This window comes from Donghicola tyrosinivorans (genome assembly GCF_003003355.1).
Classification (GTDB): Bacteria; Pseudomonadota; Alphaproteobacteria; order Rhodobacterales; family Rhodobacteraceae; genus Donghicola; species Donghicola tyrosinivorans.
Genome location: NZ_PVTQ01000025.1, coordinates 1 through 40,378, shown reverse-complemented (window position 1 = coordinate 40,378; position 40,378 = coordinate 1). Strand labels below are relative to the sequence as shown.

At 55.7% G+C, this 40,378-nt stretch carries 41 protein-coding genes and 2 pseudogenes; 20 read left to right on the top strand and 23 right to left on the bottom strand.

Annotation, left to right across the window (positions count from 1 at the left end; translation table 11 throughout):
- Window positions 1-474 precede the first annotated feature (474 nt).
- Window positions 475-771, top strand: a complete 297-nt coding sequence (locus CLV74_RS20600; protein WP_106268468.1) for a hypothetical protein — start codon at window positions 475-477, stop codon at window positions 769-771.
- Window positions 772-875: 104 nt separating this feature from the next.
- Here the strand turns inward: CLV74_RS20600 and CLV74_RS20595 are convergent, their stop codons facing one another.
- From CLV74_RS20595 to CLV74_RS20565, 8 genes are all read right to left on the bottom strand, one after another.
- Complete coding sequence (locus CLV74_RS20595; RefSeq protein WP_106268466.1) at window positions 876-1,409, bottom strand: hypothetical protein; 534 nt, start codon at window positions 1,407-1,409, stop codon at window positions 876-878.
- A gap of 343 nt (window positions 1,410-1,752) precedes the next feature.
- Window positions 1,753-2,559: a transglutaminase-like domain-containing protein gene (locus tag CLV74_RS20590; RefSeq protein ID WP_057821670.1), complete on the bottom strand. Its 807-nt coding sequence runs from the start codon at window positions 2,557-2,559 to the stop codon at window positions 1,753-1,755.
- Between the two features lie 34 nt (window positions 2,560-2,593).
- On the bottom strand, window positions 2,594-3,598 hold the full coding sequence (locus tag CLV74_RS22655) for a hypothetical protein (RefSeq protein ID WP_146134998.1): 1,005 nt from the start codon (window positions 3,596-3,598) through the stop codon (window positions 2,594-2,596).
- Entirely contained in the window at window positions 3,595-4,074 is a 480-nt protein-coding gene (locus tag CLV74_RS20585) for a hypothetical protein (protein WP_170108122.1), read from the bottom strand. Before CLV74_RS20585 ends, CLV74_RS22655 begins: the two co-directional genes overlap by 4 nt.
- A gap of 270 nt (window positions 4,075-4,344) precedes the next feature.
- Window positions 4,345-5,433: a protease modulator HflC gene (gene hflC, locus CLV74_RS20580; RefSeq protein ID WP_106268464.1), complete on the bottom strand. Its 1,089-nt coding sequence runs from the start codon at window positions 5,431-5,433 to the stop codon at window positions 4,345-4,347.
- Entirely contained in the window at window positions 5,430-6,497 is a 1,068-nt protein-coding gene (hflK, locus tag CLV74_RS20575; RefSeq protein WP_106268462.1) for an FtsH protease activity modulator HflK, read from the bottom strand. Before hflK ends, hflC begins: the two co-directional genes overlap by 4 nt.
- A gap of 107 nt (window positions 6,498-6,604) precedes the next feature.
- Window positions 6,605-6,949, bottom strand: coding sequence for a hypothetical protein (locus tag CLV74_RS20570; protein WP_106268459.1), 345 nt, complete (start codon window positions 6,947-6,949; stop codon window positions 6,605-6,607).
- Window positions 6,946-7,260, bottom strand: coding sequence for a hypothetical protein (locus CLV74_RS20565; protein ID WP_245888638.1), 315 nt, complete (start codon window positions 7,258-7,260; stop codon window positions 6,946-6,948). The genes CLV74_RS20570 and CLV74_RS20565 overlap by 4 nt, the downstream gene beginning before the upstream one ends.
- 271 nt (window positions 7,261-7,531) lie before the next feature.
- On the opposite strand from CLV74_RS20565, the gene CLV74_RS20560 reads away from it, so the two are divergent.
- From CLV74_RS20560 to CLV74_RS20550, 3 genes are all read left to right on the top strand, one after another.
- Window positions 7,532-7,957: a hypothetical protein gene (locus CLV74_RS20560; RefSeq protein WP_106268457.1), complete on the top strand. Its 426-nt coding sequence runs from the start codon at window positions 7,532-7,534 to the stop codon at window positions 7,955-7,957.
- Entirely contained in the window at window positions 7,954-8,367 is a 414-nt protein-coding gene (locus tag CLV74_RS20555; protein WP_245888637.1) for a hypothetical protein, read from the top strand. Before CLV74_RS20560 ends, CLV74_RS20555 begins: the two co-directional genes overlap by 4 nt.
- A gap of 214 nt (window positions 8,368-8,581) precedes the next feature.
- Entirely contained in the window at window positions 8,582-8,770 is a 189-nt protein-coding gene (locus CLV74_RS20550; protein WP_106268455.1) for a hypothetical protein, read from the top strand.
- 58 nt (window positions 8,771-8,828) lie between these two features.
- Here the strand turns inward: CLV74_RS20550 and CLV74_RS20545 are convergent, their stop codons facing one another.
- Entirely contained in the window at window positions 8,829-9,563 is a 735-nt protein-coding gene (locus CLV74_RS20545) for a Crp/Fnr family transcriptional regulator (RefSeq protein ID WP_106268452.1), read from the bottom strand.
- Between the two features lie 150 nt (window positions 9,564-9,713).
- Between CLV74_RS20545 and CLV74_RS20540 the strand changes: the two genes are divergently transcribed.
- The 7 genes from CLV74_RS20540 (at window position 9,714) to CLV74_RS20515 (ending at window position 16,087) form a co-directional block, all read left to right on the top strand.
- Entirely contained in the window at window positions 9,714-9,950 is a 237-nt protein-coding gene (locus tag CLV74_RS20540) for a hypothetical protein (protein WP_106268450.1), read from the top strand.
- A gap of 133 nt (window positions 9,951-10,083) precedes the next feature.
- Window positions 10,084-10,371, top strand: a complete 288-nt coding sequence (locus tag CLV74_RS20535; protein ID WP_089235636.1) for a co-chaperone GroES — start codon at window positions 10,084-10,086, stop codon at window positions 10,369-10,371.
- Between the two features lie 44 nt (window positions 10,372-10,415).
- Complete coding sequence (gene groL, locus CLV74_RS20530) at window positions 10,416-12,053, top strand: chaperonin GroEL (RefSeq protein ID WP_106268448.1); 1,638 nt, start codon at window positions 10,416-10,418, stop codon at window positions 12,051-12,053.
- A gap of 106 nt (window positions 12,054-12,159) precedes the next feature.
- The gene (locus tag CLV74_RS23415) at window positions 12,160-12,294 is read left to right on the top strand and encodes a hypothetical protein (protein ID WP_264464704.1); all 135 of its coding nucleotides are present in this window, start codon (window positions 12,160-12,162) and stop codon (window positions 12,292-12,294) included.
- A gap of 284 nt (window positions 12,295-12,578) precedes the next feature.
- Window positions 12,579-13,289 carry an IS6 family transposase gene (locus CLV74_RS20525; protein WP_106268446.1) on the top strand — a complete coding sequence of 237 codons (711 nt, stop codon included), beginning with the start codon at window positions 12,579-12,581 and terminating at the stop codon, window positions 13,287-13,289.
- Window positions 13,290-14,613: 1,324 nt separating this feature from the next.
- Window positions 14,614-15,447 carry an arsenate reductase/protein-tyrosine-phosphatase family protein gene (locus tag CLV74_RS20520; RefSeq protein WP_106268444.1) on the top strand — a complete coding sequence of 278 codons (834 nt, stop codon included), beginning with the start codon at window positions 14,614-14,616 and terminating at the stop codon, window positions 15,445-15,447.
- Between the two features lie 313 nt (window positions 15,448-15,760).
- Window positions 15,761-16,087, top strand: coding sequence for a response regulator (locus CLV74_RS20515; RefSeq protein ID WP_106268442.1), 327 nt, complete (start codon window positions 15,761-15,763; stop codon window positions 16,085-16,087).
- A gap of 13 nt (window positions 16,088-16,100) precedes the next feature.
- On the opposite strand, the gene CLV74_RS22650 is transcribed toward CLV74_RS20515, so the two are convergent.
- A complete protein-coding gene (locus tag CLV74_RS22650) occupies window positions 16,101-16,433 on the bottom strand; it encodes a hypothetical protein (RefSeq protein WP_146134997.1) in 333 nt (110 codons plus the stop codon).
- A 797-nt stretch (window positions 16,434-17,230) separates the two neighbouring features.
- On the opposite strand from CLV74_RS22650, the pseudogene CLV74_RS20510 reads away from it, so the two are divergent.
- Window positions 17,231-17,926: pseudogene (locus tag CLV74_RS20510) on the top strand (IS6 family transposase); the annotation flags it as partial.
- A gap of 572 nt (window positions 17,927-18,498) precedes the next feature.
- On the opposite strand, the gene CLV74_RS20505 reads toward CLV74_RS20510, so the two are convergent.
- A complete protein-coding gene (locus CLV74_RS20505; RefSeq protein WP_106268440.1) occupies window positions 18,499-20,166 on the bottom strand; it encodes a methyl-accepting chemotaxis protein in 1,668 nt (555 codons plus the stop codon).
- A 2,298-nt stretch (window positions 20,167-22,464) separates the two neighbouring features.
- On the opposite strand from CLV74_RS20505, the gene CLV74_RS20500 reads away from it, so the two are divergent.
- Window positions 22,465-22,788 carry a hypothetical protein gene (locus CLV74_RS20500; RefSeq protein WP_146134996.1) on the top strand — a complete coding sequence of 108 codons (324 nt, stop codon included), beginning with the start codon at window positions 22,465-22,467 and terminating at the stop codon, window positions 22,786-22,788.
- Window positions 22,789-23,329: 541 nt separating this feature from the next.
- A complete protein-coding gene (locus tag CLV74_RS20495; RefSeq protein ID WP_106268436.1) occupies window positions 23,330-23,692 on the top strand; it encodes a hypothetical protein in 363 nt (120 codons plus the stop codon).
- Here CLV74_RS20495 and CLV74_RS20490 read toward each other — a convergent pair.
- From CLV74_RS20490 to CLV74_RS22935, 5 genes are all read right to left on the bottom strand, one after another.
- A complete protein-coding gene (locus CLV74_RS20490; RefSeq protein ID WP_106268434.1) occupies window positions 23,670-23,966 on the bottom strand; it encodes a hypothetical protein in 297 nt (98 codons plus the stop codon). The two genes, CLV74_RS20495 and CLV74_RS20490, sit on opposite strands and share 23 nt — an antisense overlap.
- The gene (tnpC, locus tag CLV74_RS20485; protein ID WP_106268432.1) at window positions 23,966-25,588 is read right to left on the bottom strand and encodes an IS66 family transposase; all 1,623 of its coding nucleotides are present in this window, start codon (window positions 25,586-25,588) and stop codon (window positions 23,966-23,968) included. The genes CLV74_RS20490 and tnpC overlap by 1 nt, the downstream gene beginning before the upstream one ends.
- A gap of 62 nt (window positions 25,589-25,650) precedes the next feature.
- A complete protein-coding gene (gene tnpB / locus CLV74_RS20480) occupies window positions 25,651-25,998 on the bottom strand; it encodes an IS66 family insertion sequence element accessory protein TnpB (protein WP_106268430.1) in 348 nt (115 codons plus the stop codon).
- On the bottom strand, window positions 25,995-26,378 hold the full coding sequence (gene tnpA, locus CLV74_RS20475) for an IS66-like element accessory protein TnpA (protein WP_106268428.1): 384 nt from the start codon (window positions 26,376-26,378) through the stop codon (window positions 25,995-25,997). The genes tnpB and tnpA overlap by 4 nt, the downstream gene beginning before the upstream one ends.
- Before the next feature lie 646 nt (window positions 26,379-27,024).
- Window positions 27,025-27,183 (bottom strand): hypothetical protein, encoded by a 159-nt coding sequence (locus tag CLV74_RS22935; protein ID WP_170108121.1) that lies wholly within the window; start codon window positions 27,181-27,183, stop codon window positions 27,025-27,027.
- Between the two features lie 44 nt (window positions 27,184-27,227).
- Between CLV74_RS22935 and istA the strand changes: the two genes are divergently transcribed.
- Window positions 27,228-28,715 carry an IS21 family transposase gene (istA, locus tag CLV74_RS20465; protein WP_106268424.1) on the top strand — a complete coding sequence of 496 codons (1,488 nt, stop codon included), beginning with the start codon at window positions 27,228-27,230 and terminating at the stop codon, window positions 28,713-28,715.
- Window positions 28,712-29,479, top strand: coding sequence for an IS21-like element helper ATPase IstB (gene istB / locus CLV74_RS20460; protein ID WP_106268422.1), 768 nt, complete (start codon window positions 28,712-28,714; stop codon window positions 29,477-29,479). The genes istA and istB overlap by 4 nt, the downstream gene beginning before the upstream one ends.
- An 823-nt stretch (window positions 29,480-30,302) precedes the next feature.
- Here istB and CLV74_RS20455 read toward each other — a convergent pair.
- The 7 genes and pseudogenes from CLV74_RS20455 to scpB all read right to left on the bottom strand — a co-directional run.
- Window positions 30,303-30,755: a cupredoxin domain-containing protein gene (locus CLV74_RS20455; protein ID WP_106268420.1), complete on the bottom strand. Its 453-nt coding sequence runs from the start codon at window positions 30,753-30,755 to the stop codon at window positions 30,303-30,305.
- Between the two features lie 56 nt (window positions 30,756-30,811).
- Window positions 30,812-31,777, bottom strand: a complete 966-nt coding sequence (locus CLV74_RS20450; RefSeq protein ID WP_106268418.1) for a YVTN family beta-propeller repeat protein — start codon at window positions 31,775-31,777, stop codon at window positions 30,812-30,814.
- A gap of 479 nt (window positions 31,778-32,256) precedes the next feature.
- On the bottom strand, window positions 32,257-32,940 hold the full coding sequence (locus CLV74_RS20445; RefSeq protein ID WP_106268416.1) for a response regulator transcription factor: 684 nt from the start codon (window positions 32,938-32,940) through the stop codon (window positions 32,257-32,259).
- Window positions 32,937-34,430 carry a sensor histidine kinase gene (locus CLV74_RS20440; RefSeq protein WP_106268414.1) on the bottom strand — a complete coding sequence of 498 codons (1,494 nt, stop codon included), beginning with the start codon at window positions 34,428-34,430 and terminating at the stop codon, window positions 32,937-32,939. The genes CLV74_RS20445 and CLV74_RS20440 overlap by 4 nt, the downstream gene beginning before the upstream one ends.
- 640 nt (window positions 34,431-35,070) lie before the next feature.
- Window positions 35,071-35,646, bottom strand: coding sequence for a PIN domain-containing protein (locus tag CLV74_RS20435; RefSeq protein ID WP_106268412.1), 576 nt, complete (start codon window positions 35,644-35,646; stop codon window positions 35,071-35,073).
- Complete coding sequence (locus CLV74_RS20430) at window positions 35,643-36,107, bottom strand: helix-turn-helix domain-containing protein (RefSeq protein ID WP_106268410.1); 465 nt, start codon at window positions 36,105-36,107, stop codon at window positions 35,643-35,645. Before CLV74_RS20430 ends, CLV74_RS20435 begins: the two co-directional genes overlap by 4 nt.
- Window positions 36,108-36,240: 133 nt before the next feature.
- A pseudogene (gene scpB / locus CLV74_RS20425) lies at window positions 36,241-36,612 on the bottom strand (SMC-Scp complex subunit ScpB); the annotation flags it as partial.
- A gap of 303 nt (window positions 36,613-36,915) precedes the next feature.
- Between scpB and CLV74_RS20420 the strand changes: the two are divergent.
- From CLV74_RS20420 to CLV74_RS20405, 4 genes are all read left to right on the top strand, one after another.
- A complete protein-coding gene (locus CLV74_RS20420; RefSeq protein ID WP_106268408.1) occupies window positions 36,916-37,218 on the top strand; it encodes a WGR domain-containing protein in 303 nt (100 codons plus the stop codon).
- Between the two features lie 606 nt (window positions 37,219-37,824).
- Window positions 37,825-38,814, top strand: a complete 990-nt coding sequence (locus CLV74_RS22930) for a hypothetical protein (protein WP_170108120.1) — start codon at window positions 37,825-37,827, stop codon at window positions 38,812-38,814.
- A 477-nt stretch (window positions 38,815-39,291) separates the two neighbouring features.
- On the top strand, window positions 39,292-39,717 hold the full coding sequence (locus tag CLV74_RS20410) for a hypothetical protein (protein ID WP_106268406.1): 426 nt from the start codon (window positions 39,292-39,294) through the stop codon (window positions 39,715-39,717).
- Window positions 39,714-40,378, top strand: a 665-nt coding sequence (locus CLV74_RS20405) for a hypothetical protein (RefSeq protein ID WP_146134995.1), incomplete at its 3' end; no start/stop codon positions are given. The genes CLV74_RS20410 and CLV74_RS20405, both read left to right, overlap by 4 nt.

Genomic DNA, 40,378 nt, shown 5'->3' with positions numbered 1-40,378 from the left:
CGTGACAATCTCTTCGGGCTTTGGTCGTTTGTTGGCCATCGATGGTCCTCCGTTTCCTAACTATAGGGGCGGACCAGTTCACTGGGGGAGGCTCAGTCGCAGCTGTCGCAATGGCAAACAAGACTGCAAGGATTATTTGGAGTGTAATGGTCTCGGATCGCCTCTACCAACAAGAGACACCGAGCAGAGCGTAACGACGAGTTGCAGAGGGTGAAAGTGACGTGATGGCAGACCGGTTTTGCCGGGGATCAACCAGACCCGCCTAGTTCCAAGCGCTGCTTTTTATGCGCGTTGCCATGATTGGGAGTTGATCCGCGGATTTCATCAGGGCCAGCGGCCGTCGGTCGCGAATAAGGGCCGAATACATGACCGCACCCAACCTGTCGAAATCAAGTCTAGAAAACCCTTGCAAACGGCGAGCGTCCATACATGGAACTGGTCCCCGCTTGCCGAAACGCAACTCGAGGCCGCCTGATGGCTACCATCACCCATGTCTGCACCCTCGATTACGTTGCCCAAAGGCTTGGCGAAGATCCCGAGCTGCTCGAAGCTATCGTCTGCAACGACGACAATTTGAGCTACGGCGCGATCATCAGCGTCTATATTGGCCCAGATGACACCATCACCGCCTTGACCGACGATGGCATCGATGAGCTAAAGGACATGCTCAGAGACGCGCGGAGCACACCCGAAACCTGGCACGACTTCCTCGACGACTTCGTCCATGACGCAGAACTAGTCGCCCGCATCAAGGCACAATCACCGCGGTAGCAACCGGTCGGTTACATCGCTACCCTATTAACGTGACAACTCCCCCACGGCCCTTGGGGTCGCGATGTCCGGTACGTCACCCTCGGCGATGGCCTCGTCCGCCATCACGTTTTCCCCTCAGCCAGACGGGTGCGCAAGGGCGGCGGCGAGTCCGGTCGCGTAGGCATGCCTTCGTTTTCGGCGGTCCGGATCGACTCTTCGTCCCGCGCTCCTCGGGCGGGCGTCTTCGAAGGCGGCGCAGCCAGGGTCGGATCGGACGTCCCAGACCGGGAATAGAGATGTCGCAGGTGCGCCTCGGAGACCCCGTCGGCCTTCATCACGAGCTGCACCATCGGATCAGCCAGCATTTCTTCAAGGAAGAAGTCGGACAACTCCCTGCCCGTCAGCTTGTCCCTGGCGCGTGCTTGGTCCAGATCGGCAAGGGAAACGGTGAGCGTCCTCGCAAGTCCAGGATGCGATGCCCGGGAATGAAGTTTCACTAGGACGGAGGCTTTCCAGGCTCCGGGATTCTTTTGATCCGGGGGTGAAACCAATTCCGTTTCGATCTCGTACTCTCCCGCCGGGAGCGTCTCGTCAAAGCCTGGAAGGGTGAACGGGCGGGAAAAAACCGCAACGGTCTTGCTCGTCAGTTCTTCCATTGGCGTGATCCTTTCCCTTGGTGCTGCGGGTGGCCCGCGCCCCGGTTCCGAACTGGGGGGCGTGGCCTTTGTACGCCTCAAGACGTCTTGGATTTCGCTGGTATGTCCTTGCCGGCAGGCTTGGACTCGTTCTCCTTGGCAGGAGTCTTAGCTATCTCCTCAGGCTTCGGATTCATTGCAGCCGCAGCCCGGGCAGTCAGGTCCTTGAAAGACATGTCATCGATCCTTTGATTGACCGACGGCAACTCCCCGTCCATGTCGGACCGGAACGCTTGGCGTCGGTATGATGTATATGGGGACTGGCGAACGGACTTACGATGTCCCGTCGCAAAAGAAACCAAGGTCAGGTCAACTCATCTGTCCAGACGTTGAATTGCGTCAGCGTATTCGGCCCGAATGTCTGGGTCAGAGGCACATCGGCGGCGTCCCGACCGCGCGCGATCAGGATCCTTCCCATGCGCGGGCTGTTGTTTCTTGGATCGAAGACCCACCAGCGGCCACCCAGAAAGACCTCCATCCAGGCTGCGAAATCGTCGGGGGCGTGAGGCTCCGGTTGACCGAATTCGCTCAAATAGCCGGTGCAGTAACGCGCCGGGATGTTCATGCAGCGGCAGAAGGCGATGGCGAGATGGGAGAAATCCCGGCAGACGCCCTGCCGACCGGCCAGCGTTTCGGACGCGGTTCTGGTCGCGCTCGCCTGCATGTAATCGAAGCGGACATGCCTGTGCACGAAATCGCAGATCGCCTGAACGCGTGCCCAGCCAGGCGGGGTATTCTCGAAGCGCCGCCATGCCTCTTCCGAAAGAAGATCGGTGTCGCAGTAACGACTGCCGAGAAGGTAGACCAAGGTTTCGAAGGGCAGGTCCTGAACGGCGTGCTGCGCGGCCTCGGTCGCTGACGGATCGGGCAATCCGGTGTCGCGAAAGATCCCGTCGGTGGACAGGGTGAAGTCCCCCGCCGGCGCCACCATCCGCGTGCACCAATTGCCGAACCCGTCGCGATAGCTTTCCAGCGGCACGCTCGGTTGCGTCACGAGATAGTCTGCACGCTCCAGATCGCCGAACCGCGAATAGTGCACATTCAGCATTGCAATGAGCGGCGTCGGCTGGGTCAGCTGGTAACGCAGGCGACAGCCTATCCGCAACCGCATGCCAGCCGTCTCGGCCGGGCGCGATCTGGGGGCATTATCGTCCAAGAACGCACGCCCCGTCAGAAAGTTGAAAGCTCCGGTCGCAACGCCAGCGGTTTCCGGATCGATCGAGATGGGCATTTGCGGGCAGGTCGATCGCCACACAGGCGTTGTCCACCGCCTCGAAACGCCGTTCGCACCGCCATCCCGGACCGTAGGACTCTTGATCCAGAAAGGCGTTTGCCGGAAGCGCCACGGGATCACAGCGGCCATCGATCTCGAAAACGCCCCTTTCGCAGGCCCATTCGGCACCATAGTCCGAATTTGTGAGGTAGCCGTTCTCGAGAACTGCAATCGGAATGCAGGCGCTCGCCGACGGTGTGAAACCGCGGTCGCATACCCACTCGGACCCCGACGTGTCTTCCGTGAGGTATCCATGTTCCGGAAGGACGATTGGCACGCATGTCTCACGATCCTGCCGATATCCGCGATCGCACTGCCAGTCGTGTCCCGTTGATCGCAAATAGGCATTCTCGGGGATGGGGATCGCCTCGCAGGACGCACCACTAATTTCTTCGTACCCGCGGCGACACGCCCAGCCTGAACCATATGTCCGCCCTGTAGCATAGGCGTTGTCGGGGATGTCGAGAGCCATGCATTCGGCACCCTCCACCCGAAAACCGAGATCGCAGTCCCAGCCCCCACCATAGTTCCGCGCCTCTGCGTTGTCTGGCATCGGTCCAGTGCCGTCTTGAGCAAAGACTGGGAAGGCCACAGACGCAATGATACCGGCCACGACAGCCAGCCTAGAGATCAGTCGTGCTAGCGAATTGTTGTTTTTCTTCTTGTCCTGTCTGATCGGCTTTTCCCTTGCAGGCCAAGCTTTGCCAGTCGCCGTTTTTTCCTTCAAAGAACCCAGGCAGTGTGTTCCAGTTTGGCTCCCGGGGCGGGTGAAGCGCGGTTGCGTATCCTCAAAATCGGGTCTTGGTGGCATGCCCTCGTTTTCTGCCGCCTGAATCGGGAAGTCTTGCGGAACTGTAAGGCGGGCGCGGTTGGTCATTTTTGGGACGACTTTATTAAAGCCGCAGCCGCAAGGGTATGTTCCTTCTGGTGGTAGTCGCCGCGGAACTTGCCATCGACCTCCACCTCCCAGATGCCGTTCCTTTCGCGCACCTGAACTCCACCGCGGTGCGGTGGCCAGTTCATGGAAGCCCCCTTTTCTCCTCTGCCTTTCGCCGACACGGGTTTCTTGTCGGTCAATTTCGACTCCTTTGCGATGGGCGCGCGCTCCTCTCCGAGGAGCATCACGGCGCGAATGAATTCTTCCGCATAATCATCGGCTTCGCGGTAGTCATGTTCATGCCGCGCCATGCGCATCGGCTCGACGAACCGTTCTCTCAGATGATCAATAAATCGCGGCTCGGTGCGGGCCATGAAGGCGATCAGGGCTTGAAGCACCTTTTCATGGGCGAGCACACGCCGTTCGAGATCGGTGGTCTCTGCGGCTGTCCTGGTTAGATGTTTGACTGATGTCATAGCGTATTGTCCTCCTCGCTGCGCGGTGCGACGTTGGATGTCGTGTCCTCGAGTGGGGGCAGGCAGGCCCTCGCCTCATCGCGATCCATCTCTTGCCATCCACCTACCAGCCAAGCGCAAATCGTGCGCTGACGCAGGTTAGGGGCACGGAAATTTAGTGGGTGTGTCTTGCTCAGAAGCGGAAAGAAACCGACCTCGGTGGTCCAGGTGTCATTGACGTGCTTCCCGCTTGATACCCTCTATTTATGCTTGAAACCTTCCACCATGAACCTAGCGGCCTGCTTCGACCTCCGTCTGTGTCAAGATTGGCGTCGCGGGGTCTTGCGCTGGTCGGGGCCTGCCGATTGACGCCACGCCACCGTCACCCGGGTCGCTACCCGGATCGCGGAGTGGGTCTGCCTCGCCCTGCATGCCGCGCAGGAACTGGAACAGATCGCTGTCCGTCGTCAGGACAAGCGTCGTGTCGTCCGAGATCATGTCGCCGTAGGCCTGCATGGTTCGGGTGAAATCGTAGAAGTCGACCGAAACGGCATCGAGATTGTAAGCACCCGCATAGATTGCTGCTGCTGCGGCATCGGCGGCACCGCGGATTTCCTCGACGGCGCGATAGGCTTCGGACTGGATCTTGTTCAGATCCCGCACCCTATTGCCTTGAATACGGGCCGCTTCACCGTTGCCTTCAGACAGGAAGCGTTCGGCGATCTGCCGGCGCTCCGAGATCATGCGGTCATAGATCTTGGGTCGCACGCTCTCATTGTAGTTTATGCGTTTGAAGCGGATATCGAGAAGCTCGATCCCGAAAACGCGCACCTTTTCCGCCGCCGCCTCGAAGATCTGCTGCTCGACCAGCGCCCGCCCCTTCGTGATGGGAACCAGTGCGCCAATGTCCTGCGCAAGCTCCTGATCAGTCAGAAGCGTGTCCCGAAGGGGTGTCCGGCCCCTGGTCGTACGCACGATCTCGATAAGTTCGTGCTTGGCGACCGCGTTCCGCGTCTCGCTGCCGAGGATATCATCGAGGCGCGACTGGGCGCTGCGTTCGTCGCGCAGGCGCAGAAAGTACTGCAGAGGATCGGTGATCTTCCAGCGCGCGAAGAGATCGACCGAGATATAGAGCTTGTCTTTGGTGGGCATGTCCGATGGCGAGCCGTCCCACTCCAGAACCCGGCTGTCGATCCGGTTAACCTCCTGAACAAAGGGGAGTTTCAACTTGAGACCCGCCTCGGTGATCGGCGCGCCGACCGGCTTGCCGAACTGGGTGATGATGGCCTGTTCGACCTCGCCGACCGTGTAGACGGCGGATGACGCTGCGACGACCCCGGCAACCGCGATTCCCGAGGCAATGAGCGAAAGGGTCTTCATCGTTGCTCTCCTGTCTGTCGATCAAGGTTCAAAAGCGGGAGGATGCTTGCCGTGGACCCGTCGACAATGATCTTGGAACCAATTCCCGGCAGAACATCCTGAAGGGTTTCGATGTAGATCCGGCGCCGGGTAACTTCGGGCGCCAGACGGTATTCCGTCAGGAGCGCCGTGAAGCGTGCCGCATCGCCCTCGGCTTCATTGATCCTCCTCAAGCGATAACCATCGGCTTCGCGGATCCGTTGGTCCTTTTCGCCTTCGGCTAAAGGTATGACGCGGTTGTATTCACGGCGGGCCTCGTTGATGATCCGCTCCTTCTCTTGTTGTGCCTGGTTGACCTCGTTGAACGAGGCTTGAACCGGCTGGGGCGGATTGATGTTCTTCAGCTGTACCTGATCGATGCTGATGCCCATCGCGTATTTGGTCGCGAGCGCCTGCATCTTCAGCAGGGCTTCGCTTTCGATTTCCTGGCGCCCGACGGTGATCACCTCGTCGACTGTGCGGTCTCCCACGACTTCGCGCATGACGGACTCCGAGACGTAACGCAGAGTCGCGCTCGGCTCACGCACCTCGAACAGAAATTTCCGAGGTTCGGAAATCCGGTACTGCACCACCCACTCCACGAGCGCGGCGTTTAGATCGCCAGTCACCATCTCGGTCTCGCGGCGACCGTCCGCCGGGCTCTGATAGGGATCGGAGGCACCCGGAGTCGTGAACCCGAACTCTTGTTTCAGCTGGCGCTTGACCGGGACCAACGTGGTCACGTCGATCCCGAACGGGATCTTGAAGTGCAGCCCCGGAGGGACCTCGGCCGCGTACTTCCCGAACCGTTGGACAATCGCAACGGAGTCGCTCGGCACCGTGTAATATGAGGACCCCGCCCCAAGCGCCGCAAGCGCAATGGCGGCCCCGATTGCAAGACGCTTCACCGGTGGCAGACCGCCCGGCAGGATGCCGTGCAGCCGATCCCGGCCCCGCCTGAGAATTGCGTCAACCTCAGGGGGAACGCGGGTCTGCTTGTTTTTCCAAGGTCCGCGATCTTCCGGTCCATTGCCATCAGAAGGCATCGCAAGCTCCTATCTCGGTTTTGGCACTCGGGGCGACGCGTGGCTCGCGCGTTTGACGGTGCGACCCGTTTTGCGCCATCACATCGTCGGCTCTGAACAGCATGACCTCAGAGGTCCAGTTCCTTCAGGCAGGCTTGCGCAATGTCTCGGTCTGGGGCATCGGTTCCTGGCATCGTCGCCCAGCCGGCTGTCATGAGAGCGTCGCGCTTCTGGTAGGTCGAGGCTGCCCGGATCGTTGCAAGCTTGTCCGCCCGAGCGGGGTCTGACCGCGCCATGGCGAGGCAGACCGGTACCATTGAGGCGACGACATCGTTACGAGACATCGCCACCGCGCGGTCATTCGAGGTGCCGCCGGTCACCCAGCCACCCCATGAAAATCCGACGACGCCGACAAAGACAGCACCGATCACAGCACCATAGATGCCGGGTTTGAGCCATTCGGGAGTATTCATTTCAAGTCCTCCTGCGGAGAAAGCGCCGCCTCGCTGTAATTGTTCGTTTCGGTCATGGCCGCATCCCGGCCTAGCGCCTCTTTCAGGTCGCTTTCAGAAATCGCCCGTAACTCTGTATGTCCAGCATGACCGCTCCTTCCGCGCACCGTCAGGTAGGTCGCCGTTCGTCTGTAGGCCTCGAAGCTCAGCCCCTGGAGAAGCTCTTCTTCGACGAGAACCTCATAGTCGCCCGCGGGCAAACCGTCTGGGTATCCCGGCAAGGTGAAGGCATTGGAAAACGTCACCGTCGATCTGGTCGACCGCATGTTCATCTCTGGTCTCCTCGATGTTGGCAGATCCGTCGCTCATCACTGTTGACGGCCCCTTGAAGTGCGGGACGGACCAGTCGAACGATTAGTGTCTTGTACTTCGGGATCGTTCGGCTGGCGCTGACGCATGTTAGTCCCGGGCACCGAACCGGTTGCGACCTCCCTGAGGGCCGTCGCCCGCACTGACCTGTGTAAGGGCGCGGGGACCGACCAGCGCGTAGTCTGTGGGAAACAGGAGTGATCTGCATTCCTGCAACCCTTGAAAGGAATGGCTATGACCGGCTCCAATGTACTCAACCCGCACCCACCCGAGTTCGAGCGATTTCTCTATGCGTCTGTTGGCGAGGACCGGAACGGCTTTGCCGTGACTGTGCTCTCCACGCTCGCGCGGCTTGGCCTCGATCCATGGAAAGAAACCGCTGAACTGGTCAAACTGGGGCGCGACGATGCGCGCGCACGCTTGGGAACGCTGCTTACTTGTTTTCGGGACGTACCCGCGCTCGCCAGCGATCACGGCAAGGTCGCACGAGACCTGAGTCAGTTGCTTCCCGAAGGCCAGACGTCAGGTAGCCTGAAGCGAGCTGCCTCGACGGTGACTGGCGACCGTCCGGGGACAAGCGGAGCGATCTGGGCGGTGCTCGCGATTGTCTTCCTTCTATTTCAGATGTTCATGGTTGACGGGTCGGGGTCAGGCGAATGACCGTATCAACCGCGACCGCGAGGAGACTGGCCCATGCGGCACACAAGTCCGGTAGGCTTTCTCCACACGAACAGGGCATACTCTGGGACATGGAGGAACAGTTCTGGACCAGCGGCACCGATAGTGCGCAGGCGACGACAGCGACCAACGCGGTGATGATTTTCCCCTATCCGCCCGGCATCCTCCAGGGTGACCAAATCTGGACCCAACTTCGGCAGAGAACCGGCTGGCGTTCCGTCGTCATGGCCGAACGGCGCGTGACGCGATGCGGCGATATCGCGATCCTCACTTATCGGGTCTCGGCTGAAAAAACCGACGTGCCGATCTACAAAGCGCTCTGCGCTTCAACGTACCTTGGCGATGACGACAAATGGCTAAGGATTTCCCATCAGCAAACGGCGGTGACTTGAAAGCCGACAAGGCAATCGACCCGCCACAGACGCCGGGACTAACCTGCGTCAGTGCGGCGAGGGCTGACATTGGCTAGGTAAGCCGTGCCCGCCGAATATTTGGTGGCGCATCTTTTTCCGAGTACCCGAGAAGCGTGTGGGCGTGCCGATCCCCAAAGGGTCGGCATGTCGGCGCGCTTCTTATTCTCGGAACGTCCAGGAAAGGACAATTCCAATGACTCCCGAACAGAACAAGACTGCCGAGAAGATGAAAACCGTGAAAGCCGCCTGGGACAAAGCGCCCTCTGGCCCGAAGAAGGATGCGGCGCTGAAGCACTTCCAGGCAGCCGAGAAGGCGCATACGGCGAAGAATGACGCCGAGGCCAACAAGGAACTCGATGCGGCGACCCACGCCCTCGCGTGAACGCCATCGTCTGAGGTTATAGCTGGGGTCGCCTGCCGAGCAACGGAGGGCGGCCCTCTTATTTCAGGAGCGGCCCGGTCTGGTCCAGATATGCCGGGTCGAACTCGGCAAGGTCCACCAGCCCGCCATAGTCGTGAAACGTGACATGGCCGTCCCGGAAGGTCACCAGTCCATTCTCGCGAAGCCGGCGCAAAACGCGGTTCACATGGACCGCACTCAACCCCAGCGTATCGGCGAGGTGGTACTGCGTCAGAGGGCAGTCGAATCCTTCCTTGCTGCCTATTCCGACCAGCGCAAGACTCGATCCCAGCTCCAGCAGGAAATGCGCCATGCGGGCCTCCGCATCACGCCGGCCGATCCCGACGAGATGTTCAACGACCATCGCCTCGTCACGCGACGCCGCCCAGAGGATGGCGGTCGCGAGGCGCGGCGTCCGTGCGAAGGCATCGAGAAGGTCGCTCGCCAGCACTTCGGCTGCCTCGATGTCGACGATGGGTTCGAAGCTGTGGTCTGAAGTGCGCAACAGGACGCTGCGCAATCCCAGAAAATCCCCTGGCACCTGGAAATCCACGATCTGCCGGGTTCCGTCGGCCTGCAGCTTGTAGGAGCAGACCCAACCCGACGACAGAATGTACGCGGCCTGAGCCGATTGGCCCTGATGCACCAAATCACGTCCCGCGACGAAGGAGCGGCGACGCTGGTGCAGTCGCTCAAGCACGGCCAGTTCGACCTCAGACAGAGCGACGAAGGCCGAGAGCTTGCGGGTCAAAGGGCTGTGTTCGGCTGATGCCATGGAGGCTCCTGGCGTGTCGCGACCCAAGAGCGGAAATCGACTCGGACACTGCTCTGGATCAGTCCAGCATAGAGCACTTCCTGCGAGAAGTACGGATGTATTTGAACCTCACCTTCCCGAGGGTTCACGATATCAAGGAAGGAAACCCGGATGTCCACCGCGAGCGAACATGCAGGTCAGGCCGCCCTGTCAATCTGCGAAGCGCTCCTGCTTGCCATGAACAATCTCGGATTGCTGCCGGAGCACGAGATTGTGGAGGTTCTTCGCGACGCCGCGGCGACCCATGAGAATGCCGTTGGCACCGAACTCGAAATAGAAAGCCACCGGGCCGTCGCCGAATTGATCAACGCGATCATCGCTGGCGGAAACTCGGTTCGACGCTCGTGATGCAATACCGCGGCGGTCTTGATCCGCAATCTCGAAGAATAGCCCCACCAGGTTGTCGCCGCCTTGCGCGCACCCAAGCCGGGCATTCGAACAAGGTACTTACGCCCGACAATCCTCGACAAGGAGCACGTCGATGTCATTCACTCCCCTCCACGACCGGGTGCTCGTTCGCCGCATTGAAGGCGACGAGACGACCAAGGGCGGCCTCATCATTCCCGATACTGCCAAGGAGAAGCCTCAAGAAGGCGAAGTTGTCTGCGTCGGTGCCGGGGGAAGGCGCGAGGACGGCGAGCGCATCCCGATGGATGTCAAAGCCGGCGACCGGATCCTGTTTGGAAAATGGTCCGGCTCAGAGATCAAACTCGATGGCGAAGACCTTCTGATCATGAAGGAGAGCGACATTCTCGGCGTGATCGCCTGAGCCCGAAATCTTTCACTGCAACCTCAGTCTCAGGAACCCACACCATGTCCGCCAAGGAAGTTCGCTTCAGTACCGACGCCCGCGACCGTATGCTGAAAGGCATCAACACGCTGGCAAATGCCGTCAAGATCACCCTTGGACCAAAGGGCCGGAACGTCATTCTCAATAAATCCTGGGGTGCGCCGCGCATCACCAAGGACGGTGTGACCGTCGCCAAGGAGATCGAGCTGTCGGACCATTTTGAGAATATGGGCGCCCAGATGGTCAAGGAGGTCGCGCAGCGCACGAACGACGAGGCCGGCGACGGAACCACCACGGCAACCGTACTCGCCCATGCGATTGTCCGGGAAGGCATGAAGTCGGTTGCGGCCGGCATGAACCCGATGGATCTCAAGCGCGGGATCGACAAAGCCGTCGCTGCAGTCGTGGCCGAGATCAAGACCATGTCCCGACCTGTGGGCGACAGTGACGAGATTGCCAAGGTCGGCGCCATTTCGGCCAATGGAGAAGTCGAGATCGGCCGGCAGATCGCCGACGCGATGGCGAAGGTCGGCAAGGAAGGCGTGATCACCGTCGAGGAAAACAAAGGGTTGGAGACCGAGACCGAAGTGGTCGAAGGCATGCAGTTCGACCGCGGCTATCTGAGCCCTTATTTCGTCACGAACGCTCAGAAAATGGTCGTCGAGCTGGATGACTGCGTCGTCCTGCTTCACGAAAAGAAGCTGACCGCTCTCATATCCATGGTACCGTTGCTGGAGGCTGTGATTCAGGCCGAGAAGCAACTTCTGATCGTGGCAGAGGATATCGAGGGCGAGGCGCTGGCGACGCTGGTCGTCAACAAGCTGCGCGGCGGATTGAAGGTGGCGGCCGTCAGGGCACCGGGCTTCGGGGATCGCCGCAAGGCGATGATGGAAGACATCGCCCTGCTGACGGGCGGTCAGGTGATTTCCGTGGAAATGGGCACCAAGCTGGAGAATGTCACCATGGACATGCTCGGGTCCGCCAGAAAAGTCACGATCACCAAGGATGACACGACCAACATTGACCGTGCCGGCGACAAAGGCGCGATCGCGGCGCGCGTGACGCAGATCCGGGCGCAGATCGAGGACACCACCTCGGACTACGACAAGGAGAAGCTGCAGGAACGGCTGGCCAAGCTTGCCGGCGGCATCGCCGTTATCCGGGTCGGCGGGGCAACCGAGATCGAGGTGAAGGAGCGCAAGGACCGCATCGACGATGCGCTCAATGCCACCCGTGCAGCAGGCCAGGAAGGTGTCGTGCCCGGCGGCGGCGTGGCCCTGATTCATGCCGGCAAGGTTCTGGCATCGCTGAAGGGCGAGAACGGCGATCAGGATGCCGGCATCAAGATCGTCCGGCGCGCGATCCAGGCACCGCTGCGCCAGATTGCCGAAAATGCCGGGGTCGACGGATCGGTCGTTGTTGGCAAGGTCATCGAGAACGACAGCCGGAGCTTCGGTTTCGACGCGCAAGCCGAGGAGTACGTCGACATGCTGAAGGCCGGCGTTATCGACCCGACGAAAGTCGTTCGGATCGCACTCGAAAACGCCGCGTCCATTGCCGGGCTATTGATCACGACCGAGGCGATGGTCGCGCAAACACCCAAGGAGGGCGGCGCCGGTAACGAAATGTCCGATATGGGTGGAATGGGCGGAATGATGTGAAGATCTGCGTCCCTTGGTCACGAGCCTCAGGACGCGAAACCAAATTCTTGAAGGACTTGAACACGGATCAATTCGTTAAGCAAATCCAGAACTAGGAGAAACTCAAATGACCAAAGGTGACAAACGACGTGGCAACCGTGAAGCGAAGAAGCCTAAGAAGGTGAAGGAAAAGGTCGTTGCAACAGCCGACTTCACGAAGGGCAAAACCTTGACCAATCTAGGCGAGCACAAGAAGAAATAGGCAGAGGGCCAAATGATTGGCCATCACTGAATACGGAGCCTGATGGCGGCGGGACACGACGCGCATAACACTTTGGCAGAGCTTCCGCTGCGCAAGGCTGCACCTATGAGACGAGAAGCACTGGAGATTTCTTTCATTCGCGGAGGCCCGGACGCTTGCCGCCTGAGCCGTACGCGACGCGGCTGAGGCGCCGGCAACTGCTTCTCGCGGTCAACGCATCCGCTTTGCGATGACAAAGGGATTGCCAAATTGTTTGCGGAGCGGTGATTGGTTAGGCGTTGGGTATGAATACACCATCCTCCATGCCGCGCCTGAAAGGCTACCGTTTCCCTCGTGAAATCGTTGCATATGCCGTCTGGGTCTATCATCGCTTCGCGCTCAGCACGGCGGATGTCGAGGATCTTCTCGCCGATCGGGGTGTGATGGTCAGCCGGGAAACGATCCGAAAATGGGTGAACCGCTTTGGCCGTCACTTTGCCGATTGCATCAGGCGCGACAGACCGGCCGCGGGCGACAAATGGCACTTGGATGAGGTCGTCATCCCAATCAACGGCAGAAAATACTGGCTCTGGCGGGCGGTCGACGCGAACGGCGACGTCCTTGATATTCTCGTTCAGCCACAGCGCAACGCCAATGCTGCAAGACGTTTTCTGGCAAGGCTGATCGACCGGTTCGGTGAACCCCGTGTCATCATCACGGACAAGTTGCGCAGTTATTTCAGGCCGATCCGGGACCTCGCACCGGGCGCAGATCATCGCGCACACAAGGGCTTGAACAACCGGATCGAAGCATCACACAGACCAACACGGAAACGCGAGAAGTTGATGGGGCGGTTTAAATCTCCCCGGCAGGCACAAAGATTTCTGGCTGCCCATGATCAGATCAACATCGTTTTTCGCCCACGACGCTATCAACTCTCCGCCGTCTCATACCGCCACGCAAGGTCCGATGCTTTCGACCTCTGGAGAGGTTATGCTGCCGAAATGACCGCCTGACAGGCAGAGGTCTCGCCTCTCTCAAACAGGTAAAAACAAGTTGGCAATCCCTGCCGCAAGGATGTGGAGTTAGGCCTACCACATGGATCATGACAGCTGCCCATATCAACGGGCCTTATTTGTCTTCCCCGATGAAGCGCAGCAGGTTAGCCTATGCTCCATCTCGCCCGCTACAAGCGCATGATGCCTTCAGCGGTTGGAAACGCATCGATAATAGATAGTTTTAGGTTGCACGGTAATGTTTTGTTTTTACGATATTTTTCACACAAACCACCATATAAATCCCCTAAAAACTCCACGTGTCACCCTGCAAGATGCCCTAGGATTTCTATGAAGAGGGTTTCCAGGGCATGTCTTCACTTTCGGATTTCCTGCCATGGGCAGGAGCGTTGTTTGTGCTTGTGGTTCTAGCAGGGGTAATCTCTGAAATCTGGAGCCACTGGAAAATATCAAAGATCAAAAAAGAAGCGGACTCTTTTCGAGATCCCTAGACGCTTCACCTCAGCCCCTGAGGTTTAAAAAGCTGAAAAAAATAAAAACCGACTGAAGCTCGCGCTACAGTCGGTGTTCATTCTGAAAGATCATTTTAAAAATAAGTACGCGGCATATAAAGCCCTGTGCGGATATGCTGCGATCCCTCACGTGACCGCCACCCATAACCACTCATAATTCTGGACAGCCACAATTTAAGAGACGCTTTCTAATAACACAAACTAACGAGACCCGAGGGGTAAGGAAAACCATACCTTTTGAACTTTTTTAGTTCATAAAACACCCTTAAAATACCCCGTTAGCAATCAATTTTGCAAAAATAAAAATGAAAGTTTTGCATAAAAAAGTGTCAAAAAAATTCGACATAATAATTTATTATTGAATATATTTTTCAAGACAATATTACGCCGATTTTATGCTATAAATGCAAAATATATATTGCAAAATTACCGCAAAAAGCGCCCCAGTTTTTGAAATCAATTCTTACATATTAAAATAATTCTTGCGCATTTATCGATCTATTCTAATCTGAAAATCGCGCAAAAATTCGCGCTTCCTCAACCGCAATTGCGAGTGCGCCCCCCAACATCGGGGGGCTTTTTTTATAAAAAAAGCCAGCGTCGAGACGCTGGCTCAGTCGCACTTTGGGATTTGGTAAAGGGATTGCACGACACATTCACAATTAAAGTTTAGAGCTATGATGCTATGAGGTCAAACTATCATATGGCTGCTCAACGCCCCGCAGCACCACAGGTATGCCTATCGGGTAAGATGCTTCATGTCATAGAAACTTCACTTGGCACGCCCATATTATTTCTATAATTCATGAAATATGAAAATAGAGTTTTCCGACCAGCTGTCCACCCTTGGCCACCCACTTCGCTTGGCAATCTTTCGATTGCTGATGCGTCGCTATCCAGACCGCGTGCCCGCAGGCGAAATTGCCTCCGCGCTTGGGATCAAGGCAAGCACTATGTCAACGTATCTGTCTGCGCTAGCACGCGATCAGTTAGTGGAAAAACAGCGGGTAGGCACATCTCTTCTCTACTCGATCAACATGACCACGGTGCAACACCTGTTCGGATACCTATTCAAAGATTGCTGCCGCGGCCGTCCCAACATCTGCATGCCATTCAGCACAGGAGCTGATCCGATGTCCGACCGTAAATACAACGTCCTGTTTATCTGCGTGGGGAATTCAGCACGATCCATCTTTGCAGAGTCGCTCCTGCGCGCAATCGCGAACGATCGGTTCAACGCATATTCGGCGGGCACCCGACCTGGATCACAGCTCAACCCATTTGCGCTGCAGGTCCTTATGGATAAAGGGCACGATATTTCAGCTCTACGCTCCAAGGACCTCTCTGAGTTTTCTCACATCGACGCACCCCACTTCGACTTTGTGTTCACAGTCTGCGACCAAGCCGCCAATGAAGAATGTCCTGCCTGGGAAGGACAGCCTGTCAGCGGTCATTGGGGAATGCCAGACCCAGTAAAAGTGGAAGGGACCAATGCCGAAAAGGCGCTGGCTTTTCAGCGAGCATACGGCGCGCTCAAAGCGCGGATCGAGAGCTTCGTAGCGTTGCCAATCGAGAGTCTAGACCGCATTTCTTTGCAAAAATCCGTAGATGACATTGGCCGCATCGGTCCAAATGACGGCACATGATATTCTGCGCGCGGAACGCGATTTAAACGCATGATAAACTGAAAATGGCCGCGCAAATTCTATGTCCAAGTCCCCGTAAAAAAGGGGGGATTACCCTCCTAGCGTCGCATGAGCAAGCCAGTCCTAGAGAGGTTTATGACATGAATTGGGGGCCACGATCGGCCTTGCTTGACCTCACTTCGATCACCCCGCCAGACATACCCAAAAGGCGCAGGCTGAAAAAGCTCCAACGTCACAGAACTTTTAATGCAACTACGGAGTTCGAAAAACGCATTGAATGCCTGAGTGGTGATATTTTGTGAAGATACTGATAGTGGAAGATGAAGCGATTATAGCGATGGACCTTGTAGATATCGTTGAAAGTGCAGGCCATTCAGTCGTCGGACCTGGGCACTCCGCCAAGATCGGTGAACAGCTCGCACAAACTGAAGCGATCGACTTTGCTCTTCTCGATATTAATCTCAGCCAGGGACAAACCTCTGAGAAAGTCGCCGCTATCCTTTCTGAGCGAGGAATTCCATTTGTGTTCCTGTCAGCCTATACGCGTGAGGCGATAAAATTCATTGGATCTCATGAGATCATGGCAAAGCCATATACAGAGGAGATGATCCTGCACCGTATTATGCGCGCCAGTTGTTAGTACGGCACGTGAGTTAAGGCCGTTCTGTCGCCGCTAAGGGAAGGCCATGGTCGACAAGATACGTTTCTATTTTCAGAAGGCGCTGTTCTTGCTGCAAAAGCAAATGCTCTATTCTCTTCAGCTGCACATTAAGTTCGGAAGACGATGACACATATGATGGGCGCTTATCCTCATACCCCTCTAAAGTCTGCAGCAGTTCTCGAATTGCCGAACCTGCATTCTTCGCTCGAGTACCCCCAATCATAAAGGCTGATTGCGTACGCCCGACAAGCTCTAACTCAACTGCTAGGGCTAAAAGGTCAGATCTGCCAAAAAGGTTGTCTGAGTTTTCTCTTTTATCTGCCATCTCATCACTCACGGGAATCTAGAGTATGCACCCACCATATCGCACGTCGATGCAGATTCACGTAAGATGATCTTTCGTCAATATAAGTGCGAAATGGATATTAAATTTAAATAACTTATCTAAAGAGTGTGTTCAAATGGCCATCTTCCTCAAAGAGGCTTTTCAAAGATCTGTCACAATGCAAACCCCTGAAATCTCTTCTCACCCCAATGATTTCACCAACGAATTTAAAATTCCACTTAAACCATAAATTGGTGACGCGATTCACTCGCCATTCAACCCCAGAAAACAAACCAAAAAAAATCCGAATAACGTTTCTAACGTCATTCGGATTTATCACTAAAAAACAGCAAATTCATACAAATTAAATATCCGCGATACGCTAATCCCATCGACAGTATCACAGCTATCGACGCTCCAGACTTAACCATCCGGACAATCACGTCATAAACTTTCGATAATACATACTTACAAATAAGTATGGTATGGAAAACCTTACCTTCTGAGATATGATGGGGCTCACACATGCCCAAAAGAGATACGCGACATCGCTTAATATCTCCCACTGAGAGTCAATGACGCTGAGACCTGATCGCAAACAAGATGTATTGTTTAATCTTTAAATAAAAACTGCCAATACAGATAAGGCTTCTACGAACCCTCATGTATCAAAGTGATATCCAAGAAGAATTCAAGAATTTGAAATACAGAATATTTATTTTTCTAGCTTTAAGTAAGCCCCTTGTAGATATGCCTAAAAAATAGGCACATGATCTGGGAGGGGACTGTTGCATTGATCGCCATTCAAACACCACCGCTTCCCGCGCGATATCGTTCTTTGCACCGTTCGCTGGCACCTGAGATTTCCGCTGTCCGACCAAGATGTCGTCGATCTGCTCGCGGAGCGAGGCATTGGAGTTGCTCGTTCGACCGTGTTTCGATGGCTTCAGAAGTTCGGCCCTGAACTGTGCAAACGAACAGAGAAACACCTGTGCCGTGCGAGCGTCGACTGGCATGTGGATGAAACCTACATCCGCGTCGGTGGCAATTGGCGCTCTCTCTGGCGCGCTGTCGATGCCAACGGCCAGATGGTCGACGTCCGGCTCACATCCCGGCGTGATACAAAAGCCGCCAAGTCCTTTCTGAACAAAGCTATTGAACGCGTTCGTTTACACCGGCCGGTGACCATCGTGACTGATAAGGCGCAAACCTTTCGGCGTGTCATTTGTGAAATCAATCAACGTTATGATCCGCGTTTCGACAGCATTCGGCACATTGATCAAAATTAGAGAAACAATCTGATTGAAAGCGATCATGCATCACTGAAACGGTTACGCGGATACCGCCAAAGTTTGCGATCCTTGCGATCAGCGAAGGCGACCCTGAGCGGAATAGAAACGATGCGAATCATCAAACGCGGTCACATCCACAACAAACAGCCAGGTGTCCTCGCGGAGATGCAGTTCATCGCGCAGCTGTTTGACGCCGCTTGATCCTATGGCATTCCACCGCATCGGTCCGTCCTCGGCAGATTAACGCAAAAGTCCCTCCAAAGGCTCTAAGTCCCGCTTCGCCTGATCTTCGCGACGACCGAAAATGAGCGCCACAATCTGTTGAGCCCGCCCTCTTCTAGCTTGTATTTGCAATGCCAAATCGCCGATGTTCGTGTCCAATTCCAACGTAGAGCACACCTACATATTTTGTAAAAAGTGGCCAGCGCCGCAGCGCTGGCCAGTATGCACCTTCTGGGGTTGGAAAAAGAAGGCGTAGTGCACTCACGTTACAAGCATAATTAGAGCGCAGACCGCCATCCACCTATCAATTAGGCGAATAGATATCATTGGTATTGCCTGAGCAGTCCTCTTTAAAGCCAAGGAAATTTCCATTTAAGATTATTTCGAAATTTCTTATTACACAAGAAGAACATTGGGCGCATCTCCGTCAAGCAAATATGGCTCCATTATACACCTTGATATCTTATTATAAGACATTTCGCGAAGTACGTAAAAACGGCGCCCAATCAATCAGGCGCCGCTTCACAACCTGTGTAGCCAAAACTTCTATTTCAGTCTAAGTTGAAACTGAAGCTTTCTGACTTCGCCTTATTAGTCTTGCGCTCCAATAAGGCGTCATTTGTAATCGCCGCGCTCACCGAATTTTCAGAACTCACCACTGAATTCCGGTCCAATTTCTTATCATTGGCCGTGTGATCTTTCCCAGTTGCGCCCGTCGTGTCGGCAGTTTTGAAGAATAGAACTGCATCCGCCAAAGCTTGCGCTTGACTAGACAGCTCTGTCGCAGCTGAAGACATCTCCTCCGAAGCTGCGCCATTCCCCTGAGTTACCACATCCAATTGTTGGATTGAGCGATTGATTTCGAAAGAACCTTCCGCAAGCTTATTCGACGAGGCGCTGATCTCGGAAATCAGGTGTGATGTGCGTTCAATATCTGGAACCAGTTCTGAGAGTACTTTGCCAGCCGCCACTGCGGACTCGACGGTACTTACGGAAAGCGCCGATATTTCAGCGGACGCCTTCTGGCTATTTTCAGCGAGCTTCCTCACTTCGGACGCCACAACTGCGAAACCACGGCCATGCTCGCCCGCACGAGCAGCTTCAACCGCTGCATTGAGTGCCAACAGGTCAGTTTGTCGAGCAATCTCTTGCACAATCATGATCCGCTCAGCGATCCGCTTCATGTCATTAACGGCAGCCGCGACAACCTTTCCTGACTCGGTCGCTCCGATTGCTGCCTTGCGAGCGATTTCATCGGTGAGTTTTGCATTATTCGAGGCAGTGGAAATGTTCGATGCCATTTCATCCACTGATGCCGATACACGCTCGGTAGTACCGGCTTGTTGCGCAGCGCCTGATGCCAAATCTTCTGATGTCGAAGCCATCTGATTTGCTCCAGCCGCTACGTGTCTAGCAGTCTCGCCGACCTGCACAACAATTTCTCTTAGTCGAACCACCATTTCGTTCTGAGCGCGAAGCAGATCCCCAATCTCATCGTTTCGCTTGAATACTGCAAGTTCGCTCAAATCGCCCTGTGCTACGCGCTTCGCAAGTGCCAAGGCCTTGCGCACTGCTCGGTTAAACGAAGTAATAATCATGAAGGCAGCGTAGACACCAAAAAGGGCCACGAGCGTCGCTGCGATAACAGAATAGTAAGTCACATTCAGCTTGGCAGTTTCCGCCTCATCCACAGAATTCATCATCGATCCGGAGAACTCAGCGCGCAATTGATCAACAAGGCTAAAAATTCGCATCGCAACGATCTTTGCATCGGTATGAAAAACTAAGTTAGCATTTGTGCCGTCCCCGGAAAGTTCAAAGGAAATAGATTTTTTATTCAGCTCATGAAGCTCAGTATGATCAAGCGCAATTTGTTCAAGTACTGTTTTGATTTCAACAGGCATACGCCCTGCAAGCGCGTTGATCTCATCAAGAAGCTCCGCACTGCGCTTATCAATTTGGTATTGCAGGCTCGGAATGCGCTCAGGATTGTCTTCATCTAACCCTATTAGAATTTCTGCAACCATCGAACGGATCGTCAACTCGTTTTCCGCAATTCCTTTCACAAACATCAAGTCTTGAGCATCAACGTGGACAATTTTTGCAAATTCACTGGTGACGCTATGAAACCGCTCGACCGACAGACCGATTACACCTCCCAATGTCAAAATTATGAAAGAAAATGTCAAAACTAGTTTTGATTTGATTGTGAAACGCATTTTCTCTCCTTCAGATCTTCGATCAACCACCGACAGATCTACAAATGCTCAGTTCATGGAGGCTGGTTAAATCTTCGGTTAGCTTGATGTACTTCTTCCACAGTCTATCCTAAGATGGCTATACGTCAGGGCTCCGGCCATGATTAGTCCAGTTAAACGAAGGATGTTAGGAGATATCCCAAATGGGCAATGCACTTCCGTTTGGCGACCCCGTGAGCACTTTCGTGTTGGATGTCACCGAATACTCGCTGAGCTAGGTGCGGTTCAACAGGGTCCACATCGATGGCCTGTACCCGAAAACTGCTCCTCCGCATGAGTTGCGGCTGTATGAGGGAAAATGACTGTACGCCGAAAGTACATTAAAAAAGACCCGCATTCGCGGGTCTTGCACTCGTAACTTAGGGAAAATTTTGCCCCACTACGTAGCGATAAATTTACTTTGAATGCAAAAAGTGGCAATAGGCAAAGCGGATTTTCGATGCGCCAGACGCAATCAGCTTGTTGTCGTATGTTGATTTTGCAAAACAGCGCTAACTTTATAAAAATTCAAGTTTCAGAATGTATCTTTTGAGCGCTCTGTGAAAGATATGATAAACAGAGGCTTACTTAAAAAAGTTGAAAAAGGGCATCAGAACAAAAGAGTAGTTTTGCATTTTTGAGATGCTGTAATCAAAAATGTATCGCGATAAATGCAAAGAGAGGTAAGGAATTCCCTACCATACACCTTTGCGAGTACTAACTATTAATAAATAATCTCGTGAGTGGTGGTGAGTCGGACATTAAGTGATTGTATATCGCTTGACTTTCCCGGAGATTGCGGCATCGCAGCTTTTGCAATTACAAATGTCGCAGCAATATTTTAAAGTGCGCCGGCTGAAGTGTATGCTTCAGCCGGTTTTCTTGTGCTATGAAAGTCGCCAGCATCTCTCCAGCAACAAACGAGATGAAATCAAGAAACAAAATACATCAACCTCAGACTCTGTATCCTTTATAGATATCTTAACACTTGAGCTCCCCAAGAGAAATAGAAGCAATATTGACGATTTTTTTATTTGCAACCATTAGCACAGATTCCATTACATATTTTTTTTATGTTAAAATGTCTGAATGATTTTTTTGATCTTTTGAAGCAACAATCACCAAAACTCCTTGCGCTTGGTTAAGCTCTACATTGTTTTTGATGAATACCCTGCCTGCCGTGTCTTGTAAGAGTTAGCTTCTTCCGCTCTACCAACACACGTTCCTTTCGGACGTAAACGAAAGTTGCGCAAATTTTTTAAAGCGTAAACACACACAACGGAATTCTATCACTAAGAGGGTTCGGCCTGCGGCAGAAGCTGAACAAACCACGGGAGGCTGCTCGGAACAACGAAATTGTTGAACGCCTACTTTGCCCGGTTGGGCACGATTGGACGATGCCCAATGTCAAAGGTCTAAGCCGTTAACGTTTCTTTTTATCCGTAGATCGAAGGATTTTCTGTGTGCTCGTCGAGAGGGTGGGCATCACGGTCGAGGGAAGAAGCGAGCGGTGCGCCCAAAAGCTACTTGCCCCATCTAGGGGTTTCCTTACCCAATCCTCTCGCTAGTTTCCCGTTGACGAAGTGAGGCTCGGTTCTTGTCGATTTCGCCTAACGCATCTGAAAGGGCCACGATGCCATCGCGGGTCGCGATGCCTTCTTCCCTTCAAATTATCGATGACATCGTAGCCCTTCTCCATTGGGTCTGCTGTACCCTGGGCGATCATGGTGCAGATGACAGCGACCCAATCCGCCTGGGAAAACGTCACATTGTGAGTGACCGTTGAGGCTGCGCTGCGTGGCGCGAATCTTCAACCGTCAAATTGCAGATCTCTAAGTCACCACCAATGTGTTCGACGGTTTGCCAGTGCCCGCCATTCCCATTCTGAAAGCCGCCGGATAAGTCTATCCGGGAAAGGAGGAGCTCAGCTATTGCCAGATCTGGGCAACATAGCTCTTACAGATGCTTTAATGAAATTTTATTAAGAATCGCTCAACGTCCTGAGGGAATATCATAGTCTGCGCTTTCTAGTGAGTAGGGTTTCCGAACCCAACATTCTGTCTTACACGCGAGCACCGGTCAATGTTGCGACGCATGGAAACCAACTACTGATTTCATTTACGAAATTAAGAATTTCTTAAAAAAATGTATCGCTCCACTGACTGAGAGAATTACATTTCCCTCTATTTCTCCGAGTAATGATGAGTGTTAACAAGCTATTTGTTGATTTAAGGAGCCATGAGGGGTATTTGATGAGGGTTGCAAATAAACGAGATTTTCATGGAAGATTCACACGCCAACATCTCATCAACGGGAGGCGTAGATCCCGAGTTGGCCGATCTGCATTCAGCTGCCATAGAGAAGATCGCCAAAGATCTTCCTCGGATCGTAATGCTTGTAGATGATGGCTGCTGGAATGACGCGCTTAGAATGACGCGTAACCTGCGTGGGATTTCTTCTCTATTCCGCTTTGACGATATCACAGAATCTTTGGAATCTCTTTTTCAGCCACTAGAAACTTGTGATTTTTCAGTTAAGAGTAAATTCGATCTGATCTTGCATCAGGTCGAGGAACGGCTATCTTTACTTTTAAGAAATCTTTAATTCTGTCTACCGTGACCCTCTGTTTTTCCTAAAGCTCTGGAATGGAATTTGTTAGCCTATAAAGTGTTGAGCAAAGCCTCGTCTGATTCCCGAAGGGTAGCACCGAAAGAGCTTTTTTGGAGTGAGCTATCGCTTTTTCATTGATACTTTTACTAACTGTATGCTGGATTGCTTCAGAAAGTTCATTGGGATTCTGTGGTTAGACGATAAAATGCAATCTCGCATCATGCCTCCTTTCCACCGTATTGATCTGCGCGATACCTTTGAAATCTCAGTATTTGGCAAGTATGATTTTCGGTAAGTACGATGTGAAGCATGCCTTTTCGTCCACGAAATTCAGAACTCGTCTAGTTGGTCAATAGTCCAACAAACACCAAAATGACGGTCACAAATATCCATTCTTTTGACTACATCTCTTACGTCGGATGTGGTTACCATGGCTATCTATTAATCACTCCTAATAACGAAAGATCAGATTACAAATACGCTCGCCAACATTCGATAGTTTAGAGGCATACTCTAGAATCGTGAAAGAAGTTCGATGGCAGAGACAAAAGAGAATAGTGACGACATTTTCGGAGAATCTGACCTTTTGGCCCTGGCCGTAGAGTTGGAGGTTACCGGTCGTATGCAATCGGCCCTCATAATAAGCAGCACTCGGGCAAAGAATGCTGGATCTGCTATACGCGATTTACTACAGTCTTTAGAGGTGCATAGGGACAAGCGGCCTTCATACGCGACAACGTCTTCCGAAATCAGCGTGCAACTGAAGAAGATTGAGCGGTTGCTGCTGCAGCAAGAACAGCGCCTTTTGAGAATCGAAAGCCATCTTGTTGACAGCGATCTTTCCACAATTGCGAGTAAACGTAACCGACCGGTTGCTACCGCGGTGATTGGGCCTTGATGCGGGCGACGAGTTCTGCGTCATCGACGAAGTCGTCAAGGAAGTCGTGCCAGGTTTCGGGTGTGCTCCGCGCGTCTCTGAGCATGTCCTTTAGCTCGTCGATGCCATCGTCGGTCAAGGCGGTGATGCTGTCATCAGTGCCCATGTAGACGCTGATGATCGCGCCGTAGCTCAAATTGTCGTCGTTGCAGACGATAGCTTCGAGAAGCTCGGGATCTTCACCAAGCATTTTGGCAACGTAATCGAGGGTGCTGACATGGGTGATGGTAGCCATCAGGCGGCCTCGGGTTGCGTTTCAGGAAGCGGGGACCAGTTCCATGGCAGCAGGTCATCAAGACGATTGATCTTGTGATCGTTGATACGGGCGAGGATGTCCGAGAGGTAGGCTTGTGGATCAAGGCCGTTCAGTTTGGCAGTCTCGATGACGGTCATAGCGCGGGCTAGGGTTTCTGCGCCTGTTTCCGCACCGGCAAAGAGCCAATTGCGTCGGCCAACCCCAATGGGTCTGAGGGCGCGCTCGGCCGGATTGTTGTCGATAGCCACGCGACCGTCCATCAGGAACAGGCTGAGAGATGCACGACGGCTAAGGCCGTAACGGAAAGCTTTGGCCAGATCGCTCTTGCCCGGGAGTGCGCAGAGCTGTTGCTCTGACCAGTCGAAGAACGCAGCAACATGGGTTGCGCTTTGGGCCTGCCTAGCTGCCAGACGGACCTCGGCAGGCTGGCCGTTAATGGCGCGCTCGATGTCATAGAGGGCACCGATCCGGTCCAGCGCCTCGCGGGCGATGGTGGATTTAGTCTTTTCCCAGACATCGTGGAAATCCCGCCGCCAATGGGCCCAACAGGACGCCTCTTGCAACCGTGCAGTGCCGCCCGGGTCCGGTTCATAGAGCTTGGCATAGCCCTTGTAGCCATCCGCCTGCAGTATGCCGCGGGTGTTGGCCAGATGGGTCTGGACGTGTTCTTCTTTCCAGTCCGGGGCAAATCTGTAGACAGCACCGGGCGGGGCAGAGCCGGACCAAGGGCGCTGATCGCGGACATAGGTCCAGATGCGCCCCTTCTTGACGCCTTTGCCAAGCCCCTTGTCTGCCCGGCCGCGGTCCAGAACGCGGATCGGCGTGTCGTCGGCATGAAGAAGATCGCTGGCCATGATATCGGCCTCGATCCGTTCGATGAGCGGGGCCAGAACCTTCATCGCCCGGCCACACCAGTCCACCAAGGTGCTGTCGGGGATATCTGCGCCCATGCGGGCAAAGATCTCGTGCTGGCGATAAAGCGGTAGGTGGTCGTCGTACTTCGAGACCAGAATATAGGCCAAGAGGCTCGCACCAGCCATGCTGCCCGGGATCGGGCGGCTGGGGGCTGGCACCTGGACCATGCGCTCGCACTGGCGGCAGGACTTCTTGGGACGGGCAATCTGCACGACCTTCAACTGGGCCGCGATCATGTCCAGCATCTCGCTGATGTCTTCACCGACGAAGCGCAGCTCCCCGCCGCAATCGGGGCAGCACCTGCCCGGATCAAGTTCACGCCGTTCCCGCGGCGTACTGTCCGAGACACGGGGGCGCCGACGGGATGGGCGCGGGTCGCTGTCATTGATGGGTTCGATCGGTCCGTCGTCCGGATCGGCTTGCGGTTCCAGACTGCCACCTTCGGACGCTGCAATCAGCAGATCCTCGAGCGCCAGTTCCAGCTGCATAATCTCGCGCTCGATCTTCTCGGAGGATTTGCCAAAGACCTGTTTCTTGAGCTTGGCGATGCGCAGCCGCAGGGTCTGGATCAGCTGGTCATGGGCGCGCAGCGTTGCCGACATCCGCGCATTCTCTGTCTGCAAAGCAGCGATCATCGCCTTCAAAAGCGCGGGATCATCAGGGAGAGTTGCGGGTGCATTCGACATGCACCTGACTACCATAGGGCGTTAATAATCGCCATAAAAACAAAGCGTTCCAAAGGGAATATTCAGCCAACGCGCGCCGGTGGCGCACCCCAATCAGGGCGCCGCCAGTCTATTCCCTCCCACAGCATCGCAAGCTGCGCCGAGGTCAACCGTACCGCTCCATCGCCCGAGTTTGGCCACGGGAAACGGCCACGTTCGAGGACTTTGTAATACAGGCAAAATCCCTGTCCGTCCCAAAAGAGCAGCTTCAACCTGTCGCCACGTCGCCCGCGGAAAGCAAAGACCGCGCCCCCTGTCGGCTTCTGACGCAGATGGTCCTGCGCAAGCGCGGCCAACCCGTCGATCCCCTTGCGCATATCGGTGATGCCGCAGGCCAGATATACCCGCACGCCGGTGCCAGGCCCGATCATGCGGCCTCCACAGTCTGGATCACCCGCATCAGTGAGGCCGGTTCGATCAAAGGATCAAAACGCAGGCAGCGGCCATTCGCCAATTGCAGTTCCACCAAAGAGCGGGGCAGCCGGCGATCCACATTCGGCTCAGCCGCAATGGGCAAAGCCTCTTGCAGCTCCAATTCGACAGGCAGGAACAAAGTATCACAAGCCGCTGACAGTAGCCCCTTCTTTCTAAGCTCGTGCCGCCATGTATAGATTTGCTGACGCGTGATGTCGTGGCGCTGCGCAACTTGCGTAACAGAGGCTCCGTCAACACCCACAGCCGTCACGATCGCAAGCTTGTCTTCATCACGCCACCGCCGACGCCGCTCGGCCCCAAGAATATCGCCCCGCATCGAAAACCTCGCATAAGACACGTCATTAACGACGTCGTTATGCACGTGTCTTAAACGATCAACCCAACTTCAGGCAGGCGGTGCCAATCGGGCGGTTACGAGTAAACCGTCTTAACTCACGTCTCGTTCTCACATTTTGCACGCACAAGGCAGTCAAGAATCATTTGTTCTGTATAGGGCTTTGACAGAATTTGATGATTTTTGGTGAACTTTACGGCGTCTGGTGAATAAGATGACAGAAAAACGAATGGTATCCCTCGCTCAGCAAGGCGAGCTGCGACTCTTTCAGTGGTCTGACCCCGACCAAGATTGATATCGAGAAGAGCGAAATCGATCTGTTCAAGTCGCGCGAGCTGTTCGCCAGTTGTGGCAGAGTGCCCAGGTCCAACTACAGCATGTCCAGCGCATTCAACGATGTCTACCAAGTCCATCGCAATAAGCGCTTCGTCCTCGACTATCAGAATATTCACCAAAAATCCCTATCACAGACACTAGATGCGCTTTTCGAACTCCGTAGTTGCATTTAAAGTTCCGTTACCTTGGAACTTTTTCAGCCTGTTTGCCTGAGCGTGCTTCAATGGGAGGGTGAAGTATCCTAGGTTTCCTACATTCTGTGTGAAACTCTGCCTTTGAGGTCTCCGCCCCATCACATCTTGCGGAAGATGCTTGGGCGGATTTGGAACATCTCGCGGTGTTCGACCACCATGGATTCCGAGTGACCCACCATCAGTGAGAACGGCGGTGAGAAAGTCGGCCACGTTAGCGGCGGGATGATCCTGCTGCGGGCGGCGTAAAAGTCGTCCACCTTGAAGTCTTTCTGTTTGCAGGGAGGCTGGGAGGATTTTCACTGTGGACTTGTATCGGAAGGTTAGGCTGGCCTGTGCCGAGGGCATGAGCCAGCGCGAAGCTGCGCGTCATTTCAACGTCTCGCGCGACACTGTAGCCAAGATGATGGCGTTCTCGACGCCGCCTGGATACCGCCGCACAGCGCCTGTGAAGCGTCCCAAGCTGGATGGCTTCACCGAGATCATCGACAACTGGCTTGAGGGGGACCGCGAGGTCCATCGCAAGCAGCGCCACACGGCGAAGCGCGTTTTTGAGCGGCTTCGCGACGAGCATGGGTTCACCGGCGGCTACACGATCGTGAAGGATTATATTCGCGAGCGCGAGCGGCGTGTCCGCGAGATGTTCGTGCCTTTGGCGCATCCACCCGGTCATGCGCAAGCTGACTTCGGTGAGGCGGTGGTCATCATAGACGGCGTGGAACAGAAGGCGCATTTCTTCTGCATGGATTTGCCGCACAGCGACGCCTGCTACGTGCGTGCATATCCGGCGGCGACGGCGGAAGCCTGGGTCGACGGCCACGTCCACGCCTTCGCCTTTTTCGGCAGGGTGCCGGTATCGGTTCTCTACGACAACGACCGCTGTCTGGTCGCAAAGATCCTATCTGACGGCACACGTCAGCGTGCCACGCTCTTCAGCGGGTTCCTGTCGCATTACCTGTTTCGCGATCGCTACGGTCGCCCCGGCAAGGGCAATGACAAAGGCAACGTGGAAGGGCTGGTCGGCTATTCCCGCCGCAACTTTATGGTGCCTGTCCCGCGATTCCCGAGTTGGGAGGCGTTCAACGCCTCCCTGGAAGAGCAGTGCCGCAGGCGACGGGCGGATGTCCTGCGGGGGCATTCGGAGACCATAGGAGACCGCCTCGCGCGAGATCTGGCCGCGATGATCGACATGCCGGCGGCGCCGTTTGAAGCCTGTGATCAGGCTACCGGGCGGGTCAGTTCCCAGGCCTTGGTGCGCTACAAGACCAACGATTACTCGGTGCCCGTGGCATACGGCCATCGCGACGTGTGGATCCGCGGGTATGTCGACAACGTCGTGATCGGCTGTGGAGGTGAAGTTATCGCTCGCCATCCGCGCTGCTACGATCGCGAGGACATGGTCTTCGACCCGGTCCACTACCTTCCGCTCATCGAGCGCAAGATCAATGCCCTGGATCAGGCGGCACCCTTGGCAGAATGGGACCTGCCACCGGAGTTCGCGACCCTACGCCGCCTGATGGAGGCGCGGATGCTCAAGGCTGGACGCCGGGAATATGTCCAGGTTCTGCGCCTGCTGGAGACATTCGACATCGACGACCTGCACGCGGCCATCAAACAGGCCTTGCGCCTTGGTGCTGTGGGCTTTGACGCAGTAAAGCATCTCGTGCTCTGCCAGGTCGAGAAGAGACCGCCCAAGCTCGACCTTGATATCTACCCTTACCTGCCGCGCGCCGAGGTCGGGACAACATCCACGGCAAGCTACATGTCGCTGCTGTCGGAGGATGCCGCATGACCGAGGCCCCAAAGATCCTGCTTGCCCACCATCTGAAGACATTGAAGCTGCCGACATTCTTGCGGGAATACGAGAAGGTTGCGCTTCAATGCGCTGCCGAGGGATTGGATCATGTGCAGTTCCTGGCGCGGCTGGTCGAGATGGAACTGATCGACCGTGAGCGGCGGATGATCGAACGGCGGATTAAAGCCGCCAAATTCCCGGCCACCAAGAGCCTGGACAGCTTCGACTTCAAGGCGATCCCCAAGCTGAACAAGATGCAGGTGTTGGAACTGGCTCGTTGCGAGTGGATCGACCGGCACGAGAACGTCATCGCTCTCGGCCCCAGTGGCACTGGCAAGACCCATGTCTCCTTGGCGCTCGGCCTCGCTGCATGCCAGAAGGGCATGTCGGTTGCCTTCACCACGGCGGCGGCGCTGGTCAACGAGATGATGGAGGCCCGCGACGAACGACGCCTGCTTCGTCTGCAAAAGCAGCTGGCCGCCGTCAAGCTCCTCATCATCGACGAGTTGGGCTTCGTGCCACTCTCCAAAACCGGTGCAGAACTCCTCTTCGAACTGATCTCGCAACGCTACGAGCGTGGGTCCACGATGATCACGAGCAACCTGCCGTTCGACGAGTGGACATCAACCTTTGGCACGGAACGCCTGACTGGCGCACTGCTTGACCGGCTGACCCACCACGTGAACATCCTCGAGATGAATGGCGAGAGCTACAGGCTCGCACAAAGCAGGGCCCGCACGGCCGAACCGAAAACACCCTAACGGCCTGTCACCCCAACGCAACGATCACTTACACTCAGCACTGTGCTACTTCGGGCGAGATTTTGGGGGCAGCTACGGCCGGGCTACGCCCGACCTCCGCTGCCCCCAAAATCATGGTCTCTACATGCCGCAAGCGCACCCCCATGACTGGCCTGATATTGCGCTGCCACGTGGCCGGATCTTACTCCGGCGTTGACAGCATCGCGAGACGCGGCATGCGCTTATCTGAAGTGCCCAATTCAACCATATACGCAACAGTTGGACAGGGAGCTTCCTGATGGTAATCGACGCGGGATTTGCGCCAAAATTCGAACTTTGAAAGCGCAACCGCTGTGTCGATCCCTTCTCGTGGGACGCGGAGTGCGAGCGTTTTTCCCTCCAAACGCGCAAATACTAGGCCGGAATCGAAACTGAATTGATGCCATTCTCCCTCTGAAGTAAGCGCCTTCTTCGCCTTTTGAAGGCGCTTACTTGCTCGGCCTGTCCCCGAGCAAAACGTAAACATTGCGGATGTGTGAAACGAAACCGATCCCAATCTCAGACTCCCAGAATAAACATTGCAATCTGAGAGTTCCGCGAACTGGTTAAGATATCGTTAAGAGTGCGCGCTCGTGGGAGCCAGCTGTAGATGAAATTCGCGCTGCAAAGGGTAGCGCGGTGCATTTGGTCAGCCATGCCTAGGAGTTGATCGCAAGATCTACAGACTGACAGGCGTTGCTGTCAGTGGCGTGAGAGTGAAAGCTGTCCAAATACCGGTCAGCCCTCAATAATTACTTGGTGAAACACGGGGTAATAGGCCCTCGCGTTCAGATTCACCCAAGGATCATTCTATCGTGATCTCCAATCTCTGGGAGTCCCCGGTGGAGCCCGGAATTTTGATGTAATAGGAACCGGGCTTGATTGCTATGAAGCCTATTTCCATTTCACCCGCTTCGTCAAACTCAATGGAATCAAGACCCAAGGGGCGGATCTCCAAGCCTTCGACGACAATCTCGTCGATCCAGATGGCGCGGAAGAACTCGGGGCCGACCAAGGCCAGTTCCTGACTGCCGTCGCCCTGAATTTCGAACTCATAATAGCTGCCCGATTTCAGCACCCAAGGGGCCTGTGTCAAAGGCATGCCGGCGCTCAGCTGGATGGGCTCTAGATCGTGTTTGTTCTTGGCGGACAAAAGGCCTGCCATGCCGAACTGTACGTCTTCATCATCGTCGTCGTCCGCCATCGCGGCGCAGGGCAGGAGCGCGGCGACCGCCAGCATGGTGATGAACTTTTTCATAAGGTCTCTCCCGTTAAGATGGTGTCTGGCCTCTGTCGGGCCGTTTTAATCGACAATCAGTTGGTGGGGCGGAAGGCGGCACCCCAAGGAAAGCGGCCGACCTTGATGGTCTTGAGCGCTTTGCGCTTTTCCACGTCGACGACGGTCACGTCGCCGGAAATCCCGTTGGTGGTGAAAAGGCGCGATTTGTCTGCGTTAAAGGCCATATGCCAGACACGGCGGCCCACAAGGATGTAATCCTCAACCTCATAAGTCTCGGCGTTCACCACGGCGATGTGGTTCGATGGGCCAAGGGCCACATAGGCAAACTTGTCCCCTTCACCCAGTTCAAAGCCCACCGGCTGGATGCGGTCGGGGTGGATGTCAGGCATCTCAAACCGGATTTTCGCCTTTTCGGTTTGGGTCGCCGTATCAAAGACCGAGATACTGCCGCCAATCTCGGCGCTGACCCACATTTCCGCGCCATCCTTGACGAATTCAGCGTGGCGGGGGCGGGAATCGACCAGCGTGTTGGCGAACAGCTCTTGGGTCTCAGTGTCGATCCAATGGGCCATGTTGGTGGTCTCGGAGGTCGTGATCGCGATCTTGCCATCGGGCGAGACCGCCATGCCTTCGGGCTCGATTCCCACGTCGATCTGGGCAACCACGGTGCGGCTTTCCACATCTACCACGGTGGTGATCGCGTCATCTTCGTTAGCGATGTAGAGGTGCTTGTTGTCGGGGTGCAGCACGAATTGCTCTGGGTCTTCGCCCGAGGGCAGATCATGCAAGATTTCGCCCGTCGCGGGGTCCATCACCTGCACCGCATCGCTGTCAGATGCGCAGATGTAGAGGTATTTGTAGTCGTGGCTTAAGGTGATGCCACGGGGCCGCTCGCCGGTCTCATAGGTGTGGGTGACCTCCATCGTTTCGATGTCGATCACGCTGACGGTGTCGTCCTTTTCGTTGGTCACCCAGATTTCGTCGGCCAGAACAGGCTGCGCGGTGATCGCTGCAAGCAGGGCAAGAGTGGATACACGCATGGTCATTCCTTGAAGGCTTAGCTGACATTCACCTTAAGCGAGGTTTGTGAGAACGGTCTTGGAAGAGTCTGAGGGTTCTCTGAGAAGTCATGAGACTATGGTCTGAGCATTTAAAAACGTGGTGGAGGTGTTTGGGTCGCCTCAAACAAATGAAGCCGCTGCAAAGAACAGGGAAGTCTTTGCAGCGGCTACGACGGCAGGGGAGTTTCGGGATGCACCGCCGTGGAGATTTGGTTGCGGTCCGAAAAGCAAAGGGTTGGCACACCGGAAAAGTGGCAGTCGTCTAGGGGAATGAAAGCTGCCCCTTTTGTGTCCGATGTCTCGTGATGCGCCTAGTGGACCCCGCTCATGGTCCGGCCTGTGCGCAAGAATGCCCCCTGCTTTTCAGAACTCACATACACAGCATAAGAGGGCTGTCTGAGAGCCGTCTTTGAGAAGTCTGAGAGCTTTGTGAGAACGGGCTTAGACCAAGGTCGTAGTCAGTCGTGCTCCGATAGGTCGAGCCGAAAGCCGAAGCCGCGCACGGTTGTAATCCCGACAGAACTTTCGGCGGCGCGCAATTTGCGGCGCAGATAGCTGATGTAGACATCGACCACATTGGTGGTGTGGCTTTCGTCATCCCCCCAGACCCGCTCAAGCAGGCTGTCGCGGGACAGGGCCTGCCCCCGTGCCACGGTGAGCGTGTGTAAAAGGGTGTATTCGCGCATTGTCAGTTCAAGCAGGGTTGTGCCGCAAAGGGCCTGCCGTTGTGCGGTGCGAATGCGTAGGTCGCCAAAGGTCAATTCATCCTGCGGGGTGTATCCGGTGTTGCGGCGGATCAGGGCCTCGATCCGTGCGATCATTTCGCCGGTCGAGAAGGGTTTGGTCATATAGTCATCGGCCCCCAGTCGCAGGCCGCGGATAATGTCGGCCTCGCTGTCGCGGCAGGTCAGGAACAGGATGGGCGTGGTCACGCCCCCTTCGCGCAGACGCTGGCAGATTTCAAAGCCGGAGAATGTGGGCAGCATGGCGTCAAGGATGATCGCCTTGTGATGGCCGCTGCTGGCACTCATCAGGCCGACCTCGCCGTCGGTGGCCAGAACCGGATTTTGCTGCGCCCCACGCAGGGCTTCGCAGATCAGTCCACCAAGCGAGGGATCATCTTCGACGACAAGGATACTCATGATTGGGTCTCGAAATATGGGGTGCGGGGCAGTGTGATGTCGAACTGAGCGCCGCGCGATGTTTCCTTGATTGCGATCCGGCCTTGGTGATCCAATGCGATCTGCTGTGCCATGGCCAGCCCGATCCCCGTTCCGCCCTGATAAAAGCTGGTGTCGCGGTCAAAGACCACGTTCCCTTGCGATACGCCCGGCCCCTGATCAACGATGCTGACGCGCACGCTTTTCTCGATGGTATCAATGCTGATGGACAGCGGTGCGTCCGGCCCTGCATAGCGTAGGCCATTTTCGATGATGGCGTCGAACATGCGGGTCAGCGCTTCGCGGTCGCCTTCGATCTCATAGGGGCCGTCGCCGTCGGTGGTCAGGGTGATATGCTCGCCTTGGGGCAGAGCGGACAACTCGGCCACGCGGTTGTCCAGCAGTTCGGTCAATTCAAGCAGTTGGTTCTTGCGCAGCAGTCGCCCATCATCCGAGCGGGACAATTGCAGCAGGTCCGAGACCCGCCGCGTGACTTGATCGATTGCCTCTAGCGCCGCCAGCCGTTTTGCGCCCCCATCGGGCAGGGCCTCGACCGAGCCACGGGCAATGGCCAGCGGGGTCTTCAGGCTGTGCCCCAGATCAGCCAGAAAGCGGCGGCGGGTCTCATCGATCTGCTTCAACTTTGAAGCGCTGAGTTGCAGGGCCGCTGTCCGGTTTTCCAGTTCCCGTTCGGTTGCCGCCTTTGCGTCAGACACAGACTTGATGTGGTTGGCGACCCGAGCCAAGGCAGGCGATAGGGGGTCGTGCGCGTCGGGTGGCGCAACGGTGCCTTGCTCTATCATTGCCATCAAGGCATGGTTGCGCCTGTTGTCAGCGTGTAGTCGTTGCCGTCTGGCCGTCACAAGGGCCGCGATGCCGGAAAGTGCCGCGAGGGTCAGCAGCAGGGAAAGCCGAAAGCCAATTGCTTTCTGGGCGCTGGAAATCCTGTCGGTGGCGGCGCGGATTTCGGCCCGCTCATCCAGCTGGATGTCGGAGACCATATGCGAAAGCGTGGTGCGTTCGACTTCCAGATGCTCAAGCAGCACGGTTGCATCCGTCATGATGTCTGCGGACTGGCGTACTTTGATCAGGCGCCGTGCGGCCACAAGTGTTTTGACGGTGGCATCGCGCAGGTGGGCCGGACGCATCAGTTCTGCGGCTTCTTCGGCACGCTCTTCGTCCTGAACAAAGCCGACTTCGGTCTCGGTCATCTGTTCCAGTGCGCCAAGGGCGTGCATGGCGTCCCGTTCGAACTGGCTAAGCGCTTCGGTCGCCTTGTCCACATCGGGCTCTAGAATGGCCTTCAGCAGCTCATTATGCAGACTGCCGCCAAGGGTCTCTAGCACCGCAACCTGCGCCGAGGCCTGAGTGATCCGCGCTGTCAGATGCTGTACCCGCTGGCCGTGCAGATAGGACAGGATCGCAGCGCAGGCGATGGACAGCGCCAGAACCGTTCGGAATACCCAAGTCATTCATGCGCCTCCATACAGAATTGTACCAATCACAGTAGTCATATCTGAGAGACAGTGCCTGAGCAAAATCTTCATGGTCATTGGTGCACAGACTTGATAATACCTTGCTCTTTTCTGACAGTTTACGCCGAAGCGTGGTGTAGCCTTCCCCTACCAAAGTCCAAGGCACTCCATGTGATGATCCTGCGCTGACGATTGTTCCGCTGCCGCAAAGAGTGCGAGGTATGTCGATGCTCACAATGCAGCATGTTCTCCACTGTAGGGTCGGTCATGTTAATATTTTTTCTTCAGGACCGAGCTTCAGTTGTGCAGTCAAGGTGTCCAGAAAAATGCCTGAAAAGGTGGATAATCGCGAAGTTTGTGGAAGTGAAATTGAAAGGTGATTGAGTGTTGGATGTCACCGAGAACTGACCCAACGGGGGTGCGGACAAAAACTTCACGCGAGCGAGTGCCGAACTTCCGCAGCAGGCAAAATGTCTTGTCGAGGAGAACGCTGAACGCCTTGAGACATTCTTTGATGCTCCTCGGGCTTCAACTGCATTTTACCACGGACCGCTTAGCACGTCCGGCGGGGCCTAAAGTCGGCCACAATCGCCGATAGTACTTCGTGCCTCTGCTTTAGCATCCACCGGTCGTCTCCTCACAGGAACGACTGATACTCGTCCATGAAAGTTGCAACCTGCAATAGGCCCTGCGCTTCTGACTTGTGAATCAAAGCCGCAACATCGAGCGCCGGGTTCTTGAAGCGCTCCCGCATGCGACGCAGGGCCAGAATGGCCTCTGAGGGATCCAGCTCGATTGTATCGGCGATGAAGTCGTCGGCGGAAATCGCCTGTATGGCGTGCGGGTCCAGAACTGCGGAAGGAAAGTCGGCAAGATTGTCCGTCACGATGACTGAAGCAGACGTCGCGATGGCCGCTGCCAGTACGTGGTTGTCGTTGGGGTCGGGCAACACGAGCTTGTCTTCGAACATCTCATAACCAGTCACCAGAGCATCTGGGAACGCCGCTTCGATTGCAGCCCTTTGCCGGGAACCATTGGTTTCGCCCTTGGTAATCTGGATGATTGCCTTCTGGGTCTCGTCAAGAATGCGACTGCTCCACCGAGGCCGGAACAAGCCGGCCTCGGCCAGGCTCAGGAGCATGTTTCTGCGAAGCGCTCCGCCCAGGACGCAGGCATCGAGGAGAGCCGTGAACCGATCAGCGTATCGGCTCATACAAGACCTTCTTCCGCATCCATTGCAGCAAGGTCACTCAAAGCATCAGAGCGAGACGCGTCACGCTTCTCCTTGTAGGCAAAGAGGTCATCGGCACGAACACGGCGATGACGGCCGGTCTTCGCAAACGGAATCTCGCCTTCCTCGAGAAGCTTTACCAGGAACGGGCGGGACACATTGAGAAGGTCCGCCGCCTGCTGCGTGGTCAGCTCTGACTCGACGGGGATCATCCGAAACCCGCGACCGCTCGACACAAGCCGCAGCACTTCGAGCAGCGAAGCCGTCAGGGCGGGCGCAAGCGTCACGGTGCGAACTTCGCCGCCTTCCAGGGCGAGCGACAGCTTTGTCGGTTCGCCTTCCTTGATCTGGGAGGCGACAATCGTTCTGAGTTTTTCGGCGTTCTTGATCTCGACCTCGTCGGGCAAACGATCAAAGAACGCCTCTTTTCTGAGGGCGTTCATCTTCTCTCTCCGGTTCTCTCGTCTCGTGTTGGATATAGGCTATCCCTCATTCGAAACAATCGCAACACTCGAAATATTCGAAATTCGCTAAGATCATGTAATTAGTTTACATGACGCGAGCACCGCATCGCTCTCATGAAGAACCGGCCACGCCCGCATCGACCAGCTGCTCCCGATCAGGAAGATCTATCAGGCTCTCCATCCCGAAGGCGACGAGGAACTGATCTGTGGTGACGAAGGTATAGGGCGCCCCGCGTCGAGGCGACCGTGGCCCGGTCCCGATCAGGCCGCGCGCATGCAGCCGGCCGATAAGGTCGCGGCTAATTTCCTTGCCGAAGATGTCCTTGAGCCCTTCGCGGGTTATTGGCTGGTGATAGACGATGGCCGCCAAAACCGCGACGTCGAATTCACTCAGATCGAGTAACTGGTCCCCGACATCCGCCGCCGCGCGGATCGCGGGCGCGTAGGCCGCCCGAGTCCGGAATATCCAGCCGCCGGCGACCTGAGGGGAGTGGGCAAAACCTGGGGGTGTTTGTCTATGATGGTGATTTCACAGGAGAGGAATTGCCATGGATGTGCGGATTATCGTCGAGACGACATTTGAGAACGGAACCACGAGGACGAGGCGACTGGGGCGGCATCGCAAAGTAATTCATGCTGCAAGGCTCCCAAAGGTCGCGACCCCGTCCATATGCGCTTTGCGAAAAAGAAAGAAACATTGATCTATCACAATCCTGAATCCGGCCGGTGCCATAGATTCAGAAATTGAATTGGACTGGGGCGGGCATAGTCTTCGATACTCTCAAACATGGAACCTATGCCTGCCCCTCTTTACCTAACCCGATCAGACCCAAGGCGGAACATGGCGCGTTTCTATGCGCTGTCCCTCGAGCCCACACTGTTTGGAGAGGTCTCTTTGATCCGAAACTGGGGTCGGATCGGTGCGCGTGGCCAGATACGATGCGAGACATTTGAGCAGCCTGAAGCTGCCGCCGCAGCGTTCGAGCATCTGCAGATACTGAAGCTGAGAAAGGGGTATCTCCCGAAAACAGCAATTCATGCGACCGCAAATGGTACTGAGTGTGACGATGTAGTTTACGCTGATGATTAAATCCCGCCGCAGTGCGGCGCTTTCGTTTCAGCGAGAGAATTTGCCACCTATCGCACATGTGACTCCGGCTTTGGCCTACGCGCTCCTATGAAACAATCAGACGGCATTATAAGTGGTGCCCGGCGACCAAACGGACCAAGGGCTTTAAGCCCTAGAGCCCTCCCAGAAGGCACGATGGGATATTTGACCCGCCCGGATCTGCACGCAGCTATCACATTGCTACATTGCGAGCGCATTTGCGGTCCCTTATTCTGGGAATATGGTTATCGGGCGCCCGAATAAGCGGGCGACATGGAGGCTGCAACCTCCACCCCGCCCTGACCACAACGTGTCAGTAGGAGACAACGTCATGGCTATGGCCTCCCTAAACGCATGCGCGAGCGTTCGCAATATCGCGCCCTCTCTTGGACATCCGGGATCAACACCTCCGCCTGAGGCAATCAGGCGGCATTTGCAGCCTTAATTGGACCCGCTCTGCGCGCTCGGCACAGGCCACTGCCCTCCGGCAGCGGTCCGTCCTGCTGCATCCAGCGATCTGACTTTCCCAAGCTATTTGGCCGTTCTGGCCGTGATCTCACTGACCTCAGATTCCGAGGAGGATACCCTATGCCCAAAGGCAACACACCAGCACCCGACTACATCATCCTGCCCGAAAGCGGCCTGCGCCTCTACCTGCCCCGCCGCAGCAGCCATGTTCCCGCAGAAGAATGGATCCCCTACACTGGCCCGATCCCGAAGGACTGGCACACCATCGCAGAGGCCAAAGGCTTCACCATTCACAGCCGCATTCGGGACAAGTTCCATCTATGCCTCCAGTGTCAGACCTGCGGCGCCCTCACTGCCCAGAAAGTCTACACGCTGCGTACTGCACAACCTGCCTGCGTTGCCTGCCAATGTCAGGCTCGCGAAGCCCTTGCGCAGGCGGCAGGTCTGTCCTTCCTGCACCGGGATCCTTCGAACCGCCACTATGGGATCTTTCGCGCCCCTTGCGGGCACAAGATTTCCCGACAGTTCACGTTTCTAGAGCGTATCGCCGCCGGCGAAGTCGCCCATCGCTGCGAATACTGCCTTGAGGATCGAGACCGCGCTGAGGCCCAAAGCATCGGCTGGAACCTTCTGTCCAGAGACCCCGATGACGCCAATTATCGAATCTACCAGCACGGCTGCGGCCATGTTCAGCGCGTCGCCCGCGCGAATATGCACTGGGGTCAGGTGGACTGTGCAGGCTGCGGGCAAAGCTGGACCTCGCGGCCGTCGAACATCTACCTGTTGCAACTGACGTGGCCCGATCAGGATCATCCGTGGATCAAACTCGGCTTCAGCAACCATCCCGAAAAGCGCTTCCGCCATCAGTTGGGCTTGTCGGAGGATGTAGATGTAGAACTGCTTCGGAACGTGCCGTTCGAGACCGGACATGAAGCCTGCTTCGTGGAGAAGAAACTGCACGCGACCTTGCGCGAAGCCCATCCCGATCAGGTGGTTCCCCGACAGGAGCTGGAAGACCGGATCAACGTGGTCTCCGAAGTCTACCGCCCAGATCGGCTGCAAACCATCCTCACTCTCTTTGATCGCGTCGTGACCAAAGAGGCCAGTTAAGACTTCCTCTCAAGGGTCGCGCGTTCACCCGCGCGGCCCTTTTGATTCTGGCATGCTGTGAAACGCTGTCCTGAGTTTGGCGAACCGACGCGATTTGACCGCGATCGCGCCGCCTTCCGAGACGCGCAAACACAGGTTTTTCCGAAATACGCCCCACCCAATTTACTGCCCACACCTGCGCCAAACGGCCTCTCGGGCGGTGCGCGTGGTGTCTTTTATCAAGAAGGCCGTCAGGGCCGCCGCGATAAAAGCAGGGGTGACGGTTTACCGTCGCCATACCCTGCTTGGCAGCGATTTACGGGTCGATGCGCATGTCGATCCGACGACTACCCTGAGTATACCTCTTCGTTGACCATATTCGAACCCTGTGGCGCCCGAAAATTTAACTGCTCCAGTAAACATCAGATTTTTCTAAGTTTTTCTGAGTTTTTTCGCTAATCGATTCTACACTCATGGAAAGTTGAATGCGAGTTCACCATGAGTAAAAGCACAGACATCACCCGCGCCAAAGAGGCGTTAGAGCATCTAAAGACACAGCCCCCCAAACGCGGCAGTCCGCTGATGGATCTTGTGCGTGAGCTTGTCGAAGACATCCGCACAATGATGCTAGAGGGGCATACTCTGACAGACATCGTGGCTGCCCTGAACGCAAACCGCGACGCAGATCAGCAGATCAACCTGCAGACCTTCCGGAACTATCTCCAGAAGGCCCGTGCTGAACAGGGTCTCGCGCCAGCGCAGCCCAAGCGCGCGCAGGGAGTGCAGACAAGCCCCGCAAAAACCAGCAGCAAATTTTTGCGAGCCGAGCCAAAGGCTCAGCCGCAATCCCGCCCTGACGCGCAAGAGGCGTGCCAGACTCAACCCGTGAAGAAAAGCCCTTGTGACATGAAAGGTGCAATATGAAGAGTGTAATTTTTATCCATGGTGACAAAGGAGGCGTGGGCAAGACCCAATGCGCCACGCGAACTGCGGCAGCTTTTGAAGCCGCGGGGCGACCGCTCACGCTTATCGACGGCGACTTCAAAAACCCAGGCCTTCACATGCTGTTTGAAGACCGCACCACATGCGCGGACCTACGGACGGCCGCGGGCATGGAAGAGATGCTCGAAACCATCGTCAGCAGTCCCGATGACGTGCTGATTGACCTGCCCGCTGGTGGGTCGGACGCAACCGCGAAGATGACCTCTGACGGGTCTGCCGAGGGCATGATCGATCTTGCATTCTTGCTAGATCAGATCGACGCCCGCGCGGTGATGCTCTTCGTGATCGACCAGAGCCGCGAAGTTCTTGCGGCGCTTCGCGACGAATTGGAGGTCTTCGCAGGCCACCAACCCGACTGGGTTGTGGTGCGGAACCATTTCCAAGACCGGCCCTTTACCCTCTTTGAAGAGAGCAGAACCAGACAAACCCTGTCGGAAATTGGCGGACAGGTCGCCGACATGACGCGCCTTGATCCTGCGGTGGTCGCGTTCATGGCCAATACCGGATGCAACCTGAACACCATTCACGACCACGCGGACGCCAGTCTGATCCCCAAGATGCGCGCTGCCTCTGCCTTGCGCAC

Excerpts from the sequence above, each read along its gene's own strand:
- CLV74_RS20500 (WP_146134996.1), top strand. The coding sequence starts at position 22,465 with ATGGAAGATTCACACGCCAACATCTCATCAACGGGAGGCGTAGATCCC.
- tnpC (WP_106268432.1), bottom strand. The coding sequence starts at position 25,588 with ATGTCGAATGCACCCGCAACTCTCCCTGATGATCCCGCGCTTTTGAAG.
- CLV74_RS20435 (WP_106268412.1), bottom strand. The coding sequence starts at position 35,646 with ATGAGCCGATACGCTGATCGGTTCACGGCTCTCCTCGATGCCTGCGTC.
- hflC (WP_106268464.1), bottom strand. The coding sequence starts at position 5,433 with ATGAAGACCCTTTCGCTCATTGCCTCGGGAATCGCGGTTGCCGGGGTC.
- CLV74_RS20550 (WP_106268455.1), top strand. The coding sequence starts at position 8,582 with ATGACTCCCGAACAGAACAAGACTGCCGAGAAGATGAAAACCGTGAAA.
- CLV74_RS20430 (WP_106268410.1), bottom strand. The coding sequence starts at position 36,107 with ATGAACGCCCTCAGAAAAGAGGCGTTCTTTGATCGTTTGCCCGACGAG.
- CLV74_RS23415 (WP_264464704.1), top strand. The coding sequence starts at position 12,160 with ATGACCAAAGGTGACAAACGACGTGGCAACCGTGAAGCGAAGAAGCCT.
- CLV74_RS20570 (WP_106268459.1), bottom strand. The coding sequence starts at position 6,949 with ATGAATACTCCCGAATGGCTCAAACCCGGCATCTATGGTGCTGTGATC.
- CLV74_RS20525 (WP_106268446.1), top strand. The coding sequence starts at position 12,579 with ATGAATACACCATCCTCCATGCCGCGCCTGAAAGGCTACCGTTTCCCT.
- CLV74_RS20540 (WP_106268450.1), top strand. The coding sequence starts at position 9,714 with ATGTCCACCGCGAGCGAACATGCAGGTCAGGCCGCCCTGTCAATCTGC.
- CLV74_RS20440 (WP_106268414.1), bottom strand. The coding sequence starts at position 34,430 with ATGACTTGGGTATTCCGAACGGTTCTGGCGCTGTCCATCGCCTGCGCT.
- CLV74_RS20595 (WP_106268466.1), bottom strand. The coding sequence starts at position 1,409 with ATGGAAGAACTGACGAGCAAGACCGTTGCGGTTTTTTCCCGCCCGTTC.
- CLV74_RS20560 (WP_106268457.1), top strand. The coding sequence starts at position 7,532 with ATGACCGGCTCCAATGTACTCAACCCGCACCCACCCGAGTTCGAGCGA.
- CLV74_RS20535 (WP_089235636.1), top strand. The coding sequence starts at position 10,084 with ATGTCATTCACTCCCCTCCACGACCGGGTGCTCGTTCGCCGCATTGAA.
- CLV74_RS20545 (WP_106268452.1), bottom strand. The coding sequence starts at position 9,563 with ATGGCATCAGCCGAACACAGCCCTTTGACCCGCAAGCTCTCGGCCTTC.
- tnpB (WP_106268430.1), bottom strand. The coding sequence starts at position 25,998 with ATGATCGGGCCTGGCACCGGCGTGCGGGTATATCTGGCCTGCGGCATC.
- tnpA (WP_106268428.1), bottom strand. The coding sequence starts at position 26,378 with ATGCGGGGCGATATTCTTGGGGCCGAGCGGCGTCGGCGGTGGCGTGAT.
- istB (WP_106268422.1), top strand. The coding sequence starts at position 28,712 with ATGACCGAGGCCCCAAAGATCCTGCTTGCCCACCATCTGAAGACATTG.
- CLV74_RS22650 (WP_146134997.1), bottom strand. The coding sequence starts at position 16,433 with ATGGCAGATAAAAGAGAAAACTCAGACAACCTTTTTGGCAGATCTGAC.
- CLV74_RS20585 (WP_170108122.1), bottom strand. The coding sequence starts at position 4,074 with ATGACATCAGTCAAACATCTAACCAGGACAGCCGCAGAGACCACCGAT.
- CLV74_RS20450 (WP_106268418.1), bottom strand. The coding sequence starts at position 31,777 with ATGCGTGTATCCACTCTTGCCCTGCTTGCAGCGATCACCGCGCAGCCT.
- CLV74_RS20555 (WP_245888637.1), top strand. The coding sequence starts at position 7,954 with ATGACCGTATCAACCGCGACCGCGAGGAGACTGGCCCATGCGGCACAC.
- CLV74_RS20565 (WP_245888638.1), bottom strand. The coding sequence starts at position 7,260 with ATGAACATGCGGTCGACCAGATCGACGGTGACGTTTTCCAATGCCTTC.
- CLV74_RS20495 (WP_106268436.1), top strand. The coding sequence starts at position 23,330 with ATGGCAGAGACAAAAGAGAATAGTGACGACATTTTCGGAGAATCTGAC.
- CLV74_RS20445 (WP_106268416.1), bottom strand. The coding sequence starts at position 32,940 with ATGAGTATCCTTGTCGTCGAAGATGATCCCTCGCTTGGTGGACTGATC.
- CLV74_RS20455 (WP_106268420.1), bottom strand. The coding sequence starts at position 30,755 with ATGAAAAAGTTCATCACCATGCTGGCGGTCGCCGCGCTCCTGCCCTGC.
- CLV74_RS20505 (WP_106268440.1), bottom strand. The coding sequence starts at position 20,166 with ATGCGTTTCACAATCAAATCAAAACTAGTTTTGACATTTTCTTTCATA.
- groL (WP_106268448.1), top strand. The coding sequence starts at position 10,416 with ATGTCCGCCAAGGAAGTTCGCTTCAGTACCGACGCCCGCGACCGTATG.
- CLV74_RS20490 (WP_106268434.1), bottom strand. The coding sequence starts at position 23,966 with ATGGCTACCATCACCCATGTCAGCACCCTCGATTACGTTGCCAAAATG.
- CLV74_RS20600 (WP_106268468.1), top strand. The coding sequence starts at position 475 with ATGGCTACCATCACCCATGTCTGCACCCTCGATTACGTTGCCCAAAGG.
- CLV74_RS20590 (WP_057821670.1), bottom strand. The coding sequence starts at position 2,559 with ATGCGGTTGCGGATAGGCTGTCGCCTGCGTTACCAGCTGACCCAGCCG.
- CLV74_RS22930 (WP_170108120.1), top strand. The coding sequence starts at position 37,825 with ATGCCCAAAGGCAACACACCAGCACCCGACTACATCATCCTGCCCGAA.
- CLV74_RS20410 (WP_106268406.1), top strand. The coding sequence starts at position 39,292 with ATGAGTAAAAGCACAGACATCACCCGCGCCAAAGAGGCGTTAGAGCAT.
- CLV74_RS22655 (WP_146134998.1), bottom strand. The coding sequence starts at position 3,598 with ATGACCAACCGCGCCCGCCTTACAGTTCCGCAAGACTTCCCGATTCAG.
- CLV74_RS20520 (WP_106268444.1), top strand. The coding sequence starts at position 14,614 with ATGAAAATAGAGTTTTCCGACCAGCTGTCCACCCTTGGCCACCCACTT.
- hflK (WP_106268462.1), bottom strand. The coding sequence starts at position 6,497 with ATGCCTTCTGATGGCAATGGACCGGAAGATCGCGGACCTTGGAAAAAC.
- CLV74_RS20420 (WP_106268408.1), top strand. The coding sequence starts at position 36,916 with ATGGAACCTATGCCTGCCCCTCTTTACCTAACCCGATCAGACCCAAGG.